This is a genomic window from Catenulispora sp. EB89 (genome assembly GCF_041261445.1).
GTDB lineage: Bacteria > Actinomycetota > Actinomycetes > Streptomycetales > Catenulisporaceae > Catenulispora.
On record NZ_JBGCCU010000047.1, the window covers coordinates 1 to 52,575 of the forward strand.

General features: G+C 67.6%; 45 protein-coding genes and 1 pseudogene. 29 read left to right on the forward strand and 17 right to left on the reverse strand.

Annotation, left to right across the window (positions count from 1 at the left end; genetic code table 11):
- Positions 1 to 101: 101 nt before the first annotated feature.
- Complete coding sequence (locus ABH920_RS48590; protein WP_370356422.1) at positions 102 to 746, forward strand: MBL fold metallo-hydrolase; 645 nt, start codon at positions 102 to 104, stop codon at positions 744 to 746.
- Positions 747 to 774: 28 nt separating this feature from the next.
- Here the strand turns inward: ABH920_RS48590 and ABH920_RS48595 are convergent, their stop codons facing one another.
- The 8 genes from ABH920_RS48595 to ABH920_RS48630 all read right to left on the reverse strand — a co-directional run bounded on the left by ABH920_RS48595 (position 775) and on the right by ABH920_RS48630 (position 8,918).
- Entirely contained in the window at positions 775 to 1,869 is a 1,095-nt protein-coding gene (locus ABH920_RS48595; RefSeq protein WP_370356424.1) for an ABC transporter ATP-binding protein, read from the reverse strand.
- A 9-nt stretch (positions 1,870 to 1,878) separates the two neighbouring features.
- Complete coding sequence (locus ABH920_RS48600) at positions 1,879 to 2,430, reverse strand: RICIN domain-containing protein (RefSeq protein ID WP_370356426.1); 552 nt, start codon at positions 2,428 to 2,430, stop codon at positions 1,879 to 1,881.
- A gap of 212 nt (positions 2,431 to 2,642) precedes the next feature.
- Positions 2,643 to 3,215: a hypothetical protein gene (locus ABH920_RS48605; protein ID WP_370356428.1), complete on the reverse strand. Its 573-nt coding sequence runs from the start codon at positions 3,213 to 3,215 to the stop codon at positions 2,643 to 2,645.
- A gap of 45 nt (positions 3,216 to 3,260) precedes the next feature.
- Positions 3,261 to 3,464, reverse strand: coding sequence for a hypothetical protein (locus ABH920_RS48610; protein WP_370356430.1), 204 nt, complete (start codon positions 3,462 to 3,464; stop codon positions 3,261 to 3,263).
- Positions 3,465 to 3,467: 3 nt separating this feature from the next.
- Complete coding sequence (locus ABH920_RS48615) at positions 3,468 to 4,220, reverse strand: alpha/beta fold hydrolase (protein ID WP_370356506.1); 753 nt, start codon at positions 4,218 to 4,220, stop codon at positions 3,468 to 3,470.
- A 146-nt stretch (positions 4,221 to 4,366) separates the two neighbouring features.
- Positions 4,367 to 7,228: a BTAD domain-containing putative transcriptional regulator gene (locus tag ABH920_RS48620; protein ID WP_370356433.1), complete on the reverse strand. Its 2,862-nt coding sequence runs from the start codon at positions 7,226 to 7,228 to the stop codon at positions 4,367 to 4,369.
- A gap of 67 nt (positions 7,229 to 7,295) precedes the next feature.
- Positions 7,296 to 8,078, reverse strand: coding sequence for a class I SAM-dependent methyltransferase (locus ABH920_RS48625; protein WP_370356435.1), 783 nt, complete (start codon positions 8,076 to 8,078; stop codon positions 7,296 to 7,298).
- Between the two features lie 129 nt (positions 8,079 to 8,207).
- Positions 8,208 to 8,918 (reverse strand): TetR/AcrR family transcriptional regulator, encoded by a 711-nt coding sequence (locus ABH920_RS48630; protein WP_370356437.1) that lies wholly within the window; start codon positions 8,916 to 8,918, stop codon positions 8,208 to 8,210.
- A gap of 125 nt (positions 8,919 to 9,043) precedes the next feature.
- On the opposite strand from ABH920_RS48630, the gene ABH920_RS48635 reads away from it, so the two are divergent.
- Together ABH920_RS48635 and ABH920_RS48640 are read left to right on the forward strand one after the other, a co-directional pair.
- A complete protein-coding gene (locus ABH920_RS48635) occupies positions 9,044 to 9,430 on the forward strand; it encodes a nuclear transport factor 2 family protein (RefSeq protein ID WP_370356439.1) in 387 nt (128 codons plus the stop codon).
- A gap of 302 nt (positions 9,431 to 9,732) precedes the next feature.
- Positions 9,733 to 10,143: a hypothetical protein gene (locus ABH920_RS48640; RefSeq protein WP_370356441.1), complete on the forward strand. Its 411-nt coding sequence runs from the start codon at positions 9,733 to 9,735 to the stop codon at positions 10,141 to 10,143.
- 517 nt (positions 10,144 to 10,660) lie between these two features.
- Here the strand turns inward: ABH920_RS48640 and ABH920_RS48645 are convergent.
- Positions 10,661 to 11,089, reverse strand: a pseudogene (locus ABH920_RS48645) (glutamate--tRNA ligase); the annotation flags it as partial.
- A 254-nt stretch (positions 11,090 to 11,343) separates the two neighbouring features.
- On the opposite strand from ABH920_RS48645, the gene ABH920_RS48650 reads away from it, so the two are divergent.
- Both ABH920_RS48650 and ABH920_RS48655 read left to right on the forward strand, forming a co-directional pair.
- On the forward strand, positions 11,344 to 12,474 hold the full coding sequence (locus tag ABH920_RS48650) for a cytochrome P450 (RefSeq protein WP_370356443.1): 1,131 nt from the start codon (positions 11,344 to 11,346) through the stop codon (positions 12,472 to 12,474).
- A 248-nt stretch (positions 12,475 to 12,722) separates the two neighbouring features.
- Entirely contained in the window at positions 12,723 to 14,063 is a 1,341-nt protein-coding gene (locus ABH920_RS48655) for a cytochrome P450 (RefSeq protein ID WP_370356445.1), read from the forward strand.
- A gap of 873 nt (positions 14,064 to 14,936) precedes the next feature.
- Here ABH920_RS48655 and ABH920_RS48660 read toward each other — a convergent pair.
- The gene (locus ABH920_RS48660) at positions 14,937 to 15,965 is read right to left on the reverse strand and encodes a GlxA family transcriptional regulator (RefSeq protein WP_370356448.1); all 1,029 of its coding nucleotides are present in this window, start codon (positions 15,963 to 15,965) and stop codon (positions 14,937 to 14,939) included.
- 84 nt (positions 15,966 to 16,049) lie between these two features.
- Here ABH920_RS48660 and ABH920_RS48665 point away from each other — a divergent pair, with 84 nt between their 5' ends.
- Both ABH920_RS48665 and ABH920_RS48670 read left to right on the forward strand, forming a co-directional pair.
- The gene (locus ABH920_RS48665; protein WP_370356450.1) at positions 16,050 to 16,985 is read left to right on the forward strand and encodes an NADP-dependent oxidoreductase; all 936 of its coding nucleotides are present in this window, start codon (positions 16,050 to 16,052) and stop codon (positions 16,983 to 16,985) included.
- A gap of 236 nt (positions 16,986 to 17,221) precedes the next feature.
- Positions 17,222 to 17,407 carry a hypothetical protein gene (locus ABH920_RS48670; RefSeq protein ID WP_370356452.1) on the forward strand — a complete coding sequence of 62 codons (186 nt, stop codon included), beginning with the start codon at positions 17,222 to 17,224 and terminating at the stop codon, positions 17,405 to 17,407.
- A gap of 314 nt (positions 17,408 to 17,721) precedes the next feature.
- Here the strand turns inward: ABH920_RS48670 and ABH920_RS48675 are convergent, their stop codons facing one another.
- The 4 genes from ABH920_RS48675 to ABH920_RS48690 form a co-directional block, all read right to left on the reverse strand.
- Positions 17,722 to 18,210, reverse strand: a complete 489-nt coding sequence (locus tag ABH920_RS48675) for an ester cyclase (protein WP_370356454.1) — start codon at positions 18,208 to 18,210, stop codon at positions 17,722 to 17,724.
- A gap of 75 nt (positions 18,211 to 18,285) precedes the next feature.
- Positions 18,286 to 19,209: an NADP-dependent oxidoreductase gene (locus tag ABH920_RS48680; protein WP_370356456.1), complete on the reverse strand. Its 924-nt coding sequence runs from the start codon at positions 19,207 to 19,209 to the stop codon at positions 18,286 to 18,288.
- A gap of 55 nt (positions 19,210 to 19,264) precedes the next feature.
- Positions 19,265 to 19,693: a nitroreductase family deazaflavin-dependent oxidoreductase gene (locus tag ABH920_RS48685; RefSeq protein WP_370356458.1), complete on the reverse strand. Its 429-nt coding sequence runs from the start codon at positions 19,691 to 19,693 to the stop codon at positions 19,265 to 19,267.
- 46 nt (positions 19,694 to 19,739) lie between these two features.
- Positions 19,740 to 20,660 (reverse strand): alpha/beta hydrolase, encoded by a 921-nt coding sequence (locus tag ABH920_RS48690; protein WP_370356460.1) that lies wholly within the window; start codon positions 20,658 to 20,660, stop codon positions 19,740 to 19,742.
- Positions 20,661 to 20,850: 190 nt separating this feature from the next.
- Between ABH920_RS48690 and ABH920_RS48695 the strand changes: the two genes are divergently transcribed.
- The 8 genes from ABH920_RS48695 to ABH920_RS48730 all read left to right on the forward strand — a co-directional run bounded on the left by ABH920_RS48695 (position 20,851) and on the right by ABH920_RS48730 (position 30,414).
- Positions 20,851 to 20,985, forward strand: a complete 135-nt coding sequence (locus ABH920_RS48695) for a hypothetical protein (protein WP_370356462.1) — start codon at positions 20,851 to 20,853, stop codon at positions 20,983 to 20,985.
- A gap of 563 nt (positions 20,986 to 21,548) precedes the next feature.
- A complete protein-coding gene (locus ABH920_RS48700; RefSeq protein WP_370356464.1) occupies positions 21,549 to 22,532 on the forward strand; it encodes an aldo/keto reductase in 984 nt (327 codons plus the stop codon).
- A gap of 304 nt (positions 22,533 to 22,836) precedes the next feature.
- A complete protein-coding gene (locus ABH920_RS48705; protein WP_370356466.1) occupies positions 22,837 to 25,428 on the forward strand; it encodes a LuxR C-terminal-related transcriptional regulator in 2,592 nt (863 codons plus the stop codon).
- Positions 25,429 to 25,498: 70 nt separating this feature from the next.
- Complete coding sequence (locus ABH920_RS48710; protein ID WP_370356468.1) at positions 25,499 to 25,747, forward strand: hypothetical protein; 249 nt, start codon at positions 25,499 to 25,501, stop codon at positions 25,745 to 25,747.
- Positions 25,748 to 26,072: 325 nt separating this feature from the next.
- Positions 26,073 to 27,686 (forward strand): PQQ-binding-like beta-propeller repeat protein, encoded by a 1,614-nt coding sequence (locus tag ABH920_RS48715; RefSeq protein ID WP_370356470.1) that lies wholly within the window; start codon positions 26,073 to 26,075, stop codon positions 27,684 to 27,686.
- A 35-nt stretch (positions 27,687 to 27,721) separates the two neighbouring features.
- Complete coding sequence (locus tag ABH920_RS48720) at positions 27,722 to 28,732, forward strand: hypothetical protein (RefSeq protein ID WP_370356472.1); 1,011 nt, start codon at positions 27,722 to 27,724, stop codon at positions 28,730 to 28,732.
- 146 nt (positions 28,733 to 28,878) lie between these two features.
- Entirely contained in the window at positions 28,879 to 29,364 is a 486-nt protein-coding gene (locus ABH920_RS48725) for a nuclear transport factor 2 family protein (RefSeq protein WP_370356474.1), read from the forward strand.
- A 75-nt stretch (positions 29,365 to 29,439) separates the two neighbouring features.
- Positions 29,440 to 30,414 carry an amidohydrolase family protein gene (locus tag ABH920_RS48730; RefSeq protein ID WP_370356476.1) on the forward strand — a complete coding sequence of 325 codons (975 nt, stop codon included), beginning with the start codon at positions 29,440 to 29,442 and terminating at the stop codon, positions 30,412 to 30,414.
- Between the two features lie 150 nt (positions 30,415 to 30,564).
- Here the strand turns inward: ABH920_RS48730 and ABH920_RS48735 are convergent, their stop codons facing one another.
- The gene (locus tag ABH920_RS48735) at positions 30,565 to 31,197 is read right to left on the reverse strand and encodes an RICIN domain-containing protein (protein WP_370356478.1); all 633 of its coding nucleotides are present in this window, start codon (positions 31,195 to 31,197) and stop codon (positions 30,565 to 30,567) included.
- 233 nt (positions 31,198 to 31,430) lie between these two features.
- Positions 31,431 to 31,568, reverse strand: a complete 138-nt coding sequence (locus tag ABH920_RS48740) for a hypothetical protein (protein ID WP_370356480.1) — start codon at positions 31,566 to 31,568, stop codon at positions 31,431 to 31,433.
- 639 nt (positions 31,569 to 32,207) lie between these two features.
- Here ABH920_RS48740 and ABH920_RS48745 point away from each other — a divergent pair.
- The 10 genes from ABH920_RS48745 (at position 32,208) to ABH920_RS48790 (ending at position 46,229) form a co-directional block, all read left to right on the forward strand.
- Positions 32,208 to 33,164: a LysR family transcriptional regulator gene (locus tag ABH920_RS48745; protein ID WP_370356508.1), complete on the forward strand. Its 957-nt coding sequence runs from the start codon at positions 32,208 to 32,210 to the stop codon at positions 33,162 to 33,164.
- 333 nt (positions 33,165 to 33,497) lie between these two features.
- Positions 33,498 to 35,771: a collagenase gene (locus ABH920_RS48750; protein ID WP_370356482.1), complete on the forward strand. Its 2,274-nt coding sequence runs from the start codon at positions 33,498 to 33,500 to the stop codon at positions 35,769 to 35,771.
- An 89-nt stretch (positions 35,772 to 35,860) separates the two neighbouring features.
- Positions 35,861 to 37,132: an alpha/beta fold hydrolase gene (locus ABH920_RS48755; RefSeq protein ID WP_370356484.1), complete on the forward strand. Its 1,272-nt coding sequence runs from the start codon at positions 35,861 to 35,863 to the stop codon at positions 37,130 to 37,132.
- 86 nt (positions 37,133 to 37,218) lie between these two features.
- Positions 37,219 to 38,883, forward strand: coding sequence for an alpha/beta hydrolase (locus ABH920_RS48760; RefSeq protein ID WP_370356486.1), 1,665 nt, complete (start codon positions 37,219 to 37,221; stop codon positions 38,881 to 38,883).
- Positions 38,884 to 38,999: 116 nt separating this feature from the next.
- Positions 39,000 to 39,962: a LysR family transcriptional regulator gene (locus tag ABH920_RS48765; protein WP_370356488.1), complete on the forward strand. Its 963-nt coding sequence runs from the start codon at positions 39,000 to 39,002 to the stop codon at positions 39,960 to 39,962.
- Positions 39,963 to 40,248: 286 nt separating this feature from the next.
- Positions 40,249 to 41,283: an ABC transporter permease gene (locus ABH920_RS48770; RefSeq protein WP_370356490.1), complete on the forward strand. Its 1,035-nt coding sequence runs from the start codon at positions 40,249 to 40,251 to the stop codon at positions 41,281 to 41,283.
- A 56-nt stretch (positions 41,284 to 41,339) separates the two neighbouring features.
- Complete coding sequence (locus ABH920_RS48775) at positions 41,340 to 43,100, forward strand: ABC transporter substrate-binding protein (RefSeq protein WP_370356492.1); 1,761 nt, start codon at positions 41,340 to 41,342, stop codon at positions 43,098 to 43,100.
- Positions 43,101 to 43,168: 68 nt separating this feature from the next.
- Positions 43,169 to 44,143, forward strand: coding sequence for an ABC transporter permease (locus tag ABH920_RS48780; protein ID WP_370356494.1), 975 nt, complete (start codon positions 43,169 to 43,171; stop codon positions 44,141 to 44,143).
- On the forward strand, positions 44,143 to 45,171 hold the full coding sequence (locus ABH920_RS48785) for an ABC transporter ATP-binding protein (RefSeq protein ID WP_370356496.1): 1,029 nt from the start codon (positions 44,143 to 44,145) through the stop codon (positions 45,169 to 45,171). The genes ABH920_RS48780 and ABH920_RS48785 overlap by 1 nt, the downstream gene beginning before the upstream one ends.
- A gap of 23 nt (positions 45,172 to 45,194) precedes the next feature.
- Positions 45,195 to 46,229 carry an ABC transporter ATP-binding protein gene (locus ABH920_RS48790; RefSeq protein ID WP_370356510.1) on the forward strand — a complete coding sequence of 345 codons (1,035 nt, stop codon included), beginning with the start codon at positions 45,195 to 45,197 and terminating at the stop codon, positions 46,227 to 46,229.
- A 501-nt stretch (positions 46,230 to 46,730) separates the two neighbouring features.
- On the opposite strand, the gene ABH920_RS48795 is transcribed toward ABH920_RS48790, so the two are convergent.
- On the reverse strand, positions 46,731 to 47,252 hold the full coding sequence (locus ABH920_RS48795; protein WP_370356498.1) for a hypothetical protein: 522 nt from the start codon (positions 47,250 to 47,252) through the stop codon (positions 46,731 to 46,733).
- A gap of 560 nt (positions 47,253 to 47,812) precedes the next feature.
- Here ABH920_RS48795 and ABH920_RS48800 point away from each other — a divergent pair.
- The 4 genes from ABH920_RS48800 (at position 47,813) to ABH920_RS48815 (ending at position 52,115) form a co-directional block, all read left to right on the forward strand.
- Positions 47,813 to 48,130, forward strand: coding sequence for a hypothetical protein (locus ABH920_RS48800; RefSeq protein WP_370356500.1), 318 nt, complete (start codon positions 47,813 to 47,815; stop codon positions 48,128 to 48,130).
- Positions 48,131 to 48,205: 75 nt separating this feature from the next.
- Positions 48,206 to 48,730 (forward strand): DUF6879 family protein, encoded by a 525-nt coding sequence (locus tag ABH920_RS48805; RefSeq protein WP_370356512.1) that lies wholly within the window; start codon positions 48,206 to 48,208, stop codon positions 48,728 to 48,730.
- 50 nt (positions 48,731 to 48,780) lie between these two features.
- Positions 48,781 to 51,189, forward strand: coding sequence for a tetratricopeptide repeat protein (locus ABH920_RS48810; RefSeq protein ID WP_370356502.1), 2,409 nt, complete (start codon positions 48,781 to 48,783; stop codon positions 51,187 to 51,189).
- A gap of 41 nt (positions 51,190 to 51,230) precedes the next feature.
- Complete coding sequence (locus tag ABH920_RS48815) at positions 51,231 to 52,115, forward strand: methionyl-tRNA formyltransferase (protein ID WP_370356504.1); 885 nt, start codon at positions 51,231 to 51,233, stop codon at positions 52,113 to 52,115.
- The last annotated feature ends 460 nt before the right edge of the window (positions 52,116 to 52,575 follow it).

The window sequence follows — 52,575 nt, forward strand, 5'->3', positions numbered from 1 at the left end:
ACAGGACTCGAAGTCCTGGACACACAAGTGCTCACCTGCCAGCGGCTGTCCACCCAGGAGTCTGCCGGATGGCTCACTCCCGAGAATCATTAGGACCCCCTGTGAAGCTCACAAAGCACGCTCATGCCTGCGTGACCGTCGAGAAGGACGGCACCCGCTTGGTCATCGACCCCGGCACCTTCGCCCCGGACGCGGCAGATGCCATCGCCCAGGCCCACGCGGTCCTGATCACCCATGAGCACTTCGACCACTTCGACGAAGGGGTCGTCGCGGCCGCCCTCCAAGCTCAGCCTGACTTGCGGGTCTTCGGCACCGCCGCGGTCGCGGCCGCCCTCGGCAGCCACGGTGGTCGGGTCCGAGCCGTCGCCGCCGGCGACACCTTCACCGTCGGCGCCATCAGCGCAGCCGTCCACGGCGACCGCCACGCGCTGATCCACCCCGACATCCCGTGCCCCGACAACGTCGGCTACCTCCTCGAAGACGGAGCGCTGTACCACCCTGGCGACGCCTACTTCGCGCCCGACGCCCCTGTGCACACTCTTCTGCTGCCGACCAGCGGACCATGGACCAAGCTCGGCGAAGCCGCGGACTACGTCCGTACGATCAAGCCCGAACGGATCGTCCAGATCCACGAACTCATGCTCAGCGACCTCGGCCGGCGATCCACCGCCAACCTCCTCGGCGAGAAGGGCCTGACCGGGATCCCGATCGAGCTCGTCGAGCCCGGTGTCGACGTGCAGCTGTAGCCCCGCCCAAGACTCCAGGGAGCGGGCGTCACCCTGCCAAGCGGTGTCCCGTCTTCTCATCGAAGAGGTGGAAGCGTGCGACGTCGGCACCTCCGGCCACGCCGACCACCACGTTCTCGCCTTTGACGGGAAGTGGGCCGCCGGTGTGGCGGACGACGAGGTCGACCTCATCGCCGCCGACGGTCGTGCGGGTGGTGACCAGGTGGTCGCGGCCGGTGTCGCGGACGAGGATCGTCACGGCTCGGATGCCCTCGCCTTCTCCTCCGATCGTGAGGTCTTCGGGTCGGAGGCCGACGACGACGCGGTTTCCGCTCAGCGAACTGAGCTGCGCGGCGGACACCGGGACCGCCAGGCGGCCGACGCGAGCCGTTCGGCCTTCCACCGCCGCGGTCACCAGGTTCATGGCCGGTGAGCCGAGGAACTGGGCCACCGCGATGGAGGCCGGTTCCAGGAACACGTCCCGGGGGGTGCCGACCTGGTGGAGCGTTCCCCGATCGAGGACGGCGACGCGGTCGGCGACGGCCCAGGCGTCCTCGGACGAGCACGTCGCGTACAGCATCGTGACCCCCAGCTCGCGCTGGAGCGACCCGATCGGGCTACGGCCCCGCATCATCAGCGGGACCCCCGGGCCCGCCAGCGGCTCGTCGAGGCAGACGACGTCGGGGCGGCGGACGATGGCACGGGCCATGGTCGTCCGCTGCCGGATGTCGAAGCTCAGCCCCTCGGGCCTCGATGACAGATGGTCCGTCACGCCGCAGAGCTTCGCGACCTGGTTCACCCGCGCCGCCGCCGACTTCGCCGACGATTTACGCATCGTCAGCGGGAACGCGATGTTCTCCCGCACGGTCAGGTGCGGGAAGAGGGCGAAGCCCTGGAAGATCATCGAGACGGCGCGCTTGTCCGGCGCCGTGCGGCCCACGTCGGAGCCGTTGATCAGGACGCTGCCCCGGTCCAGGGGTTCGAGGCCGGCCAGCAGGCGCAGGAGCGTGCTCTTCCCACTGCCGGACGGCCCCGTCAGCACGAGGAGCTCGCCGTCTCGGACCGTCAGGTCGACCCCGTCGACCGCGGGCTTCCACATGCCGTGGAAGACCCTGGTGGCATCGATGAAACGCACCTCCGCCACGCGCGGTGCCTACGAGCGGGTCCAGTCGATGGAGGGTGCGTAACTGGTCGGGGTCTTGTTCACGGCCAGTCGAAGGCGGCTGGGCTGGCTGGTGTCGGCGCCCAGGAAGCAGTAGTAGCCGCAGTTGGTCGCGAAGGGGTCGAGGTAGTAGCGGATCGCTCCGGAGTCGTACTTGTCGTAGCTCTTTATCCATCTCTGGAAAGGGCTGCCGTTGCACGGCGCGGATTCCACCGTTTGATCGGCGACGTTCGCCTGCAGGCACAGCGACTGGTAGCTGTTGAGCTGGTCTCCGTTGCTATACGCGATCTCGTTCCATTCTTGCGGCAGGGAGCCGGTGCACGAAGTCACAGAGGCCTGGTTGACCGTGCCGCCGAGCGAGGCGGTAACGCAGTTGCCGAATGCGACGTTCCGGATCTCGTAGTATCCCGATCCTGGCTGGGCGTCGGCATGAGCGGCGCCGGAACCCGACACGAGCCCGGCGGAGGCCGAAGCGGCTGCGATCAGCAGCGCGAGAATTCGGGCTTTCGGCCGTGGCGAAAGAACCCTCGATTGTGTGGTCACGCGACTTGCCTTCCTTGAGTAGTCCTGAAACCCGTCGGGCCGCTCGGGCCGCTCGGGTAGCTCACCCGGCGAAGCAGGATCGCGACGATCGCCAGCAGAGGCGCCACGATCTGGGCCGCGGGCCTCGATCGGTTCGGGCCGGTTCCGGTGCTCCTATTGGTGTCAGGCGTGTTGTCATGCACTTTTCCCCCAGTGGGTCGATTCGTACGAGCTCAGCAGTTCTGACGCGACCACGCATCGAGCTGATCGAGATCCGATTTCACGCCGTCCGTCCCCAGCTCTCCCCCCGCCACCTCCGGGTGTCTGACAGAGACGACCAGCGGGCCGGTGACGCCTTGAGCGGGCTGCTGGATTTCAGCGGGAGCCTCCTGGACGAAGTCGTTGGCCCGCTTGGCCACCTCGGCTTGGTCGCCCGGCTGTTGGCCCTGCTGAAGGCCGCGGATCACGCCCACGATGTACTTCTCGTCCCCGCACGCCGAACCGCCACCTCCCGGCGCGGGGGCGGAGGACGCCGCTGCCGACGATGTGGCGGCAGAGCTGTCGGTCGCGGAGGGTGCGGAGGATGCGGAGGATGCGGACGTCGTGGCGGCACCGGTCGTACCGGAGCTCGTACTGCCCGCAGCCGACGAGTTGTGCGAGGAACTGCAGTCGGCCAGGCCCAGAACCAAGGCCGGGGCGACGAGTATTACCGCGAATGCGGTCGCCGAGCGGGACATGATGAGAACGCCCTTCGAGGTCGGATATCTTGCGTCGACCACGGTTGCCGACAGGGGTTTCAGATCCATTGCAGTGCCGCTCCGCCACGCCCGGCCAGCCGTAATTCGGCCAGCTCATCGGCACAGCGGCCACGCGGCGGCGACAGGAGGCGTGGGATCGAGTTCGCGCAAACACCTGAGCTCGTCATCGAAGTAGAGCAGGCCGTATTCCGACATCCGCTCTCGCGGGAAACCGTGCTCGCTGATATCGCCGTGTCCCCAGCGATGGACGACCATCCGCGGCGCGGCTTCTTGCAAGTCCTTGGTACTCGAACCCATGGTTCAGCACACCTCGGATGCTTCGCCGCCCGCGGCGCGAAAGTGTCGTTCGAGGAGGTCGTTGAACGGTTTTCCGGTGTCGGGGATGAGGTGGCCCGCTCCTGGACAGACCGCGCGACTGCCGGCCGTCTCCGCAGCGATGACATCGCAGATGATCTCGTTGGCCTCGAGATGTCCGCCGGAGACGACGAGCGTGTGAAACGGCGCCGCACGAAGCTGTGCCAGCGGCGGCTCGGCCTCGTCCGGAGGCCGGGCGCCGAGAAGCTGCCGGAGCCCTTTGCGCAGGCTGGGCGGAATCGGCTCCGACACCTCGGCCGGAGCACCGACGACGGCGAGGAACTCCCGTAGGGCGTCCGCGTCGGTGGCGTCGCGCAGTTCCAGAACGCGCCGTACCTCTTCGCCGTAGGCATCGACGGCCGGCACTCCGGCAGCCACGGCCGTGCACGGCGGCTCGACGAGGGTCAGCGACCGCACATTGTCCGGACGGAGCGCGGCCGCGTACATCGCCACGATCGCGCCGTACGACATTCCGACGACGTGCACCGGTCTGTCCAGCAGCTGGTGCGCGACCAACACCGACTCCGATTCGAAGTCCTGCCGCGCGGGGGGCGACTCGCCGTGGCCGGGCCGATCAGGGGCCAGCAACGTCCACCTTCGGGTCAGCGGATGTTGGTGGCGCCATCCGGCCTGGCCGCCCCGCAGCCCCCCGTGCAGCAGGAGGACCAGCGGACCACGCCCCGAACGATGGACGTGCATGCGGTAGGACGCCGGCCCGGACGGGGACGGCACGCCGAGTTCGGGTGGGGATTCGGCCGGCGGTTCGCCGGTCACGATTCCTCCGTCGGTCATGATGCTCCTCGGGGTGGCAGTGGCTGATGCCACGACCATCGCGGGAGGTGGTTTCAGTTCCCTTCCAACCGTGCTGAAACATCGAGCGCCGAGGTCCTGAAGAGCTCGATCATCTGGTCCCAGGTCAGTTCGCGTCCGGCTTGTTCGGCGCCAGCCCGTTCGGCGGCGGAGAGCCCGGCCGCCGCGTTCCGATCCCTGGGCGAAGCGGTGGAGTACCGGTCCACCGTGCCGATACGGGCGGCATGCTCCAGTGCGGCTGATCGCAAGGTGACCGCGACGTGCGGGGAGTGGTCGGCCAGAGCGCGCGAACCGGTCCAGACGACGCCCAGGAGGTCGGCCAGATTGCGCTGGCTCTGGAAAACCTCGACGGCTCGGCTAAGCGCGAGAAGCACCGAGCGTGCTTGCGACTGCTCACCGGAGCCGAGCATGCTGCGGGCCAAGGTGAGATCGGCGGTGCCCCGCGCCCAGCCGAAGCCACACTCAGCGGCCTTGTCCCGTGCGGTGTGCAGCAGCTCTTCCCCGCGTGCCTGGTGTCCCTGCTGGACCTCCAGAAGCCCCTCGCACAAGATGGCACTCGACTCGATCCACGCGGGAGCCGGATAGCGGGCGGTCTCTCCCCGATAGCGTTCCAGGGCAGCCTGCGTGGTCGGGATATCGCGCACAGCCGTCGCACCGGCGCCCACGAACACGAGCGCCTTCACCAGCAAAGCGCTCTGCTCGGCGTTCTTCGTCTCGCCGAGCAGATCGGCCGCCGACGAGGCGAGTCGCACGGCCTCGGCGGCATCACCGCAGTGGAAGGAATCGATGGACAGCGCCAGCAATCCGCTCACGCGATCGTTCACGGGCGCCTGCGGGCACGCCCGCATCGCGGAACGGATCAGCCGCATGCCTTCTGCCAGCACGCCGAAACTCGGCCAGACGTATTCGAGCGCGGCAGCGGTGCGCAGCGCCTGGACGGGGTCGTGTTCGAGATCGAAGGCGATACCGGCCCGGATGTTCGGCAGCTCCGCGGAGAGCACGCCGAAGGCACGCACCTCCTCCGGTCCGGTGATCAACGGAGCGTGAGCGGCGACCAGTGCCCTGATCCATCGCGCGTGCACCACGGCGGTGGTGTCGGCGTCGGGGTCGACGTCGTGGCAGTACCGCCGGATCGTCTCCAACACGCGGTACCGGATGGGGTGCTCTGAGACATCCGCCATCACCATGGAGCGGTCGACCAGCGCGGCGAGCGAGGCCGACACGGCCGCGCCCTCGGGCGCGACGGCCTGTGCCGCGTCCCAGGAGAAGCCACCTTCGAACGGCCAGAGCCGCAGCAGCAGCGCCTGATCGTCCTCGGCGAGCTGGTCGAAGCTCCAGCCGATGGCGGCCTGGAGGGTGGCGTGCGGCGTGAGGGAACCGCGGGGCGTGGATCCGAGCACATCCAGGCGTGCCCGCAGATGGCCCGCGAGAGCGCGCAGACCGAACGCCCGCTCCCGCGCCGCGGCCAGTTCGATCGCCAGCGGAAGCCCGTCGAGCAGCCCGCAGATCTCGCGGGCGGCCAGCCGCTCGTCCGGATCGGCGTGCCAGCCGGCGGCGGCGGCCCGGCCGGCCCGGATCCGGTCGAACAGGAGCTGGAGCGCGGCGCCGTCCTCGCCCTCCGGGGTCCGCAGCGGAAGCGGCCTCAGCGGGTACAACTGCTCGCCGTCCACATTGAGCGGATGGCGGCTGGTGGCGAGCACCGTGAGCAACGGGCAGGCCGGCAGTATCTCGGCGAGCAGACCGGCGACCGCCTCGGCCAGGTGCTCGCAGTTGTCGAGGACCAACAACCCGGCCCGGTTGGCGAGGGCCTGCTCGATGAGTGCGACCGGGTGATCGGCCAGATGGGTGATACCGACCGCCGCCGCGACCGCCACCGCGACACCGTCGTCGGTGTGCGCGTCCGCGAGCCTCACCAGCCAGGTCTCACCCGAGTTCCTGGCGGCGGCGTGTTCGACCGCCAGGCGCGTCTTGCCCACTCCGGCCGGACCGTACAGGGTCACCAGGCGATGGTCCGCCAGGACCTCGGCGAGCCTGGTCAGATCGCCGGCGCGGCCCACCAGGGAGGTCGCGGGCCGGGTGAGCCGACGCGGTGCGGACGGCAGGGACCGGACGGCGGGGACCCGCGCCCCCGCATCGGTCGCCGGGGGCATCAACACCGGATCCTGATCGAGCATCCGTTGTTCCAGGTCGCGCAGCGCCGGGCCCGGGTCCACACCGAGTTCGTCGACCAGCAGCGCGCGCACCCGGCGAAGCTCGGCCAGCGCGTGGCCCTGCCTGCCGCTGCGGTACAGCCCGAGGGCCAACAGCTCCCAGCGCCTCTCGCGATAGGGCATCTCGGCGACCGCCTCGGTGAGGTCGACGACGGCTGCCGAGGTGTCGCCGCAGGCGAGTCGGGCGGCCTGGAGCTCCTCGGCCGCGACCGCACGCAGTTCGCTCAGCCGGGCGCGCGCTCCGGCAGCCGCGACGGTCTGGCCGAGGTCTGTCCAGGGGTCTCCCCGCCACAGCTCCAACGCGGTCCGGAAGGCCTGCGCCGACTCGGCCGCCATGCCATCGGCCAGCAGCGCACGTCCACGCTCGACGAGCTCGGCGAACCGACCGTGATCGGTCTGATCGGAGTCGAGAGCGAGCCGGTATCCGGCGTGTGTGCGCTCGATGATGCCGCGTGCCTCCGCGCCGAGCGCCGACCGCAGCCGGGAGACGACGACGCGCAGCGCGTTCACGACGTTCGACGGCTGATCCTCGGCCCATACGTACTCGGCCAGCACGCGATCGTCGACCGGCGCACCATCGGCGATGGACAGCCCGGAGACCACACGTCGCGGCACCGGCCCGCCGAGATCGATCCCGATGCCGTCGACCTCCACCGCGCAGGGCCCCAGGATCCGACAGAACACCATGCCGTCCAACCCCCCGTGACCCGGCCTTCCCACCCCCTCAGCTTACGGGTCAGGCCGAATCGTCAGGTCAGCGCACGGCGCGGTGAACGACGTAGGACGCCGAGACGCGGAACCCGCGCGGGTCCTGGTTGGCCCCGGCGAGCAGGTCGACGGCCGCGGCCCGGACGCTGTCGAGCAGGCCGGCCTGTTCCAGAACCGGCAGGAACGCTGCGCCAAGCGGGTGACGGACGAATCGCGTGGTCCAGAAGTCGTCGACCGAATCCGCGGTGACGACCAGATCCCGGGCCTCGGTGGACAGCGTGAAGCCGTGCGGCGCGAGCAGTTCGCCCACCGCGGTGTGGTCGTGCCAGGCGAAGGGAGCGGCGGCCGGGGCGCCCGCTCCGATCTCTCGCAAAGCGGCGAGCGGAATGGCGGTGATCGCGGGGAACAGGCCCGCCGGGTTCCACGCGGTGATCACGATTCGCCCGGACGGACGGAGCACCCGCGCCATCTCGGCGGCCGCCCGGGCGGCGTCGGAGGCGAAGATCACCCCGAAGACCGACAGCACGGCATCGGCGCAGCGGTCGGGCACCGGAAGGGCTTCGGCGGTGCCGTCCAGGAACGCGACCCTCTGACCGGCGGCAGCGGCGGCCTTCGCGCCGACCTCACGCAGGCGCGCGGCCGGATCGACGCCTGTCGTGTCCGCACCGAGCTCGGCCGCCAGCAAAGCGGCGTTCCCCGATCCGCATCCGACGTCGATGACCCGCTGCCCAGCGGACAGCGCCGCGGCTTCGACCGCTTCGACCGCTGCGGGACGCAGGTCGGTCGCCGTCCACTCGTACTCGCCGAGACTCCAGTCGAGCTGGCTCATGTGCGCCTCAACTCCTCTGTCAGTAGCACCTGGCCGAAGTACCTCGCGGCGACGGACGGATCGCCATCAACGGTAGGCAGCCTGCCTTTCAAGAACACTTCACTCTGATTGTGCTGCGCCGGGATCCGTTCACACGATCCCGCCGCGGGTGGCGGCGCGACGTAAAGGCTTCTTCAGAGGCGAGTCGTCAGATCTACCGATGAGGCTTGCTTGTGACCGCGGCTGAAGACGATTGCCGGCCGACGCCCGGGCGGGGGCGATGACGGTGAAGGCGGCGACGGTCCCTTCGAGCATGGTGCGCAGATCGGCCGGGTCCAGCTCCGGGTCGAGCAGCCTGGTGGCGCACTGGTGCCGCAGCGCTCGGCCCAGCACGGTGGCCGACTCTGTGGTGAGTGCCGGATAGGCGAGCCGGATCGTGTCGACCAGGCCGACGACCTCGGTCGTCAGTGCCTCGTCGAGATGGGCCCGCAGAGTGGGGACGCCCAGCTCGGCCGCCGCCAGGACGGACGGCGCGACGAAGGCGCCGGCCGCTGACGTCAGGGTGTCCAGGCTGATCGCGAGGAGAGCACGCGGATCGGTCGCCGCCAGGTGTCCGTGCCGTTGCCTGAAGTCCGCGCAAAGGCGCTCGAAGTTGGCCGGCGCGATGCCGAAGAGCAGGAGTTCGCGTTTGGTGGAGAAGTAGTGGTAAAGCCCGCCGACGGACATGTTCGCGGCCCGCGCGGCCCGGGTCATGGTGACGGCTCGCCCGCCGTACTCGCCGATCAGCGGGGCGACAGCGAGGAAGATCTCCTGTTGCCGTTTGATCCGGTCCTCAGCCGGGCGGCCGGGTTTTCCGAACATCTGGATCGATTCCTTTCGGCAATCCCGCCCATGCTTGCGTCATTTCCCGAACGACGGCGAGGCTTTGAGAAGCGGTCCCGGCGAGCCGTGAGACCGATCCGACGACGTTCAGACAGGGGACGATTGTGTCCGCGAGCACCATCGACACTATCAAGCAGGTTTACAAGGCGTTCGAGACGCGTGACTTCGGCGTGATCGGCGAGGTCTTCGACCCCGACGTGGAGATCCGCCAGTCGGAGCTGCTGCCCTGGGGCGGGCAGTTCAAGGGACACGAGGGCGCGGTCGAGTTCTTCACCGGCCTGCTGGGCCACATCGACCCGCAGCTGACCGTCGAACGAATCATGGACGCGGGCGACCGGGTCGTCGAGATCGGGCGCAGCATCGGGTCCACCGTCGCCGGCGGCGTGCGTTTCGACGTTCCCGAGTTGCACATCTGGCAGATCCGTGCGGGCAAGGTCACGAGCATGGAGATCTACATCGACGTCCCGGCGATGCTGAAGGCGCTCGGCTGACGAAGCCGAGCGTGTGGACCCATATTCGAGCCCTGATTCAGATTGGCTGGCAGACCCACAGACCCCTGCCCGAACCCGGCGGTCTCGGCTGGAATGTTCCCGATACGGCACGGGCGCCGGCGCCCCGTTTTCGGGAGGGGATCTCACAGCGCTACCGCATCCACGCAAGGTGAGACGCAGGTCAGCGTTGTTGACGTCGGCCTTCGCCCGGGCTGTCACCGGGCTGGTCGGCGCGACGGCCGCGCCCTGCGCATGCCGCGACGGCGGACCTGACCCTGGCCTAGCCTGGCCATGGGCTGCTCATGCTGGTCAAGGGCATCCCGGATATCAGGGCGCTGCGCGCGCCCGACCCGGCGATCGCCGCACAGATGCTGGATCTGGCGCCGTATCGGCCGGTGTCGGCGATGCCTGCGGTCCGGCGCGACCCGTCGGTGGCCGTGGGTGCCGGCACCGTCGGCGAAGACCTGGGCGATCGGGTCCGCGACGCCCTCGGCGAGGATGCGGTCGCCGTGGAATCGGTCGAGATCTTGTCCCAGGCGCTATCCCGCCTCGGCGCAAGCGTGGATCAAAGGAACCTGCTGGTGCGGGTGGTGCTGCGCCGCTTGGACCGGACGCTGACCGATACCGAGGCGAACCGGCTGCGCGACCGGGTCTACGCCGCGATCCACGAAGGCACCGTCTTCCAATGGGCCGCAGGTCCGACGGCGCCGTAACACCGTGATGCAGCACGGCTGTGCTGTCGGCGCCTGGACGTCGGACTTCAAGGACGTGTCGCCGGTGAGCACAGGCCCGGGTCGAGGTGGTCCAGGCGGTTCAGCGGGCTGGGATCGCGCGGCCGGTAGGGCGCCGAGCTCCGCGATCGGCTCCAGGCCGTTGACGTGCAGCCAGTTCGCCGCAGCGAGTCGTCGCATGGTCCGCGGCGGTTCGATCAACTGCGTGATCCGGTGGGTCAGCGGCCCATCGGGTCGGTTGCCAGCCAGGACCGCACGGCTCGAGCAGGCGCCGACATGCGCAGGCATGGTCGAGCGCGTCGTCGTCGAGCTGCCGCCCGCTACACCGCGTTCGGCAACGATACCGGCATCCCGGGGCTGGCAATTCCTGCTGGCTTAGGACCGGACAGCCTCCCCATCGGGGTGATGCTCTACGGACCGCCCAACCAGGACGGACTCATGCTGCAGTTGGCGAACCAGCTGCAGCAGCCCAGACCGGACTGGTTCGGGCTGGCGCCTCTCAGGCTTGACGGCTAAGAGTTCGCTCGCGGCCAAGAGCTTCCAACGACTCGAACAGCGGGAATCCGACCGTTCGACCGGTCGTAGCAACTCGCACCGGTGCCTGGGCCTTGCCCATCTTCAACCCCAGTGGAGCTGCGACGGCTTCCAGAGAGGACTTGGATGTCCGCGGTGCGCCAGTCACAAGCTTTACCGCCTTGGACCATGACTGCTCATCGTGGACTGGCTCCGACAGGAACAGGAAGTCGACGTAGTCGACGACCTCGCCCAAGACCGTGATCCTTGTCTGGACGAGCGGTGCGACATGCTCGAACACGGAAGCGTCAAAGTCCTCCGGCGCCCAAGGTGCGCGCGGTGACCGAAGCCAGGGCTGACACGCCTCAATCAAGTCCGCGGCGGTGAGCGCTCGGATGACAGCACCCTTGTGAGCCACATACCCCAACGACGCCGTATCCGAGTGTTCGCTCATCGTCTTGGCGCGGAGCTTGACACGGATGGAGTATTCCGCCAGATCAAGCCAAAAAAGTCTCAGAGAAAGTTCCGGGAGTTTCCGGCTTACCGGCTAGGGGGGACTCGATAGCACGAGCCCCGGCTCATTCTCCGTGTATCGCGGCACGGCTCACCGTATCTGGAAGCGTCCTGTGGGAGGTCGGCGTGTCGCGGTCGGATCGTGGAAGAGAGCTGTTGCCTCAGCTGGAGGCCGCGCGGCGGGATCAGGGCGACGTGGTCCGCCTACCGCACACGCCGGTCTGTTTCGCGGACCCCGAAGCGGCCAAGGCGGTGCTCGGCAACCCGGACGGGCTGTTCCGTGAGCACTCTGACTTCTTCCACATCCGGCACGGGATCTTCGGACCGCGGCAGGCCCAGGTGGATATCGCTCGGGCCGGTCGGGTCTTCCTGCGCGAGCGGATGGCCGAGGTGTTCGCCGCGGTGCCTGAGGCGGTGGCCCGGAGTCTGGTCGGCGTCGGCAGCAGCGTCGGAGCTGGAATCGGAGTCGCAGAGACCGAGTGGCCAGACGCCGGGAATCGCCTGGTCTACGACCTGACGGCCGACCTGCTCGTGGGGCGGCACCGCGACCCGGCGCAGCGGGCACTGCTGAACGAGATCTTCGAACGCGGCGTGCTGGCCGGAGCGCGAGGCCGGTACTCGCGGCGGGAGCGGGCCCGGTTCCGGAAGCGGGCGTTCGACGGACTGGCCGAAGCGGTGCGGCAGAGCCGGCGCGCCGGCAGCGGACATCCGCCGGGCGACCTGTTGGACGTCGTCGCGCTGAGCGCCGGGGATCAGCCCGACCGCGACGTCGCGGAGGTCTTCATCTCGCACGTGTTCGCGCTCACCGGATCGGTGGGCTTCGCGCTGGGCTGGTCGGTGCTGCTCACCGGCGGCGTCGCGCCGGAGAGCGCGCGGCACGGCTGGGTGGTGCGGGAAGCGCTGCGGATGTGGCCGGTGGCGTGGCTGTTCGGACGGACGGTGGCCCAGGACCACGAACTCGCCGGGACCCGGCTGCGCCGCGACGACGACGTGATCGTGTGCAGCTACCTGGTGCACCGCCATCCGGAACACTGGCCCGAGCCCGACGCCTTCCGCCCGGAACGCTGGGCCGACCTGACCGGACCGCCCGCGTACCTGCCCTTCGGCTGGGGCCCGCACAGCTGCACCGGTGCGGCGATCGCGCTGGAGCTGGTCGAGCGGCTGCTCGAGGAGATCTTCCGCTACGAGGTTCGCGTGAGCGCCCGCGCCGACCGGCCCGACATGGGCCCGGCCCTGGCGCCGCCCCTGTTCCGCGTCCGGGCGACCGCCCGAACGTCTACCTGCTGACCGTGTAAGGAGGTGACCATGAGGAAGATCGCGCATGCAACGCAGCGGGCGCTGTCAATCAGGACCCGCGGGTACTCGCGGTACTTCAACTGGTACGTGTACCACAACATGTAGAACGGCTGCCTCGCGCCGGGAGGGCGGATCCGCTCTCCCGGTCGAGCGCGCCGAGCACGCGGGGCGCGCCGAGCACGCGGAGTCGATAAGGCTAGTCGAGCGCTTCGAGCACTTCGAGCAAGCTGAGGAGACACATGGAAGTGCCCGCAGCGGACAGCGCCGACCAGAACGCACGCGAACCGGAGTCCCCGGAGCAGCGCGAGTTCATCAGCACCCTGCGCCGGCGCTACCACGACGAGGGCAGCGTCTTCTGGGTCGACGACGGCGAACTCGGCATCTTCGACCCCGACCTCGCGCGGCGGGTGCACACCCACAACGTCGTCGGCTCGCCGCTCGGCGACCGGCTGATCGACCTGCTGCGCCGCCGCCCCAGCCCCGTCGTCACCTGGGATCAGGTGCGGGGAGCGTGGCTGGGCCGGATCCGCGCGCTGTCCGGCGCCCAGACCACCGCGGGGCTCGAAGAACGCATGCGCGCCGTCTTCCACGCCCGCCTCGGCCGGGAAGTGGACTTGGTGTGGCTCGCGCACGAGACCATCACGCGCGCCACCGTGCCCGTCATCATCGACGGCCTGTCTCCGCGCGCCGCGGCCGTCGTCCACGCCGACCTGATCGGCAAGATCCGCCACCTGCTCGCCACCGCCGAGTCCGGCCACCTCGACAACTCACGGCTGTCGACGTCGCCCATGACGCAGATCCGCGCCGGGCTGGCCGTGCGGATGGAGCTCCGAGGGCGCTCACGCGGGAGCCGGCCGGGCCGGCTGGACCTGACCGAGCCGATCGTCCGCGACCTGCTGCCCGACCTCGGCATGGACCGGGCGGTGGACGCGGTGACCGCGATGCTGACCGCGGTGGCCGGACCGCCGGGGTCCGCCGCCGCGAGTGTGATGTTCGAGTTGCAGCGGCAGACACACTGGGCCGAGTTGCTTCGCAAGGAGCACCTCGATGTGCCGGACGAGGAGTTCCACGCCTCGCCGACCCGCAGCGCGCCGGTCACGCATCGGTTCGTCAAGGAGGTGCTCCGGCTGTGGAACCCGCCGTCGCTGCTGGCGCGCGTCGTCCGGCGGGAGACCAAGGTGGCCGGTCACACGTTGCATCCCGGCCAGCTGTATCTGCTCAGCTCGCTCATGGTGCACCACGATCCGGCGTACTGGACGGATCCGGAGACCTTCGACCCTGATCGCTGGCTGCCGGAGGCATCGAATGCGAACTGTCCGAACGGTCCGAACGGTCCGAACGGTCCGAACGGTCCGAACGGCACAGGCGAGCCGACCGCGCGGGCGCCATACATACCGTTCGGCTGGGCGCCGACGTCCTGTGTCGGGGCCACGTTGGGAACCACACAGCTGATCCTGCTGTGTCGACTGCTGACGACGCGATACGCGCTGACCCCACGGCCAGGCGGGCACGCACGCATGATGCTCGCAGCCGTGCCCACGCCCACACGGTTCTACGGACAGGTGACACTTCGCGGCTAGTCCCGGCCGTGTGGCCGGAGCAGTGCAGAAGGGGATCGTCGCCGAGATCCCGCTGGCGGATCTGCCGGAACCCTGGCTGGAGTGTCCGCCGTCACGACGAGCTTGGGACGGATCATCCCGGGTCGAGGCACACTTCCTCTACGGGGACTCAGGACTCCGATTCGCGTGATGAACGCGCCAGGCTAAGACTTTCTGCACGGGGAGGTAAAGCAAAGTGGCTTGGTGGTCAGCTGAAGCCGTGGCCGCCAAGCCACTCTAGGGGCTAGGTCGTGTACCACTGCTGGTCATTGTTGGCGTTGCAGTTCCAGATGATTGCGGGCAAGCCTGCGCCGTTGCTGCCGCCGTCCGGCGACGGACTGTGCGCTGAGCTCGAGGCCACTGGCCGTGGGTGCGGTGCTGGCAGCAGAGGCCGGGGCTGTTGTTGCGATCCCGATGCCGACGGCGAGCAGTACGTTTGCGACGGCGGCCACAAAGCGGGGTTTTCAGGCCAGGCCGAACGCTACGTGCCGTGACGTTTCGGTCAAGCCCAGGACGGTTTAGCTCAGTCTCACCCGAAGCTGACGGAACCACTCTCGTGCGAGCCGGTCACTTCCGGGTCGCTTCCGGGTCGCTCGACCGTCCCAGGCTTCTGCCACGACACTCCTTGGCCAACGCCCACACGAGCTCGGCGACGTCGAACCCTGACTTACCTGAATGGTCCCCGTCGGATCCGGCCTGGCGAGGTGGTTTCCGTGGAGCTTGAGCGTGGCATCGACGCCTGGCAGCGATCAGCGGGCGATATTCCGGGCACCAACGGAGTTGTTCCGGCCGGGGGCGGCGCCATGGCGCGATGCCGCGCATCAGGCTCGTCGCGATCGTTTCCCGATCGGCCCGTCAGTGCTTTGGCGTCTGGTCGACAGCCCCAGTCGCGCGGAACGTCCGCCGGTAGGCGAGGGGTGAAATGCCGATCGCGGCGTGCAGGTGTCGGCGGAGCGAGGCCGAGGTGCCCAGACCGGTGCGGCGGGCGATCTGGTCTATGGGCAGGTCGCTGGCCTCCAGCAAGTGTCGGGCGAGTTCCACGCGTTGTTGGATCAGCCAGTCGCCGGGGGTCATCCCGACTTCCTGCCGGAAGCGGCGGCTGAGGGTCCGCACGCTCATCCGGGCGTGCCCGGCGAGCTCGGCCAGCGGCAGCGGACGCTCGAGTCGCTGGAGTGCCCAGGCCTGCGTGGCCGCGGTCGCGGCCGTCGACGGGCTCGGCACCGGACGTTCGATGTACTGCGCCTGCCCGCCGTCGCGCCAGGGCGGCACGACGCAGTGGCGGGCCGCGCGGTTCGCGGCGGCGCTGCCATGGTCGCGTCGGATGATGTGCAGGCACAGGTCGATGCCGGCGGCCACGCCGGCCGAGGTGAGCACGTCGCCGTCGTCCACGAACAGCACATCCGCGTCCCAATCCACGCGGGGGAACAGCCGTTGGCAGTGCTCGGCCTCCTCCCAGTGCGTGGTCGCGGACCGACCGTCGAGGAGGCCGACGGCGGCGAGTAGGACGGCTGCGGTGCAGATCGACACGACGCGCGTGCCCGGCCGTAGCGTGGCGAACACGTCGGCGGGGAGGTCAGCGGGGAGGTCGGGCGGGAGGTCGGGCGCGTTCTCGTCCGCGGGTTCCCACGCGAACGGCAGGACGACCAGGGTGTCGGCGGTCTCGAGCGCCTCGATGCCGTGTTCCACCACGACGGCGAAATCGGCGGCGGTGGTGACCGGTCCGCCGTCGAGCGAACACGTGACCACCTCGTAGAGCTGCTCGCCCGCGGGGCCTCGGGCCGCGCCGAAGACCCGCGCGGGGATCCCGAGTTCGAAGGGATAGACGTTCTCCAGAGCGAGCACGACGATGCGGTGCATGGCCAGATCTTTGCACATGATGTCCATCGGGACACTTTCCGTCGTTCTCCGGTACTAGCAGGCTGGTCGCAGTCGTACGCGCAGGGCGTGCCGTGAGGAAGGAAGCCGTTGATGCGCGCGATCAGCCAAGAGGTCCTGGGCGGTCCGGGGGTCCTTACCGTCGTCGAGCTCGACCGGCCGACACTCGGGCCCACGGACGTCCTGGTCCGGGTGCACGCCGCCGGCGTCAACCCGACCGACTGGCTGCACCGCAAGACCGGCCTCTACTTGGGCGCGCCGCCCTTCGTCGTGGGCTGGGACGTGTCCGGCGTCGTCGAGGCCGTTGGAGAGGGCGTGACGCGCCACAAGACGGGCGATGAGGTCTTCGGCATGCTCGACTACCCGCGGGGCGCCGGCGCCTACGCCGAGTACGTGGCCGCCCCCTCCCGGAACTTCGCTCGCAAACCGGTGGGAATCGACCACGTGCAGGCGGCGGCGCTGCCGGTGGCCGCGCTCACCGCCTGGCAGGCGCTGGTGGACACGGCCGACGTCCAGCCGGGCCAGCGGGTGCTCGTCCACGCCGCGGCCGGCGGAGTGGGCCACCTCGCCGTGCAGATCGCCAAGGCTCGCGGCGCACACGTGATCGGTACGGCCAGCGCGCCCAAACACGATTTCGTCCGCGGCCTGGGCGCCGACGAAGTGGTCGACTACACCCAGACCGATTTCGCCGAGACGGTCCGGGACGTCGACGTCGTGCTCGACGCCGTCGGCGGCGACTACGCTCCACGGTCGCTGCGAACCCTGCGCCCGGGCGGCATCCTCGTCGCCATCGTCTTCTCACAGGTCGAACACATGAAGTCCGCGGCCAAAGAGCATGGCGTCCGACTGGAATACCTGACCGTCGAAGCCGACCACGCCGGCATGACGGCGATCGCGGCACTGGTCGACAAGGGCCTCCTGCGCGCCGAGATCGACGGCGTGCTGCCGCTGGAGCAGGCCGCCGAGGCACACCGGCGCGGCGAGACCCGTCGCACGGCCGGCAAACTCGTTCTCATCGTGACCGAGTGATCAACCTGAATCTGAACCAGGCGCTTGCGCAGCAGGCGTGTCATCAGACTGAGCATCGACTTCCACACGACGGCTCGGTTCGACGCGGCTGGATCGTTCTGCGATCCGGTCCGTCAGGCCTTCGAACATCGCGTGCCGTTGCGCCGGCATTAGGCTGTGACCTGCGGCCACCGTAAGGCTTTCAGTCTTCAATAGGAGCACTGCGTGCGGGTGCACAGTCGCCAACATTGACCGGTGTGGACCTCCAGTCCGACACCACGTCATCGATCGGCGACGCGGTGGCCGCTGTGGACGTTGACGGCACGGTCTACCGCTCGGGTAGTGCCGCGTGGATCAGGGACGTGTGGTTCCTCATTCTTGGCCCACTGGGTCTGCTGCTGTGGAGCTGGACGATCACCTTCGACTATTCCGGACATCGCTGACACCGGCATCATGAAAATCCGCGCGCAATCAAGACCGCCGGTCACGTAATTTTCTCTGCCCCGACGGTGCAACCGATTCGAGTAGATCGCAGGGGCTGTCTCCTGGCAGGTCAGCGAGATCATGTCCGCGTCGCCGGGCAGGTTGGGCTGTTCAGCGGCGAGGGCGGCGAGGAATGCGTGGGCGAGCATGGCCAGCTCGGTTCAGCGCGCCCAAGAGCGAAGGGGCAGCCCTGGTGTTCATCGAGGCCTGTCAGGCCCTTTCCGGCTTGGAACGATTCCTCGACCCGCCAGCACGACCGCCTCCGGCGTGGCATTCAGTCGCTGGCCGACTTACCTTCGGTAGCGGACGCTGCGATAGCGGATGCGAAGTCGGGCAGTACGCCTATCTGCGCGAACATGGTGGTCGTGCCGATGTGGCAGTTGAACTCCTGGATCTTGCCGTCGCGCACGTACCAGAAGTCGGCGGTGGGGATGTCGAGGCTGGCCCCTGTCGGCTGGATCGCGCCGGCGGGTGTGTCGAAGGGCCCGAGGAAGGTGCCCTGGATGGACAGTTCGATGGCGACGACGTCTCCGAGCACGTTGACCCGGTGGAGTTCCCGGTGGACGTCGGGAAGGAAGCTGCCCATCCAGATGATCACGTCGCCGAGGTGCTCGCCCCGGTAGCTTTCCTGGCCGGTCACACCGCCGATGCCGTTGAAGACGCCGTCCTCGGTGAACAGTTCGGCGAACCCCTGGGCGTCCAGGACATCGCCCTCTGCCAGGTGGTACGCGCGGCGCACGAGTGCCTCGATGTCGGTTGTCATGTAGATCTCCTGTCGGGGAGGCGGTCCGTCGTTTGGTCTGTCGGGCGGACGAACGATGCAGGACAGGACTACGGCCTAGGGCCTGAGGACGATCTTGCCGTGCGTGTGGCGCCGTTCGAGCTCGGTGTAGGCCTCGCGGACCTGCGTCAGCGGGTAGACGTTCGCGATGGGCACCTCGAGGTGTCCGTCGGCGATCAGGCCGGCTAGCTCGGCGAGTACCGCGGCGCCGGGCCCGGCCGCTGTGCCGCCGTCGGTCTTCACCCCGTACTTCGCGGCGGATGCGAAGTCGGCGATAGTGTCGATCCGGTCGGGCGCGACGCCGAGGGCGAGGGCCAGCTCGACGTAGCCGCCGCCGTGGGTGTCGATGAAGGCGTCCACGCCGTCGGGTGCGGCGGCCTTGATCCGGTCCGCGACGCCGTCGCCGTAGGCGACCGGGATCACGCCGTGGCCTTTCAGCCATTCGTGGTTGCTTTCGCTGGCCAGGCCGATGACTGTGGCCCCGGTGCGGCGCGCGAGTTGGACGGCGAGGGATCCGACTCCGCCGGCGGCCCCGGAGATGACGACGGTTTCGCCTTCCTTGAGCGTGACCGAGTTGACCGCTCCCCGCGCGGTCACGCCGATGACGTACAGGCTGCCGGCCACCTCCCAGGAGACGTTCTCCGGCTTGTGCGTGAGGTCGCCGGCCTCGACGAGGGTCAGCTCGGCCTGGGAGGCCCGCTTCTGGTTGAAGCCGATCACCTCGTCGCCGATCGAGAACCCGGTGACGCCAGCGCCGACCTCCTCGACGATCCCGGCCAGGTCGCTGCCCTGCCCGGACGGGAACGTCGACGGGAAGATCTGTGCCACCGCCCCGGTCCGGATGGCCGCTTCACTGGGGTTGATGCCGGCCGCTTTCACGCGGACGAGAACTTCCCCGTCCCCGGGTACGGGCCGTTCCACCTCCTCGACCCGCAGGACGTCGATCCCGCCGAACCGGTCGTATCTGACTGCCTTGGGCATGTTCCCTGCATCTCCTTCGGGGCAATGGCTTTCGTGTGGCGCGGGAAAGGGATCTCTACGCCCGGCTGAGTTCGAGAACGGGAATGGTGCGCACGCCAGCTGTTTGGCGTTCGTACTCGGCGAAGCCCGGGTAGCGCCGCGCCTGTTCGGCGTAGATCCGGTCGCGTTCGGCGCCGGGGACTTCGCGGACGCTCACTTCGTACGTCTCGGTTCCGCGTTCGACACTGCCGCTACCGGCGGCGGTCAAGTTGAAGTACCAGTCCGGGTTGGTGGGCGCGCCGCCCTTGGATGCGAAGACGTAGATGCGGTCCGGATCGGTCTCGTGTGCCAGGTACATCATCGGGGTGACACGGTCCTGCCCGCTCTTGCGGCCGCGGTGATGTAGCAGGACTATCGGGGCGCCTTCGAAGGGACCGCCGACCTTGCCCTCGTTGGCACGGAACTCCGCGACGGTGCCCGCGTTCCAGTCGGTCGCCTCGCTCATATCGGACTCCTGTCGATCAGTGATCTGCTATCAGTTCTTTGATGTGCTATTCGGCGTGAGCGGTGACGCGCTTCGCGCCAGCCAGGTGCGCCGACAGGCGCTGTCCGGCCCGGTCCAGCGCTACGACGGCTTCGTCGAGGATCGCGTGATAGGCCTGGAAGACGTGCGTCACTCCGGGGGTGACGTCGAGGACGACCTCAACGTCAGCGGCGGCGGCCGCGCCAGCCAGGCGGATGGCGTCGTCGAGGAGCACCTCGTACGTTCCCACCTGGATGACCAGGGGCGGAAGGCCGGACAGGTCGGCGAAGATGGGGCTGATCAGCCCGAAGGCAGCGTCCTGTCCCGATGTGTAGTTCGCGATTTGGGCGAGGAAGCCTTGCCGACTCATCAGCGGGTCGACCGCCCCCTTGGTCTCCATGGTCGCCCCGGCCAGGGTGAGGTCGACGTACGGCGACATGACATAGGCCGCTGCGGGCAGCGGCAGCCCGTGATCGCGGGCATTGACCATGGTGGCGACGGCGAGTCCGCCGCCGGCTGACTCGCCTGCGAAGACGATGTCCGAGGCGGCTGTACCGTTCTGCAGGAGTCCTTCGTAAGCCGCCAGAGCATCGTCCACCGCTGCCGGATACGGGTGCTCGGGGGCGAGCCGGTAGTCGACGGAGATCGCCTTGGCGCCAGTCCGGCGAGCAACCTGCGAGGCGAGGTCGGCAGCGGTGAACGCATCCCCCATCACGTACACGCCGCCGTGGAAGTACAGGACTGTGTGGCGGGGTTCGACTCCGTCGACGGTGACCTTTGCGATCGGGACGCCGCCCAGCGTGGACGCGGTCACGGTCACGTCGGCTGGCAAAGGCTGGGCTGACAACAACTCCCGCAGCAGTCGCCGCTGCTCCTCGAGGTCGATGTCGGCGGGGAAGGCCGACTGCCGCAGGATCGCTTCGAGGTTCTCTCGCTGTTCGGCGCTCACGGAGAAGCTCCCTTCGGTCGGAGTTCGCTGGACGGCGGCTCACATCCAGGCTTTCCGACAGGCAGGTGAGCGGGCATCACTGGATCACGGCGATTCGCGCGACCTGAGCGCGGCAGAAGCGGGGGCATATCGCCGGACAGGTCCTGGCGGCGGACCCGGATGGCGGCGGACCCGGATGGTGGCGATCGCGATGACCAGGGCGAGCAGTCCGATCCCGGCGGCGACCGCGAACGCCCGGGGAAAGCCGACCGTCAGCGCGTGGTCGTCGATGGACGCAGGCACGGGGGAACCCGGCTATGTGGCGGTCGCCGCGTACGCGACCTGAGTCCTGGCGGTGTTCGCGACGGTTGTCCAGGCGACAGCGCCGAGCAGTGCCAGCCCGATCGCGCCGCCGACCCGCTGGCAGGTGTTGAGCAGACTTAAGGCGACCCCGGAGTCCTGCCCGACCACGCTGTGCAGCGCGACCAGGGCCTGCCGCCGCGGAGCGTTGATGGTGGCGCGGCGGGCACGTCGCCGGGTAGTTCGGGGACGCTGTCCACGCCGGAGTCTGGCGAGGTCACGGTCTCTCCCGGTGGATCTCGGAGCACGTCCCTGGCAGCCGTGCGAGCTTCCACAACGAGGCCAGGCTTACCGCCGGCCGGGTGAGTAGGCATCGCTGGATCCCAGTGATTTTGAGGCCGGACATGCCGGCACGGGCCCGACCGGGTGCGCTGCGCAAGCGGCCGAGGCACAGACGCCCCGGGGCGGCCGGTATCGACCGGCGCCTGAGCCGCGAGCGTTGCAACATAGGGGGCAGACTGTCCGGAAAAGAGGCCTCTGCTCCGTGTGGAGGTCGACTTCCCTCGACCGGGAGTTCCGCGCAGTCGCTCTTCTCACTGGGAGGAAGTCGTGGAACAGCGTTCGCTGGGCAGTGAAGGCCTGACCGTCAGCATCCAGGGCCTGGGTTGTATGGGCATGAGTACGTTCTACGGCGCCACCGACGAGGCGGAGTCGCTGGCCACGATCGACCGGGCGTTGGAGCTTGGCATCACCCTGCTGGACACCGCCGAGAGCTACGGCCCCTTCGTCAACGAACAACTGGTCGGCAAAGCGCTGGCCGGGCGCCGGGACGCGGCCGTGGTCGCCACCAAGACCGGCTTTGAGATCACCGACGACGGGCAGGCGGTCGGTCTCAACGGCCGGCCCGACTACGTGCGCCGGGCCCTGGATCGGTCGCTGCGGCACCTGGATACCGACCATGTCGACCTGTACTACCTGCACCGCATCGACCCGGCTGTGCCGATCGAGGAGACGATCGGTGCCTTTGGCGAGTTGGTCGCCGCCGGCAAGGTCCGCTACATCGGGGTGTGCGAGGCGTCCGCCGCTACGATCCGCCGCGCCCACGCGGTCCACCCGTTGACCGCCGTCCAGACGGAGTACTCGCTGTTCGAGCGCGGCATCGAGCACAACGGAGTGCTGCAGACCTTGCAGGAGCTAGGGGTCGGGTTGGTCGCGTACTCGCCGTTGGGTCGAGGCTTCTTGTCCGGGGCCATCACCAGCCCCGACGACTTCGCCGAAGACGACTGGCGGCGCACCGACCCCCGGTTCCAGGGCGAGAACTTCGCGCGCAACCTCGAGGTCGTCAAGCAGGTCAACCGCCTGGCTGCGGCCAAGGGCGTGACCGCCTCCCAGCTGGCGCTGGCATGGGTCCAGCACCAAGGCGCGGTCGCCATTCCCGGTACCAAGCGCCGCCGGTACCTGGAGGAGAACGCCGCGGCCACCGGCGTCGCACTCACCGGCGACGACATCGCCGCGATCGAGGCGGTCGCCCCGCACGGCGTGGTCACCGGTGACCGCTACGCCCCTGAGTACATGGGAACCCTCGAGGGCTGATACGCGGGCTACGCGGCGGCCCGCGACCGCTGATGGGGCGGCGAGTTCGCGGGCCGTGGCGGGGGTTAGTGCGGCGGTCCTCGCCAGCGGGCTTGCCGTACCGCCATTCGGGTGATGCGTGTTCACATGCTCTTGACGACTCGTGCACGCTAGCCTTGAGGCGACGGAACAGGCACCGGAGCTGGATGACCGGCGCCAGGGTGTCGGGCGTGGACACAATCAAGGCGGGCCTTTGACGGCGGCTCCAGCAGCTCCCCGGCTGATCGACCGGGATGACCTCGTCGCTGCCCTGGATCGTGCGGCGGTGGCCAAAGTGACGGTCATCTCGGCTCCGGCCGGCAGCGGGAAGACCTCTTTGCTGCGCGCTTGGGCCGACCGGCCGGGTCAGCCACGTCGGTTCGCGCTCGTGCAGGTGCCCCGCGGCCAGCAGGACACCCAGCAGTTCTGGCTGGATCTACTCCGCGCGGTCCGCCAGATCACCGGCGTGGACGACGGCGATGGCGCGGCACCGGCGGCGACGCCCGACTTCAACGCGCCGGCCATGGTCGACCGGGTGCTGGCAGAGCTCGCCGACGTTCCCGGCGAGGTCACGCTAGTCATCGACGATCTCCATGAGCTGCGCGCGCCGGAGGCACCCGCTCAGCTCATCAGGCTGCTGACCGCCCTGCCTCCGCACGCGCACGCGATCCTGGCCATGCGTCACGATGTCCGGCTGCGGCTGCACAAGCTGCGCCTGACCGGCGAACTCGCCGAGATCCGCGCGACGGACCTGCGCTTCTCCGAGCGTGAGACCCGCGAACTGCTCGCCGCCTCAGGTATCGCCCTCTCCGATTCTGGAGCGGCGCGGCTGTACCAGCGGACCGAGGGGTGGGCTGCGGGCCTGGGGCTTGCGGCGCTCTCCCTGGCCGGGCACCCCGACCCCGAGCGGTTCGTCGCAGAGTTCTCGGGCAGCGACCGCACGGTCGCCGAGTATCTGATCGACGAGATGCTCGAACGCCAGCCGCCCGACGTCCAGGACCTGCTGCTTCGCACCTCCCTGCTGGACCGGGTCAACGGGGAGCTGGCCGACCTGCTGACCGGCCGCCCGGGCTCGGAGCAGATCCTGCTGGGGCTTGAGGACGCGAACGCGTTCGTCGGATCGCTCGACGGCGAGCGCACCTGGTTCCGCTACCACCACCTGTTCGCGGACCTGCTGCGGCTGGAGCTGCGCCGGACGCTGCCTGAAGAAGTGCCGGCGCTGCACCGGCGCGCCGCCGGATGGTTCACCTTGCACGGTCAGGTGGCCGACGCCGTCCGGCACACGCAGGCAGCCGGCGACTGGGCCGACGCGGCCCGGCTGCTGGCTGACCACGCGTTCAGCCTGACCCTGGACGGGCAGGCGCAGACCATGCAGGCGCTGCTGCGGGCCTTCCCGCCGGGAGGGGATTTCCCCGAGCTGGCCCTGGTCCGTGCGATGGGCGACCTGGTCCAGGGGCGCCTGGACGAGGCGGCCGCGCACCTGGCGGTTGCCGAGGCGTATGCCGAAACAACATCACCTGAGCGTCAGCGGCGCCTCGGGGTGGCGATCGCGTCGTTGCAGCTGTCGTTGGCCAGACGGCGAGGCCATCTGGACGGCGTCATCGAGCAGGTCAAATTCCTCGACGCCCCGGTATCCGGGCAGTCCGACCAGGACATCGCCCTGGACGGCGACCTGCGCGCGGTCGCGCTGATGAACCTGGGGACCGCCGAGGCATGGTCTCTGGGACTGCCGGACGCCGTACGCCACCTGAAGGAGGGCGCGGCCCTGGCCCGGGAGATCAGCCGGCCGTACCTGGAAGTCGGCTGCCTGGCCCAGCTCAGCTTCGCCTACATCTTCCACGGTGCCGATCTGCCGAAGAGCGACTCGTTCGCCACCACCCAACAGCGCTGCCGCGAGGCGATCGAGCTCGCCGACCGGTACGGCTGGGGCGCCGAACCGGTGGTCGCGCCCGCGACGATGACGCTCGCCGGCACGATGGTGCTGCTGGGGGAGTTCGACGAGGGCGAGCAGTGGTTGCTGCGCACTGAACAGGCTCTGCAAACAGACACCGGCCCGGACATCAGGCTACTGCTGCACCAGACAGCCGGGATGCTGCACGCCGGCCGCGGACGCCTCCCCGAGGCGCTCGAAGAGTTCGGCACGGCCCAACACCTGGCATCGCAACTGGAAGGATCGCAGGCCCTAGCGAGCCAGATGACCGGCTGGCGGCTCTCCACGCTGGCCCGCCTCGGGCTCACCGGCGAAGCCCGCGCCGCCCTCGCGGCACTTAACGATGAGCGGGCCGGCTCCGGCGAGATCCGTAACGCCGTCGCGGCGATTTGCCTCGCCGAAGGCGATCCTGCCGGAGCCCTGGACGCGGTGCACGACGTCCTAGACGGCACGGCACCGGTCCTCGGTTACGCCACGCTCGTCGAGGCGTACCTGCTCGCCGGACTCGCCCACCGCGAGCTCGGCGACCAGCGCGCTGCACACCACGCGGCAGAACAAGCCCTGGCACTGGCGGAGTCCGACAGGCTGGTCCTGCCGTTCGCGATGACCGGCTCCCGGGAACTGCTGGCGGAAATCCCCGGGCACCAGACAGCGCACCGCGCGCTGGTCACCGACATCCTGGACATCTTGCGCGGCTCATCCCTGCCGGCCAAAGAGCAACCCCCATCGCCGCCGATGGAGGACATCACGCCGACCGAACTCAGGGTGCTGCGGTACCTGCCGACGAACCTGTCCCGCCCCGAGATCGCCGGCGAACTGTCCGTCTCGCTGCACACCGTCAACACCCACCTGCGCAGCATCTACGCCAAGCTCCAGGTCCGCGACCGGTCCTCGGCCGTGCGACGCGCCCGGGAACTGCGGCTGCTGGCCGCGCGCCACACCCGCTAGCTGTCTCGACCGGCAGAGTCACTGGATTCCAGTGGTGCGGGGTAACCTGCCCGCCCGCGATCGTGGTGCCATGGACCCGACGCCCGCCCCCTACCTGATCCGAATCAAGGGGCACCTCGGCCCCACCATGCTGGCGGCGTTTCCGAAACTGGCAGCACGCCATCGCGGCACGCACACCGTACTGACCGGCCTGTTGGACCAGTCGGCGCTATACGGCGTGCTGGCCGAGATGGAGGCACTCGGCCTTGACCTGCTCGAGATCCGAAGGCTCACTCCGCACCGCACACCACCAGGAGCAGATCACCGCCTTTCTCGCTGACGGCACTTCCGTCGTGGCCACCCCGACCTGAGGAAGCAACACCAAGCAGGCGCGGCCTGGATCTGCGACCGCTCGCGCCGCCACCCCTCCATCACCTGATCGAGCGGATCCCGGAAGCCGAGGGGGTATCGCGCGCAAGGTCAGGCTCACCGAGGCCGGCCAGCAGGAGCAGGACGAGACCCCCTGCCGCGAGTGTCAGGGTGCCCTAGGCCTGTGGGCCCACTCGGCGGCCGAATCACCCGAATCCAGTGATGACCCATCACCGTGCCGGCGGTGACTCTTTGTACATCAGTGCTTTGCTCTACTTCGATAGTCGAGGAGCAGTATGTTGATACGCAGATCCCGTTCGGCAGGCAGTGGCACCGCCCGGGGCGCAACCCTGACCGCGGTGGTCGCCGGCCTGTTCGCGGTGTCCGTCGCGGGGGCCGCTGCGAACACCGGCGGGGCCGCCAGCGGGGCGCCGGGCGCGTGGCCGTCGGCGGGTCAGAACATCTTCGACACGCACAGCCAACCCTTCGAGCGCACGATCTCGCCGGCCAACGTCAATACCCTGACTCCGCGCTGGACGCTGACCACGGCCGGCGCCGTGTCCGCGACCCCCACGGTCGCGGACGGAGTCGTCTACGTCCCCGACTACGGCGGCAAGCTCTGGGCGATCGCCGCGGGCAGCGGGACCGTCCTGTGGTCGCGGGACATCTCCAGCTACACCGGCGTCGCCGGCGACGTGTCCCGCACCAGCCCGGCCGTATACGGCGACGAGCTCATTCTTGGTGATGGCTGGCTCCTCAAGTCAGGCACGGATGGGGCCAAGGAGATCGCGGTGAACCGTTTCACCGGTGATCTGATCTGGTCTACCCAGGTGGACACCGATCCCGACGCCGGGATCACCGGATCCCCGACTGTCTACAACGGTGTCATCTACCAGGGCGTCTCCTCGAAGGGCGAGGCCACCACCACCAGCACCTTCCGCGGGGCGATCGCGGCGATCGACGCGGCGACCGGCCGGACGCGCTGGAAGATGTACACCGTGCCGTCGAACAACGGCACCAGCGACTCCAACCTGCCCGGCGGCTACACCGGCAACGCCGTGTGGGACTCCAGTCCCGTGATCGACCCGGTCCGCGGGCTGCTGTACACCGGCACCGGCAACAACTACAACGTCCCGGCGGGCGTCTGCTCGGTGCAGGGCCAGACCGGTTGTACCCCGGCGGCCGCGAACGACTACCTCGACTCGATCCTCGCCCTCCATCTCAGTGACGGCTCAGTGGCCTGGGCCGACCACACGCTGAGCGCCGACCTGTGGACCATTCCCCAGCCGAGCGGTCCGGACTACGACTTCGGCGCCGGCCCGAACCTGTTCACCACCACGAACCCGAAAACCGGCCGGCCCGAGCAGTTGCTGGGCATCGGCCAGAAGAGCGGCATCTTCTGGGCCGTCGACCCCGCCACCGGCAAGGTCGCCTGGCAGACCCCGGTCGGTCCCGGCACCGGGATCGAATGGGGCACGGCCACCGACGGCAAGCGCGTTTACGTCCCCTTCGCTGACGTGGCCCACACGGCCTACATCCTCGGCGGATCCGGGCCCTACGCCGGCCAGACGGCCACCGCCGGATCGTGGACGGCACTGGACCCGGGCACCGGGAAGATCCTCTGGCAGACCCCTGATCCCACCGGCGCGGCCGATGTCTCCTTCACCAACGCCGCCAACGGCGTCGTCTACGCCGGATCGCTCGACGCCACCGGCACCGACATGTACGCCCTCGACGCCGCGTCCGGCAGGATCTTGTGGAGCTTCGCCAGCGGCGGATCGGTGAGCGGGGGAGCGGCGATCTCCAACGGCTTCGTCTACTGGGGTTCAGGCTACTGCGGTGTCTTCTGCCTCGGCTCCAGCACACCGGTGCTCAACAACAACAAGCTCTACGCCTTTGGCCTCCAGTGACCGGCAAGTCCAGTACTGACGAGGGGACCACGTCGATGAACAGCAGAAGTCTTGGCGTCCGGGTTGCGGCGGCGCTGCTCGCCGTGCCGGCGGCCGTCGCCTTCGGCACTCCGTCCGCGCTCGGGGCCACCACTGGGTCCGGTGCCACAAGCCCGGTCATCACGAACGTGAAGACCGTGACGACGTTCGACTATGCCGCAGGCGGACAGCCGGAGAACGTCACTATCAACCCGGACGGCTCGCTGACCGTCTCCCTGCTCGGCTTCCTCACCGGCCAGCCGCCCGAGTTGCTCCACACGACCCCGACCGGACAGAGCACAGTCCTGGTCACCGGGCTGCCCGGGGAAGCGATCGGCGGCAACGTCCGCGATTGCCACGGCACCGTCTACTACAACGTCCTTTCCCAGGACCCGACGCGCTCCGGCATCTGGCGGCTGCCTCCCGGCGGCACCCCCGAACGCTTCGGCGCACTGCCGGCCGGCCAGTTCCTCAACGGGCTGACGATCGACGCGGCCGGCCGGAACCTGTACGCGGCCGACAGCCTGACCGGGACGATCTGGACCGTTCCCACCTCCGGTGGTCCGGTGACGGCCTGGCTCACCGATCCCGCCCTCGCCCCCGCCGTGTCGGGGCCGGGACACTTCGGGGTCAACGGCGTCACCTATCACGACGGCGCGGTGTGGGCTTCCAACACCGACCGGCAGACCCTGCTCCGGATACCCGTCACGGCCACCGGCGCCCCCGGGCCGATCAAGGTGGTCACCGGCGGCCTGGCGGGGATCGACGACTTCAAGTTCCTGTCCGACATCTCCGACGTGGCGTTCGTCGCCCTCAACGGCCAGGACGAAGTCGCCGTGGTCTACCCGGATGGGAGGTCGAAGGTCGTCCTGACCGCCGCCGACGGCCTGGACTCGCCCACCGACACCGCGATCCGCGGACGTACGATCTACATCACCGACGGCGGCGGCAACGCACCGCACGACGCGAAACTGCAGGCCGGGACGATCGACTTCGCAGCGTTGTTCGCCGGCGACGCCACTCCTTAGCAGCCGTCACCAACGCTCGTCGGCTGTCCCTCGCGCCGATCGTGGGGGCAGCCGGCGAGAACTCACTCGGTTCTGGCGATGCGCAATCACTGGATCGTCCGGAACGCTCGATGTGTTTCACAGAACGGCAAGGCATAGGAGCAAACATGACCACGAGCACCTCAGCCGCCACCACCGAAGTCGGGGACCGCCTCGCCATCCTCGACCTGATCGGGCGCCTCGCGCTGCTGCTCGACGCGCGCGACTGGGACACGCTGGAGCAGCTGTTCACCGACACGGTCTACAACGACCGGACCTCACTGACCGGTGGCGAGCCCGTAAGCGTCAGCGCCGCCGAGTTCGTCGACGGATGGCGCCAGACCCTTCAGAATCTCAACGCGGTCCACCACCTGATCACCTCACACGTGATCAACCTCGACGGCGACACGGCAACCTGCGGAGCCAACATGCAGGGCACCCACGTGTTCGCCAACGCCTCAGGAGGACCCGTCTGGACTGTCGGCGGCCGCCATGACTACCAGCTCAAGCGCACCCCCGACGGCTGGCGTATCGCCGGGCTGACGTTCACCATCCAATGGGCGACCGGCAACGAGAACGTCATCGCCCACGCGATGGCCGCCGGAAAATCCTGACCGCCCAGGCAGCGCCGGACCAGGACAGATCGAGGAGCAGTTCGCCATGCGCCTCAAGACACTGGGAGACACCGCGTGACATTCACGGTCGACATCCACCACCACATGCTGCCGGACTTCTTCTGGCAGGCCACCAACGAAGGCGACAACCCGGTCGGCGGCATCGCACCGCCACCCTGGTCGCTGACCGGTGCCCTGGACTTCCTCGACGAGGCCGGCATCGACGTCGCGGTCACCTCGATCAGCACCCCGGGCGTCCACACCGGCGACGACGCCGCGGCCCGCACCCTGGCCCGGCGCTGCAACGAACTGGCCGCGCAGCAAATCCGGGACCACCCCGACCGGTTCGCCGCCTTCGCCGCCCTGCCGCTGCCCGACGTCGACGGCGCTCTCACCGAACTCGACTACGCACTCGACGAACTGCACCTGGACGGCGTCGTGCTGTTCAGCAACGCGCGCGGCGTCTACCTCGGCGACCCGCGCTTCGACCCGCTGTTCCAGGAGCTGCAACGCCGCGCGGCGGTGGTCTTCATCCACCCGAACGCCTCACCCGACCCAGCCGCGCACGCCCTCGGCCTGCCCGACTCGCTGATCGACTTCACCGCGGACACCACCCGGGCGGTCGCGCACATGCACTACAGCAACACCTTCGCGCGCACCCCGGACGTCAAGTACGTCATCTCCCACGCCGGCGGCACAGTGCCGTATCTGGCCGGACGGTTCGGCATCGTCGACGCGATGGACGTCATCCCCGGCGGCGCCGAGCGTGCCAGCGCGGCCGACACGTTCCGGCGACTGTACTGGGACACGGCGTTGTCCTGGACCGACCCGGTGCTGCGCCACCTGCGCTCGGTCGTCGGTATCGACCATGTCGTCTTCGGAACCGACTACCCCTACTTGCGCCACGACATGGCCGTGGACTGCCGCCGGCAGATCGAGCACAGCGAGGAACTCACCGACGCTGAGCGCACCGCGGTTCTCAGCGGCACTGCCCTGGAACTGATGCCCCGCCTTGCCGCCCTGAGATCCGCCGCCTCCAGCGAGGCATGACAACGACGTTTATGACCTCGTGTTCAGAGAACTGATGAGCCGGCCCGTTTTTTGGGCAGGGCAAGAACTGTTGAGGTTTTCTGCGCGGGGAGGTAAAGCAAAGTGGCTCGGTGGCCGGCTGAAGCCGCGGCCACCAAGCCACTTTCGAGGCTAGGTCAAGTGCCAAAGCTGGTCATTGTTGGAGTTGCAGTCCCAGATGATTGCGGGCAAGCCTGCCCCGTTGCTGCCGCCGTCGATTCCAAGGCATTTACCAATCCAGTAGCTCGTCAGGTTCCAACCGGAACCGATTTGGGCGCCGTTCCAGCTCCAGAGCTGGGAGAGGTGGCTGGGGTCGCAGTCCCACAGCATCACGTATGCACCATCGACATCGGCCCCGTATGCGATATCGAGACACCTGTTGCCAGCCTTGGAGTTCACCCACATTGTATGCTCATTGCCGTCCGGTCCGACCACAATGGACTCCCGAAAGGCTTGGTCGGGTTGGCCGTCACACGGCTCCTGGCGCGCTTGTGTGCCATCGCCGACATCCCCGTTCTGGAATCCGATGCACGCGTTCCAGGCGTTTCTGAGCTCCAACCCATAGGGGTTGGAATTGGGCCTGAAGGAGAATCCGCTGACGCCGTTTCCGGTCAGGGCGGGTCCGGCGACGGACTGTGCGCTGAGCTTGAGACCACTGGCCGTGGGTGCGGTGCTGGAAGCAGAGGCCGGGGTTGTCGTTGCAATCCCGATGCCGACGGCGAGCAGTACGCTCGCGATGGCGGCTACAAAGCGGGGTTTCTTCAAAGGAATCCTCCTCAAGCCATTTCAGGCCAGGCCGAACGCTACGTGCCGTGACGTTTCGGTCAAGCCCAGGACGGTTCAGCTCAGTCTCACCCGAAGCTGACGGAACCACTCTCGTGCGAGCCGGTCACTTCCGGGTCGCTTCCGGGTCGCTCGACCGTCCCAGGCTTCTGCCACGACGCATCGGCAGAGCGCTGAGGGCTGACTCGGCCCGACGTTCCTGAGCGGAACCGCGATCAGGTTCGCGTCAGCCGGCGGGCAGGGAGCAGACGTGCGTTTTCCAGAGCCACGACCACCCAGCGATCGTCCCGCCACACCGCGACGAAAAGCTGCATGGAGTAGCGCGTCGACGGCGGTTCCTTCTCGCCCGGCATGAGGATGCCCCTCGAGCTCCGCGAACAGAACGTCGTCGGCGAAGTCGGCGAAGAACCCGGCGAAGAACCCGGCGACGTCTCCCCGGTTCCACGCCTCGTACATCCGGCCCGGAATGGCGCTCAGCGCCTCGGGCGCCGGCCGAATCACGGTCTCCCACAACTACATCGCCGCCGTACGAGTTCGTCGTCGACGGCCCACACGCTCGAGCCCTCCAGCAGTGCCAAACCGAAGCACTCCTCGCCATCCTGCGATGGCTCCGCGAACACCCCACCGACACCGAATAGCGAGTCAGTGGCACACCTCATGGCGTGCCGACCCACGATCGACCGCGGGCTCAACGTCCTGTCGCAGTCCGATCGGCGCGACGATCCTGGCGAGCGCCCTCATCGCCACCGGTGCTGCCTTGTATCGCCCTGGTGCCGCCAGGGACCTGACCCCCGAACCCGCAGATTAGGAGTCCGCAGCCCCTCCATTCGGGGTCGATGCGCGAAATTGCGCCTTGCCGCCAGCGTGCTCGGCGGTCCGTCGGCGTGGCCGCGTCGTCGTGGGACCCTGAAGACTGCTCTCGATACGGCTGTTCGAATCGCACGCCTACTGTCGGATGCTCTTCCCTGCGAGTGAGGAAAAGGGGTGTGCCAGTGGATCTGGAGCTTCGTCATCTGCGGGTGTTGTGTGCCATCGCCGATGCCGGGAGCGTCGCCCGGGCCGGTGCGGTGCTCGGCTATTCCCAGCAGGCGCTCAGCGCTCAACTGTCTCGCATAGAGCAGTTCTTCGGGCGGGCCGTCTTCGAACGAAGCCCGGCCGGTGTGAAGCCGACTGGGTACGGGCTGGAGATCTTGGCGCGAGCCCGCGATGTCGTGGCTCGGGCGGATGCGATAAGGAGGATGCCTGAGGAGGACCCCTCTTCGACTCGGGTGTTGAGGCTGGCCGCGACCAATTCGCCGGTGTTGGCGGGGATGGTCGCCAGGGTCAGTGAGCAGATGCCGGATGTGGCGCTGACCGTGAACAGCGTTTATGCCTCTTCGGAGATCGTCGAGCAGCTGGAGTCCGGCGAGCTGGACGCGGCGATCGCCGCGGACTACCCGGGATTGGAACTGCGGCATTCCCGGGCGGTGGCTCATCGGGGCATCGCCACCGAGCCCACGTTCGTGGCGCTGCCGGCTCGCCACAGGCACCGGCAGAGCCTGCAGGTCGAGCTGGCCGACTTGGCGGATGAGGCGTGGTTCCTCACCCCGGATGACGGAGCGGGTTGGCCGGGAGTCTTCTATGCGGCTTGTGAAGCGGCTGGTTTCAAGCCCATGAAGGTCCACGAGTTCCTCGGAGACCAGAGGCAGTTGCAGGGGATGATCGCCGCCGGACTCGGGATATCGCCGGTGCAGGCGACCTTCCCGGCGGCGGCCGGGTTGGTCGTCAAGGCGCTGACCGGTACTCCGCTGTGGTGCCGATACGCTCTGGCCTGGCGCCGGGACAGCGTGCCCGACGCGTTGGCGGAAGCGCTGTTCGCGGCGACTCAGGCGGCTTACCGGGAGCTCATCGCTCAGTCGCCGCACTTCCAGGCTTGGTCGCTGCGGACGTACAAGACGTCGCGATCGTAGTAGCCACCTAGCCATCGCTTGGCCGGCACGGGTGACCGTGCCGGCTTCGGTGATTCTGCGGCTCTGCTCGCCGTCCCGGCGCAGGACGTGGGGCGCTCGCCGGGACCGCGCGCCCCGGCTCGATGCTGGCCGCCGCGGCCGGTCGCGTTGCGAACGCGCTGGTCAAGATCCAGGCAGGCCGTGACGTCGCGGAGACCTCGGCCGCGGATGTTGTGATCGAAAGCGGCGAGGTGTTGTATCTCAACCCGTTGCTTGCTGTCTATCACAGTGCAATGTTACGTATCACGCCTCGCCCTCGTCCGGAGGCGCTACCCATCCCCCCAAGGGAGCACCATGCGCCATCGATCACACCTGCCCAGAATCATGGCCGCCGGAGTGGCAGCCGCAGGCCTCGTCGTCGGCTTGCTGGCCAACCCTGCTTCCGCGGCCGAGCAACCCTCGGCTCCGGCCCCGGTCGCAAAGCACGTCGTCAAGCAGGTCCCGCCTCCGACCGGCGCGGACACCGCCACCGCGTCGGAGCAACTCGCGGATCGCTCCACCCCCGTGCCGGCAACGCTCCGCGGAGCTCCTGTGAAGCTCCCGGCGAGCAAAGCGTCGCACCCGGCAGCCAAGGCCACCTCGTCCACGAAGGCGGCGGTGACCTCATGCACCACTGCCGACTTCGCCAGTCGACGCGGCGCTGCGCTGGTCTCCTACATCGAGTCCGTGGACTGGGTCGCCTGCATCAATCCGCTGTTCTCCCTGAGCGGTTCGGATGCGAACGCGGTGTTCAACGAGACCAACATGGTCACAGTCTCGAACGGTGTGGCCAGCTCGGCCTCGTCCTACACCGGCGACGACTCCACCGGTCTGTATGAGTTGCTGTACTTCATGCGGGCTGGCTACTACGTCCAGTCGCAGCCGAACTCCGGCGTTCCCGCCTACGACTCCACTCTCGCCAACGCCATCAAGTCCGGGCTCACGACGCTGTTCAACAGCCGGCACTTCAGCGACGTCAGCGCCGGCAACGGCCAGGTGCTGGGCGAGGCGGTCATCACCACCGACAGCTCGGGACTCCAGGGCGACTTCCTGAACGTCTACAGCCGCATCCTCAACAGCTACACCAGCGCGTGGGACGCCTACCCCGCCATGGACGACGAGCTGAACAACGTCTACACGCCGCTGTGGAACGGCAACTGGAACCCGGCGTTCGTCACGGCGGTCACGAGCAACCCCGGTGTCGCGGACGCCCTGTCCAACTTCGCGCTGAACCACCGGTCCCTGCTGGGCGGGGCCAACGACGTGTTGGACTCCAACGCCGGCAACGACCTGGCCCGCATGGTCGGGATCACGGCGCTGCAGAACAAGATACGGCCGCTGGCCAAGGGGCTGCTCAACGCCTCGTCGATCACCGGACCGACGGCCAGCCTCTGGGTCCACGTCGCGTACCAGACCAGCCAGTACGACGCAGCGTCGCAGTGCTCGTACTACGGCACCTGCAACCTGACCGCTCAGCTCACCGCCGCTTCCCTGCCCATCTCCTACCCGTGCAGCAACTTCACCATCATGGCGGAGTCGCTGACAGCTCAGCAGCAGAGCGACGTCTGTACCAGCCTGGCCAATGAGGTGCCTTACATCAAGAACCTCGACAAGGCCACCGCACCGATCCCCGGCCAGTACTTCCAGGTCAAGATGGTCATCTACGGCAGCAGGGCGGACTACGTCACCTACTCGTGGGCGATCTTCGGCAACGACACCGACAACGGCGGCGAGACGCTGACCGGCGAGCCGACCGACCCCAACAACGTCGCCTACTCCATTCTGTACCAGGAGTCGTCCGCCAACGGCTTCACGGCCAACGCCTGGAACCTCAACCACGAGTTCACCCACGTCCAGCAGTCCATCTACGACATGAAGGGCGACTTCGGCAGCCAGGTCACGGTGCCGGATGTCTGGTGGATCGAGGGCCAGGCCGAATACGTCTCGTACAGCTACCGCGGTGTCACCGACACCGAGGCGGTCGCCGAGGCCGCCAAGCACACCTACACCCTCAGCCAGCTGTTCCAGAACACGTACGCGATCGACGACACCACCCGCACCTACCCGTGGGGCTACCTCGCCGTCCGCTACATGTTCGAGAAGCACCCCGACGTCATCAACACGATGCTCAGCCACTTCCGCACCGGTGACTACACCGGCGGCTACGCGGTCTACAACAGCATCGGCACCGCCTACGACGCCGACTTCGACTCCTGGCTCGACATCATCGCCAACGGCGGCAGCGGCGGCGGCACCCTGCCGGCCTGCTCGGACTCCAACCCGCAGGCCATGGGCCAGAACTGTTCCCGCTCCAACCAGTCGGCGACCGCGGGCAACACCGACTACCTGTGGGTCTACCTGCCCGCCGGCACCACCACGCTGACCGCCACCACCAGCGGCGGCACCGGCAACGCAGCCCTCTACTACGACCCGGACACCTGGGCCGACCCCAACACCTACACCGCCAGCTCGACCAACTCCGGCACCGCCCAACACCTCACCGTTACCAACACCACGGCCGGCTATCGCTACCTCAGCCTGTACGCCGTGACCGATTTCAGCGGAGTCACCGTATCCACCCAGTACTGACACCGCTGTCGGCCCGTGGGCGGGGCGGCCACAAGCCGCCCCGCCCACGGGCGCCCATCTGCACTGGTATTCGGAGGTGATCCTTTTCAATGAATCCACGTCTGGCCATCACCGATCACGTGTTCATCGTTCCCCTCGACCACGACGAGCCCAAGGGCGCGACCATCGAGGTGTTCGCCCGCGAGGTCGTTGATCCGGTCCTTGCCACCAAACGGGAGAGCCTGCCCTGGCTTGTCTTCCTCCAGGGTGGTCCGGGCGGCAAGTCGCCACGTCCCAGTGGCCATTTCCCGGGTTGGCTTGAGCGGGCCCTGTGTACTCATCGGGTGTTGCTGCTCGACCAGCGTGGCACCGGGCGCTCCACCCCGGTGACGCCCACTGCCGCCGGCCGCTTCGATTCCGCCAAAGACCTGGCCCGGTACCTGTCGTTCCACCGGGCAGACGCCATCGTGCGCGACGCCGAGGTGATCCGTCGCCGGCTGTGCGGCGACGAGCCGTGGGAGACGCTCGGCCAGAGCTACGGCGGATTCATCACCCTGACGTATCTGTCGCTCGCCCCGGAAGGGCTGCGAGCCTGCCATGTCACCGGTGGCATTCCGGGCCTGGAAGCCACGGCCGATGACGTGTACCGCAACACCTATCCGCGGGTGGAGGCCAAGAACCGCGGATACTACGCGCGTTATCCGTCAGACGCGGCTCAGATCCGCAGAGTCGCCGACCTGGCTGCTACCGGACGCGTGGTCCTACCGGACGGCAGCAAGCTGACTCCTCGCCGGCTGCGCAGCCTGGGCCTGGCGTTCGGGATGAGCGACGGATTCGAGCGGGTGCATTGGCTTTTCGACGAGGCCTTCGACGCCACGGGTGAGCTGACAGACACCTTCCTGCTCCACGTCATGCAGCAGACCGGGTTCGTCGACAACCCCTTGTTCACCATCATGCAGGAGCCCTGCTTCGCCCAAGGATCGCGGCCGACTGACTGGGCCGCGGAGCGGATCATGGCCGAGCATCCGAGGTTCGACGAAGCGGCGGAACCGCTGTTGTTCACCGGCGAGATGATCTACCCCTGGATGTTCCAGGAGGTCAAGGCCCTGCAACCGTTCGCCGCGGCCGCTGAGATCCTGGCCGGCTGGACTGAGTGGCCGGCGCTGTACGACCCGGCGCGGCTGGCGGCCAACCAGGTCCCGCTTGCGGCAGTCGTCTACCACGACGACATGTACATCCCCACGGAGCTGTCACTGCGCACGCTCAACCAGGTGGGCACCGCCCGAGCCTGGGTGACCAACGAATGGGAGCACGACGGTGTGAACGCATCGGGGGACGTCGTGCTGTCCAGGTTGATGGACATGAACGCCGGGCGTTGCTGAGCCACATCGAGAAGCCCTCGCGAACCGCAGCATCCGCGGCACCACGGCGCCACGGCGCCGCCTCCTCACCAATTGAAGGAACCGACATGAAGAAGACCGCGGTCATCGCGACCGCCGCGGCTGTAGCGGCCGTCGCGGCCGTATGCGCCGTTCCCGCGTCTGCGGCACCGGCCGACCCGGGCTCCACGCTCCAGGCCGAAGCGGCCCAGGACAGCGGCCAGGGCACGCTGAACTGGGCATCGTGCAACGACCCGACGACGCCCGCTCTGCAATGCGCCATGCTGGAGGTCCCGCTGGACTACAGCCGGCCGCACGGCCAGAAGATCAAGATCAAGGTGGACCGGCTGCCGGCCACGGCGCCCAAGGCCAAGCAGCAGGGGCCGATCCTGCTGAACCCCGGCGGCCCCGGCGACAGCGGGCTGTGGATGCCCGCCTACATCACCGGGCAGATGCCGGCCGATGTGGCGTCCGAGTACGACTGGATCGGATTCGATCCGCGCGGCACCAACGCCAGCGATCCCCACGTGGTCTGCGATCCGCACTACTTCGACGGTGAACGCCCGGACTATCAGGTGTCGCAGGGGACCTCGCAGGCATGGCTGGAGAAGGACGCGAAGTACGCCGCCGACTGCGCGGCGAACTGGAGTTGGCTGCTACCGCACATGACCACCGTCGACAACGCGCGCGACATGGACAGCATCCGACGAGCGCTGGGCACGTCGAAGATCTCGTTCTACGGCGGATCGTGGGGCACCTCGCTCGGCTCCACCTACGGCCAGCTCTACCCCTCGCGGGTTCGCCGCATGGTCTTGGACAGCATCGTCGGCCCCACGATCACCTGGTACGACCACAACATCCTGCAGGACAAGGAGCACCAGCGCCGCTTCGAGGCCTTCGCTGAATGGACTGCCAAGGCCGACAGCGTCTATCACCTGGGGACCACAGCCGACGCCGTCATCAAGAACTACTACGCGGTCGAGCAGGCGCTGCGGTCCAACCCGGTCGACGCCGCCCCGGCGCCCGGCAAAATCGGCCCCGCGGAGTTCGAGGACACCTTCTACGGCGGCGGCTACAACTTCCTGCGCTGGCCCCGCATGGCGACCGTGCTGTCGGCGTACCTGGTCAACCACGACACCCGGCCGCTGAACATCGCCTACAACCGCTACGCGGCACCGGGCGCGGACGACGGCTCCTTCCCGAGCTACAACGCAGTGCAATGCACCGAGAACGCCTGGCCCCGGGACTGGCAGGTCTGGCAGAAGGACCAGGCGGCGGTCAACGCCGTCGCGCCCTTCTACACCTACAACAACATGTGGTACAACGCCGCCTGCATGTTCTGGCCCTACCAGGGCAACCCGGCCGGTCGGCTGCCCATCACCGGCAAGGGGCTGCCGCCTGTGCTCCTGTTCCAGGCCACCGAGGATCCGGCGACACCGTATGAGGGTGCTGTCGCGATGCACCAGGCGCTCCCGAGCTCGAAGCTGGTGGTCCAGACCGGCGGCAGCTTCCACGAGATCCTCTTCCACGGCGACACCTGCCTGGACGACACGTTCATCGCGTACCTGCGTGACGGCACACTGCCGAACGGCAAGGGCTTCATCGCCAAGACCTGCGCTCCCGAGCCCGACCCGGTGCCGACGTACATCGATCCGACACCAGCGGCTACGAAGAGCCCGCAGGCAAAGGGGAGCACGTCGACCACCGCACGGACCCCGGCCAACGATCCGGAAGCGGTCGTGGGTCGGCTTTGAGATACCGGTTGTGAGATGCATGCTGCTCAGCCGGTCGAGGGGGCCGGCTGAGCACAGGCCCACCTATAGCAACTCTCCCGCCACGCAATAACACGATCGAGCGGAGGGGAGTGTGTATGGAACGTTTGGAGATCCGCCACCTGCGTGCGCTCTGCGCCATCGCCGATACCGGAAGCCTGCGCCGGGCTGCCGCGCTGCAGGGGTATTCGCAGCCGGCGCTCACTACACAACTGCAGCGTATCGAGCACTACTTCGGCGAGTCGCTGTTCGACCGGAGCAGTTCCGGCGTGGAGCCGACCCCCTTCGGCGCTGAAGTCGTGGCGCAGGCTCGGGACGTCGTCGCTCGGGTGGACGCCATGGGGCCGCGGAGCGCACGTCGGGCGTCGGAGGCGGGCCGGATTCTGACACTCGCGGTGACGAACACTCCGATGCTGCCGGGTCTGCTGCTCCGCTTTCGCAGCGCAGTGCCGGATCACGCGGTCACCGTGACAAGTGTCTACTCTTCCGCGGAGATCGTGGGTCTGCTGGAGGAGGGAGATGTGGACGTGGCGATCGGGGTGGACTATCCCGGCCAGGAACTGCGGCACTCCTCCCTCGTGGCGCACCGGGGGATCGTCACCGAGCCGAGTTTCGTCGCGATGCCGGCCGGCCATCCGATGGCCCATCGGATGGAGGTCGGCCTCAAGGATCTGGCCGGTGACGCCTGGTTCGTGACCCCGGATGACGGCGCCGGCTGGCCGGGGGTGTTCTACACCGCCTGCCAGGTCGCGGGGTTCCAACCGGTCACCGTCCACGAATTCTTCGGAGATCGGAGCCAGCTGCACACCATGATCGCTGAGGGCGTCGCCGTGGCCCTGGTGCAGGCGACCTTCACGGCATCCGAAGGGGTGGTGGTGAAGCCGCTGACGGGAACGCCACTGTGGTGCCGCTATTTGCTGGCGTGGCGGATCGACTCGGTATCCGAGGAACTGATCGACTCGATGTACCGTTCGGCGGCCGCGGCTTATCGGGACCTCACGGTCCATGCGCCGCACCTGCGGGACTGGGCGGTGCGGACATATAACATGCCAGAGAAATAGGTTCTGGCATTCGAGTTCTGTTTCGTCTTGCGTGCTTGTCGATGTCAACGCGCCCCTTGACATGCCTCCGGCGTTGCGGGGAGCAGTCTTTGCTGTGCTTTTCGACCTGGCGTTTTCCGTCGATGTTATCGCCGGACTGCTATTTCTCTATCGTCCTGGATATTGTCAGCGGCGTCGGTCGGATGAGAGCTTTCATTCGCGCCGCCGACGGTGGCGACGAATTCCGGGGTCCGCTCATGGCGGAGTCAGTCCCCGGCTGCCGTGCGATCTGCTGCGGAGCTTCTGAATGACCAGCCCAAGAATGGATGGCCCTGAGATAGATGCCGTCGCCTCGACCCGTCCCGATGGTTTCGATCACCCGGTACGGCGTCCCGTCGCCGCCACGGCTGTGCCGCGGACACCCGCGGCGTTGGCCTGGCGCCGGTTCCGCTCCGATCGGACCGGGATGGCGGCCGGGATAGTGGTCGGCCTGTTCTTCGTCGTCGCGCTGTGCGCTCCGCTGATCAGCGCCGTTTATGGCAAGGATCCTTATACGACCTACGGGCAGGACGAGTCCGGACTCCTTGACGACTACGGCTACCCGATCGGTGCGATGGGTGGTGTCAGCGGCCGGTTCTGGTTGGGTCTGGAGCCGGGGCTGGGGCGCGACGTCTTCACGCAGTTGCTGTACGGGATCAGGACCTCCCTGCTGATCGCGATGGCGGTCGTCCTGATCATCACGGTGCTGGGAACCGCGGTCGGGCTGGTCTCCGGATACGCCGGCGGGTGGCTGGACTTCGGCATCAGCCGAGTCGTGGACGTCGCCCTGTCGTTCCCGTCGACGCTGTTCATCATCGCGTTCGTGCCGGTGGTCCAGTCGCTGTTCGTGTCGGCCGATCAGCAGACCCCGACCTGGATGCGGGTCATGACGCTGGTGGTGGTGCTGTCGGCCTTCGGCTGGGCGCCCGTGGCCCGGCTGCTGCGCGGTCAGGTGATCTCCTTGCGGACCCGGGAGTTCGTCGAGGCGGCGCGCATCGGCGGTGCCTCGCCGTTCCGCATCGTCGTCAAGGAGCTGCTTCCCAACTTGTGGACGCCGATCCTGGTGACGGCTTCGTTGTCGGTGCCCGCGTACGTCACGGCCGAGGCCGCTCTGTCCTACCTCGGCGCGGGAATCGTCGAGCCCACCCCGGACTGGGGACGCATGATCCACCGCGGGGCCGAGGTGTACCTGTCGGACATCACCTACATGCTCGTCCCGGGCGTGGCGATCCTGATCTTCGTGGTCGCCTTCAACCTGCTCGGGGACTCAGTGCGCGACGCTCTCGCACCCTCCGGCCGCTGACGTCCGGCGCCGGACGCGAGTGCCGTCTCACCCATCGAACCTCGGAGGGAACTCCCATGGCCATATCCAAAACCAAACGTCGGTCGCGGTCGGCGCTCGCGCTCCTGGTGCTCGGCACCTTGACGATCAGCACCGCGTGCTCCACGGCCGGCAAGAAGACCGACGCCTCGAATCCGGCCGCGAAGGCAGCGGCCAAGCAGACCGTCGCGATCGGTACGGCGGCCGACTCGAAGGGACCGGACCCGGCCGTTCCAGGGGCCAAGTCCGGAGGCGCCGTCACGGTGCTGCAACACTCCGACTTCAGCCACCTGGACCCCGCCCGGGTCTGGTCCTCCACCAATCAGACCGCCGACCTGCTCCTGACCCGGCAGCTGACCAGCTATCAGCAGGTCGGGGACACGACGAAGCTGGTCGGTGACCTGGCCACCGACACCGGATCCAGCCCCGACGGCAAGACGTGGACCTACCACTTGAAGGACGGCCTCAAGTACGAGGACGGCAGCCCGATCACCGCCCAGGACGTCAAATACGGCATCGAGCGCACCTTCCAGAAGGAACTGTCCGGCGGTCCGCAGTATCTGCAGATGTGGCTGACCGGCAAAGACGACTACTCCGGCGTCTACTCCGGCCCATGGAACGGTCAAGACCTGCCGGCGATCCAGACGCCCGACGCCAAGACCATCGTCTTCCACTTGGCTTCGATGCACGCCGACTTCCCGTTCGCGCTGGCCATGCAGTCCTACAGCCCGGTCCCGAAGGCCAAGGACACCAAAACAGCGTTCGACCAGCACCCGTTCTCTTCCGGCCCCTACAAGATCGACAGCCACGACATCGACAAGGGCATGGTGCTCTCGCGCAACCCCTACTGGGACCCGAACACCGACCCCGTCCGTCACGCCTATCCGGACCAGTGGCGATTCGAGTTCGGAGCGCAGGAAGTCGACATCAACCAACGGCTCATGGCGGCCAACGGACCGGACCGGACCGCCATGACCTTCAAGGTCTCGATCGGGGCGGACCTCGCCGGACAGGTGAACTCCGACCCGAACCTCAAAGCGCGCCTGGTCAACCAGGTCACACCGTTCTCGGAGTTCTTCAACATCAACACCAGGCGGATCACCGATGTGAAGGTCCGCCAAGCGCTGCTGGACGCTTTTCCCCGCCAGCAGGTTCGGCAACTGTTCGGCGGGCCGGTCTACGGGGATTTCACCACCACGATCCTGTCCCCGGTGACGAACGGCTATCAGGACTACGACCTCTACGGCGTCGCCACGACAGGCGACCCGGACAAGGCCAAGGCCCTGCTGGCCCAGACCTCGAACCCGCACCCGACGATCGTGTTCGCCTACTCGGACGACCCCACCTGGCAGCAGGCCGCGGTCGCGGTATCCCAAGCGCTGGACAAAGCCGGCTTCGACGTCGTCACCAAGCCGATCAGCTCGAAGAACTACTACGACGAGACCCAGAAGGTGGACAACCAGTTCGACCTGTACTGGGGCGGCTGGGGACCGGACTGGCCCAGCGCCTCCTCCGTCATCCCACCGCTGTTCGACGGCCGTCAGATCAGCGACGGCGGCGGCAACAACTCGCTGTTCAACGATTCCGGAGTGAACGCCGAGATCGATCGGATCCAAGGGCTGACGGACCTGAGTCAGCAGGACGCGGCCTGGGGCGCGCTGGACAAGAAGATCATGCAGTCCGCCCCGGTGATCCCCTGGGTCGACCTTCGCCAGGTCTCGCTGTACGGCCCGGGACTCGGGGGAGTGCACACCGGATTCATCGGTACCTGCTACCCGCTCGACGTCTACGTGAAGTAGCCGCCGCGCGGCGCGGCCGGCCACCTGAGCCCGGCCGCGCCGCCCGAATCATCGACCTGGAGCAAGCCTTGTTCGGATTCATCCTCCGGCGGGGGCTGGGAGCGGTGCTGATCCTGTTCGCGGTCAGCGCGGTCACGTTCTTCCTGTTCTTCGCCCTCCCGTCGGACCCGGCCCGGCTGTCCTGCGGCAAGACCTGCACGCCGCAGACCTTGGCAGCGATCCGCCACAACCTGGGCGTGGACCGCCCGCTCTTCGACCAGTACTGGCAGTTCCTCCACGGGATCCTCGCCGGCCGCCACTTCGGCGCGACCTGGTGCGCGGCGCCCTGCCTGGGCTACTCGTTCGTGAACCACGAGTCCGTGACGTCCACCCTCGCCGACCGCTTTCCGGCGACGCTTTCCCTGGCCGTCGGCGCTTCCGTCCTGATCCTGACCGTCGGAGTCGGCCTGGGGGTCATCGCCGCGCTGCGCCGGGGCCAGGCCCTCGACAAACGGCTCACCGCCATCGCCCTCGTCGGTTCGTCCATGCAGGTCTACTTCGTCGGCATCGTCGCGCGATACCTGCTGGTGGACGAATTCTCCGTCCTCCCGCAGCCCGGCTACAACCCGATCACCTCAGATCCCGGCAAGTGGTTCGGCGGGATGATCCTGCCCTGGACCACCCTGGCCGTGGTGAGCGCGGCGACCTATGTGAGATTCACCCGCTCCTCGATGATCGAGGCCGAGGCCCAGGAATATGTCCGGACGGCGCGGGCCCAGGGTCTTCCACCCCGCGTGGTGCACCTGCGCTACGCCTGGCGCGGCGCCATGACCCTGGTGCTCACTCAGTTCGGTCTCGACCTCGGACTGTTCCTCGGCAGCGCCGTGATCACCGAAACCACGTTCAACATCCACGGCATCGCGCAACTCGCCGTCTCCTCGGTGACGGACTTGGACCTGCCGATGATCACCGGGACCGTCCTGGTCGCAGCAGCCTTCATCGTCCTGTGCAACGTCGCGGTCGACCTCTGCTACGCGTTCATCGATCCCCGAGTGAGGCTGTGATGAGCACCGCGCATGAATTCCCCGCGGCGGCCGAACGTCCCCTGCTCGCGGTCGAAGACCTCGGCATCCGCTTCCACACAGAAGGCGGGACCGTTCAAGCGGTCAACGGCCTGAGCTTCAACCTGCGCCGCGGACGGACACTCGCCGTGGTGGGGGAGTCCGGTTCGGGCAAAAGTGCCACAGGGCTGGCGTTGCTCGGCTTGCACGATCGGCGCCGCACCGAGGTTTCCGGCCGGGTGGAATTCGACGGTGTCGACCTGGCCGGCCTCGACGAGCGAAGGATGTCGGCTTACCGCGGTTCGCGCGTCGCGATGGTCTTTCAGGACGCACTGACCGCACTGTCGCCGTACCATACGGTAGAGCATCAGCTCACTGACGCCTACCGCCGACGGACCGGCGCGAGCCGGCGTCAGGCCCGAACCCGGGCGATCGACATGCTCGCCCGAGTCGGTATCCCGGACCCCGGTCGGCGTGTCGACGAGTATCCCCACGAGTTCTCCGGCGGCATGCGGCAGCGCGTCATGATCGCCATGGCGCTGATGGGCGAGCCGGACCTGGTGATCGCCGACGAACCCACCACGGCGCTCGACGTCACCGTCCAGGCGCAGATTCTCGAGCTGTTGACCGAGTTGCAGGCCGAGTCACAGCTCGCGATCCTGCTGATCACCCACGACCTCGGCGTCGTGGCCGGGGTGGCGCACGACGTGATGGTGATGTACGCGGGGCGCTGCGTCGAATACGGTCCGGCCGCGCAAGTGCTCACAGCCCCTGAGCACCCTTACACCACCGGGCTGCTGCGCTCCGTGCCGACGCTGTCCGGAGACCCCGACTCCGAACTCGTTCCGATCGCCGGGAGCCCGCCGAACCTGCTCGACCCGCCGGGAGGCTGCGCCTTCCACCCCCGGTGCGAGCTCCGCACGCAGGTTTCCGGCGACCGCTGCGCGACGGTCGTTCCGATTCTGGAGCCGGGCTCGGCCGGCGGACGTACACGAGCCTGCCACCTCGCCGTCGAACGGATCACAGCCTGATGGACGCTTCCACGACCAACCCCATGGACCTCGACCTGAGGCCGCCGAAGTCGGACCCGCCGAAGTCAGACCCGCTTCTTGACGTCGTAGGACTGGCGAAACACTTCCCCGTTCGCCGCGGACTCCTCATCCCACGCCACGCCGGCGCGGTGAAGGCCGTGGACGGGGTGTCGTTCGCGGTGTCCCGCGGCGAGACCCTCGGACTGGTCGGTGAGTCCGGCTGTGGCAAGTCCACCACCGGCCGCCTGATTACCCGGCTGCTGGAACCGACCGCGGGCACCATCCGCTACGACGGGCAGGACATCACCCACGCCGGCCGCCGGGAACTCGCGCCACTGCGCGGCAAGATACAGATGGTCTTCCAAGATCCCTACGCCTCACTCAATCCGCGCCACACCGTGGGCGACATCATCGCCGCGCCGCTGGAGTCCCTTCGCATCGGCTCGACATCCAGCCGCCGAGACCGGGTCGCCGAACTGCTGGACGTCGTGGGCCTCGACCCCGCGCACGTCCACCGATACCCGCACGAGTTCTCCGGCGGCCAGCGCCAGCGGATCGGGGTGGCCCGGGCCCTGGCGACCGAGCCGGAGCTGATCGTCGCCGACGAACCGGTCTCGGCGCTCGACGTCTCCATCCAGGCCCAGGTCGTCAACCTCATCCGGCGACTCCAGCGCGACCTCGGCATCGCATTCGTGTTCATCGCCCACGACCTGGCCGTCGTCCGCCAGGTCAGCCGCCGGGTCGCGGTCATGTACCTGGGACGGATCGTCGAAACCGCCGATCGTGAAACCCTATATCGCCAGCCCCGACACCCCTACACGCAGGCCTTGCTGTCGGCCGTCCCCGAGCTGGACGACGGTAGGAGCCCCGCCCGAGAGCGCATCCGGCTGGTCGGCGACGTGCCCAGCCCACTGAACCCGCCCTCGGGCTGCTCATTTCGGACCCGCTGCGCAAAAGCAGCGGAGATCTGTGCGGTCGAGGAACCTCCGCTGGTCCAGCTCGTCGGCTCAGCCGGCGAGCACCTTGCGGCGTGTCACTTCCCTGGAGCGCCCGCCTGATTTCGCGCTGTCAGCCGACATCTTCGTGGTCTCCCAGCCAGGGGAAGCTGGCGCAGCGATGGGGCAGGGGCCGACAGGGTCCATCGTCCACCCGATTTCGACGGTGGCGGCGGCGTACTGTCGCCCGGTGACATAGCTGAAGCAGGACCCGAATTAGCAGGTGGACGCGTGGGCGCTGCCGGCGGGGAGGACGCCGGCGCTGGTTGCCGCCGCTGAAAGGACGAAGTGATCAAGGGGTACCGAGCGGCCGCCAGAACTTCCAGGTCAGACCTGGAAGGCCAGACACAGGCGCTGACGCTGTCAAGCGGCGAGGGTCTTCCGCGCCCAGAGTCGGGCCACCGCAGAGCTCCGGCAAAGAGCCGTGAATCGTGGACGGAGCAGGTGCGAGCTCTGCGAGACCGAGAGGGTTTCGGACCGTTCCGACTCGCCTAGCTGAAGGCCTTGGCAGGCGTCGCCGACTGGCGGTGAAGCGCGCGACACGACGGGCCGGTGGAGGCCCTGTCACCGTCGAGCCCAGCGGGAGGTGCCGAGGCGGCGAGGCACGGTGCCCACTGCTGGCGTGGAGGCCGTCTCGCGTATCGTGCGAGCACCTTCGGTGAACCGAGCTGTCAACGCACCGCACCTTTCGGCGGCGGCGTTAAAGTCGCTCCAGCTCTGCGCGGACATGTGCTTGCGGGTCTTCTCGCCGAGAGTGTCGAGTTCGACGTAGGCCGTCGTGAGTTCCCCGGCCAGCGACGTCACGAGCTCTGGGGCTTCGAGAAGCAGGATCGAGTACGAGGTCCATCGGTCATGCTCACGTGCTATGACCTGGCCGTACAGCCGATCCCGTTCCTCCGCCGTACTTAGCCCTTCGCGCAGACCGACCAGAAGTCGTCGCCACGCCAGCTCGAACTCGACGCCCGCACGAAGGAAATCCGCGTACACAGCCCTGGTGACTCGGGTCTGTTCGGCCGTGATCGCTGCTTGGAGTTGCGCCTCGTTCAGTCGCAACTGGGTGCGCGCCGCCGTGGTGCTTCCCCACATCGCAGCCCCCGCGCCGAGGGCCGCTCCGATGAGACCCGCTATCGCACCGGTGACCTCTGACCCCACAGTCCCGACAGCTTAGCAGAATACTGATTTAGGCTCGCGGCTGGGCCCGAGGGTGATGGACGCCGGGCGTACGGGGTAAAACCGATACAGACGCCTGCACTCTCCCACCCACAAGCAATTGTGAGAACTCGGCCCGTACAGTCGCATGTGTGACCGCGAACAAATGTCTTACTCATTGCAAGGCGCTGATCGCCCAACTTCTGTGTCCCCGGCTCGTCTCGACGTAGCGCAACCGGCCTTGGCGTGCTGTCCGGAAGGCCCGCGGTATGGCGCCATATCGCGCCATGGGAATAATCCTACGCTGTTCATGTATGTATTTGTGAACTACGGTGCACATGGTGAACCAAGTCAGTATCCTGTAACACCCCGCCCGAAGAGCAGCGCCGCTCTCGCCCGTCGACCGCCGAGTCCGACCGGGCGCGACCTCGGCGACCGCGCCCTCCCGACTTCGGACGATTCACGCCAAGATCAGCCCTTACGTCCTGTATTTCGATATGCTTCGTAGGTCAGCTGCCGACGGACCTCAGCCCAGGGAGGGTTTCGTGACTGCAAGGTGGGAGGCGGACCATTCCGCTTCGTTCGAACGACGGCTCGGAAAATCCGCTTCAGAACTGAGAATCACGGACAACAATCCCAGTTGCCCCGACATATGGGAGCTGGACAACGGTGATTTCGCCGTTATCGGACGCGATCTCACCGAATCCTATGACGGCCGGCTTCCGGCGGGTGTCAGTGTCGGAGTCGACGAACGGCTCGTGGTGATCCCCCGGTTGATGGTCATCGCCGCCAAGGAAGACATTCCCGGTGAATAGCCCGCCAGCCCGGCCGTCCGGCGTCACGCTCAGTGCCGAAGAATACATCGATGACTTCTTCCCCGATTCTGGCATATCTCCGACGGGGATTTCTGGAAACTCGAGCGCATTCAGTCGTTCCAGGAGCAGGACAGTGCAAGTTGGAATGCCTTCGCGCGCGGCGACATGGCCGAGGCTTTTCGTCTCATCGAGTCCCGCCGCACTTCGCTCGCGGAGTACTACGCCAAAGTCGCACACAGCGGCTTCACCACATACCGCGCCCGAGTGGTCGAGGACCAGATCACGCCGTATCTTCAGTGGGAGCTCCATTCGCTGCGCCAGCGGAACGAACTCGGCGAGCAGATCAGGGTCGTCAGCGCGACCGAGGTGGCACCGCTCGAACGCCAGGGCATACTCCCCGAGATCGTGACCGTTGGGACCGAAGCCGTCTACGAAGTGCTCTACGACGCCCAAGGGGCGAACACGGGTGCGGTTCGTTCCGAGGTGCCCGGCGACGTGACCCGATGGCGGGCATTCATTAGAGATCTCTATTCTCTCGGCGAAGATATTGACGACTTCCTGGATGGAAAAGTTGACTCCATGCGACGTAATCGCTGGTAGCCTATACGTATTTCACCTTCCGTGTCGTCGATTTACAGGAATAACCCATCATGAACCAGCGGCCCTACCGAGACGAACCGGACGAACATCGGCGCGCAAAGCATCCCGAGGCGTCAAGCCCTGGGAACGGTCCGGCCTCGGCCGGGGAGACGTCGGGCGGCATTCATTCTCGCCGTGGGTCGGGATCTGCGACCCCGCGGCAACTGCCCAGCGATATTCGCGGTTTCGTCAATAGGGACCAGTCTTTACAGCAGCTTGACGTCCTGTTCATGGAAGACCGCGAGCGGGCACAGATCTCCACTGTGTGCATCGTGGCCGGCACGGCGGGAGTCGGGAAGACTTCATTCGCGATCCACTGGGCGCACCGAATCGCCGACCAGTTCCCGGACGGCCAGCTCTTCGTCAACTTGCGGGGTTACGATCCAGGGCCGCCTATGGCCCCCGATCAGATACTGGAGCGTTTCCTCAGCGCTTTGGGCGTCCCGCACACCGCCATTCCGGCCGACCTGGAGGCGCGGGCTGATCTTTACCGCTCGCAGGTCGCCGGGCGCAGGGTGCTGATCGTCCTCGACAACGCCTCCAGCGTCCGTCAGGTACGTCCGCTTCTACCGGGCAGCCCTGGATGCCTGGTTCTGGTCACGTCACGCAGTCGGCTTTCCGGGCTGGTCGCCAGGGACGGCGCTCGGCGTCTGTCATTGGACATGCTCAACGAAGCCGAAGCCGTCTCGTTGATCCAAAGCCTGATCAAGGACTACCGCCACAACGACGACGCGGAGGAGATCACAGAACTAGTTCACCTGTGCGCTCGGCTTCCTTTGGCCCTCCGAATCGCTGCTGAGAACGCCGCACGCCGACCACAGATGCCGCTCCGCGAGCTGATCGACGAGCTGCGGGACGAGTCCGCCCTCTGGGATGCCCTCGCCACAGGAGACGACGAAGAGGCCGACGCAGTGCGTTCGGTATTCGCCTGGTCCTACCGGGCACTTCCTGAATCGGCCAGCCGCTTGTTCCGACTCCTGGGCCTGCACCCCGGCTCTGACTTCAGCAGCCGGGCCGCCGCCGCACTCGCCGACATCCCGTTGGGCCGAGCCCGGCGCCTGCTGGACGACCTCGTTGGCGCCCACCTCATCGAGCAGCAGTCATCGGACCGCTACGGCTTCCACGACCTCTTGCGCGCCTACGCACTCGAGCAGGTCCGCGACGAGGAGGATCCCGCGTTTCAAGGGACGGTACTCCGTCGAACGCTCCTGTGGTACTTGCGGCAGGCCTCCGCGGTGACGGCGGTCGTCATCCCCGGAGCAGCGAGAGTGGCATTGGCCGACGTCGGTCACGATGGACATGACATCACTTTCCCCGACTATCACGATGCTCTTCACTGGTACGAGCAAGAGCGGCACAACTTAATCGCCGCCACACGAAGTGCCGCCACGGCCGGCTTCCATGACATCGCCTGGCAGCTCCCCATCAGCATCCATCGCGTTTACACGACGTACAACGACATCGATGACTGGCGGATCACCGCTCCCATGGCCCTGGTCGCGGTGCGGACCACAGGCGACCGGGCTGGTGAAGCACTGGTCTTGGAGGGCCTCGCCAAACTCCACACCCAGTCCAACGATCCGCTGGCGGCGATCGAATACCACCAGGCGGCGCTGGCCATCCGCCGGGACCTAGGCGATCGCCTAGGCGAAGTCTCATCCCTAAACGGTCTCGGACTGGCGATGCTTCGCGCGCACCGTTTGGCGGAGACAAAGGCGTTCTTCACAGAGACGTACCAGCTCGCTGTCGAGCTCGCCGACCGAAGATGGCAGGCCATTGCCGCCAACGCGCTGGCGTACACATATGCGGAACTGGAAGAGGTGGCCGAAGCTGAGTCACGCCATGACGAAGCCCTCACCTTGTTCCGCGAACTGCAAGACCGCGCCTCGGAGGGAGACGCCCTCCACTGCGCGAGCAAGATCTACAGAATGGCGGGCAGGTTTCCGGAAGCCCTTGCCGCGGTTCAGGACGCGCTGGTCATCGCCATGGATTTCGACAACTTGGCTTGGGAGGCATGGTGGTTGCTCGAACTCGGGCAGGTCCAAGCTGCCTTGGGTGACCATGGGGAGGCCGTCAAGTCCTACCATCGGGCGGCTGTGCTGCACCGCCGGCTCGGCGACCGGGTCCGTGAGGCGTCGTCGTGGGACGCCACCGGCCTGTCATTCCTGGAGCAGGGACAGCCACAGGAAGCTGCCGAATTCCATCGCCAAGCCGTCAGTACCTTCAGAGCCGTCGGCAACCAATGGCAGCTGGCGCTCGGCTTGGCGAATCTCGCCACAGCGCTCGCGGCGGACCAGAAGGATCAGGAAGCGGTGCTGAAGGCCAGCGAGGCAGAAAGGCACCTGACCGGATTCGGTGATCCCGCGGCAAGACAGCTCCTGGAAAGAGTGCAAGCGTTACTTACATCGCTGACTCCCTGATCGCGACCGTACGAATCCGGACTTCTCTTGGGAGACGCGCTATGACCAGGGCCCTTCGGGTGGCGCTTGTTTCGTTTCGATCGGACATCTTCGCCGCACTGCACGCAGGCTGTGTCCAGGCCGGGCACGAGGTGCCTCTATACGTGATCAGCCGATCCGCACGGCCGGGAAAATCGAGCTATCCCACCATGGGAGAGAAGGTGGCCGATTCCCTCACCGTCATCGGACCGGAGGCCACAGTAGCTCTCCCCGGTGACATCGACGGACTGGTGACCGCCGTCAGGGGATACGACATCGACGTCGTGGTGGTGTGCGGGCTCAGCTGGCGGCTCACCGAGCCAGCGCTGCGGGCACCGAGGTTGGGCGTAATCAATATTCATACTTCCCTGCTTCCTAAGTATCGCGGTCCGATGCCGCTCCAATGGGCGATCCGCAGCGGTGACCGCTCCATCGGCGTCACCGCGCACTGGATGGACGAACGCATTGACACCGGAAACATCCTCATCCAGCGCGGCGGGATCGAGGTGCCGGAGTACGTGCGGTTCGATGAGCTCTGGGAAGACGTTGCGCCCACGATCCGTATGCTCGTGTCAGAAGCTCTGACCATGGCTGCGGACGGTCATCCCGGTGTCCCCCAAGACGAAGGCATCGCGACGTACGCGCGTATGTTTCGTGCCGAAGACTCGATCATCGACCGGTCTTGGTCGGTCCAGGATGTGCATAACCTGGTTCGGGCCTTCTACTTCGGTGTGGGGATCCCGGGGCCGTTCGCGACGATCGACGGGATGCAGGTCCGCATACTCCGTACCAGTACCCAGCCGTGTAAGGGCATTCGATTCCAGCTGGCTGACGGCCCCTTGTGGATCGAAGAGGCCGAGATGCTGACGACCGCCCCGGACCAGGACGCCGCACGCCGTGCTTCATGACGGCGTCCGACCGCGATGGTTCCGTGGCGGCACGTCGGTCTGAGCCGCCGACGACCGTAGGTGAGCGCCTAGTACTCCAGCAACCGGTTCGGTATTTGTGGTGGTCATCAGCATCGTCTTGATTGCAGGTTGTAATTGTGGTCGTTGGGGTGGGTTCGTGAGCAGCGCTGGTAGCCGCAGGGGCGGGCTCTGGCCTGCCACTACCAGCGCCAAGTCGACTAGGTCGGGACTGCCAAGGCGATGCTTGGCGCCGACGGCGAGGTCAAACGCGCCGGAAGCCTACGAGGCCGGACTCCACCTCGAAGGATCGATCATGTGGCTGAAACTCCTCACCTCAACCACATGATCCGAACCCCGAACAGTTCCTAGAAGGCTGATGAAAATCTTGGGTTCTGGTCGTGGCGTTTTCACGCCTTGGGCAGGGCCCATCCTGTGCTGGTGTGGTGGAGTCCGAGGTTGA

What these genes read in the sequence shown, in the direction of transcription:
- ABH920_RS48605 (WP_370356428.1), bottom strand. Translation starts at nt 3,215, where the DNA reads ATGGATCTGAAACCCCTGTCGGCAACCGTGGTCGACGCAAGATATCCG.
- ABH920_RS48610 (WP_370356430.1), bottom strand. Translation starts at nt 3,464, where the DNA reads ATGGGTTCGAGTACCAAGGACTTGCAAGAAGCCGCGCCGCGGATGGTC.
- ABH920_RS48615 (WP_370356506.1), bottom strand. Translation starts at nt 4,220, where the DNA reads ATGCACGTCCATCGTTCGGGGCGTGGTCCGCTGGTCCTCCTGCTGCAC.
- ABH920_RS48620 (WP_370356433.1), bottom strand. Translation starts at nt 7,228, where the DNA reads ATGGTGTTCTGTCGGATCCTGGGGCCCTGCGCGGTGGAGGTCGACGGC.
- ABH920_RS48625 (WP_370356435.1), bottom strand. Translation starts at nt 8,078, where the DNA reads ATGAGCCAGCTCGACTGGAGTCTCGGCGAGTACGAGTGGACGGCGACC.
- ABH920_RS48630 (WP_370356437.1), bottom strand. Translation starts at nt 8,918, where the DNA reads ATGTTCGGAAAACCCGGCCGCCCGGCTGAGGACCGGATCAAACGGCAA.
- ABH920_RS48640 (WP_370356441.1), top strand. Translation starts at nt 9,733, where the DNA reads ATGCTGGTCAAGGGCATCCCGGATATCAGGGCGCTGCGCGCGCCCGAC.
- ABH920_RS48655 (WP_370356445.1), top strand. Translation starts at nt 12,723, where the DNA reads ATGGAAGTGCCCGCAGCGGACAGCGCCGACCAGAACGCACGCGAACCG.
- ABH920_RS48660 (WP_370356448.1), bottom strand. Translation starts at nt 15,965, where the DNA reads ATGGACATCATGTGCAAAGATCTGGCCATGCACCGCATCGTCGTGCTC.
- ABH920_RS48665 (WP_370356450.1), top strand. Translation starts at nt 16,050, where the DNA reads ATGCGCGCGATCAGCCAAGAGGTCCTGGGCGGTCCGGGGGTCCTTACC.
- ABH920_RS48675 (WP_370356454.1), bottom strand. Translation starts at nt 18,210, where the DNA reads ATGACAACCGACATCGAGGCACTCGTGCGCCGCGCGTACCACCTGGCA.
- ABH920_RS48680 (WP_370356456.1), bottom strand. Translation starts at nt 19,209, where the DNA reads ATGCCCAAGGCAGTCAGATACGACCGGTTCGGCGGGATCGACGTCCTG.
- ABH920_RS48685 (WP_370356458.1), bottom strand. Translation starts at nt 19,693, where the DNA reads ATGAGCGAGGCGACCGACTGGAACGCGGGCACCGTCGCGGAGTTCCGT.
- ABH920_RS48695 (WP_370356462.1), top strand. Translation starts at nt 20,851, where the DNA reads ATGACCAGGGCGAGCAGTCCGATCCCGGCGGCGACCGCGAACGCCCGG.
- ABH920_RS48710 (WP_370356468.1), top strand. Translation starts at nt 25,499, where the DNA reads ATGGACCCGACGCCCGCCCCCTACCTGATCCGAATCAAGGGGCACCTC.
- ABH920_RS48715 (WP_370356470.1), top strand. Translation starts at nt 26,073, where the DNA reads ATGTTGATACGCAGATCCCGTTCGGCAGGCAGTGGCACCGCCCGGGGC.
- ABH920_RS48720 (WP_370356472.1), top strand. Translation starts at nt 27,722, where the DNA reads ATGAACAGCAGAAGTCTTGGCGTCCGGGTTGCGGCGGCGCTGCTCGCC.
- ABH920_RS48725 (WP_370356474.1), top strand. Translation starts at nt 28,879, where the DNA reads ATGACCACGAGCACCTCAGCCGCCACCACCGAAGTCGGGGACCGCCTC.
- ABH920_RS48740 (WP_370356480.1), bottom strand. Translation starts at nt 31,568, where the DNA reads ATGCCGGGCGAGAAGGAACCGCCGTCGACGCGCTACTCCATGCAGCTT.
- ABH920_RS48750 (WP_370356482.1), top strand. Translation starts at nt 33,498, where the DNA reads ATGCGCCATCGATCACACCTGCCCAGAATCATGGCCGCCGGAGTGGCA.
- ABH920_RS48755 (WP_370356484.1), top strand. Translation starts at nt 35,861, where the DNA reads ATGAATCCACGTCTGGCCATCACCGATCACGTGTTCATCGTTCCCCTC.
- ABH920_RS48760 (WP_370356486.1), top strand. Translation starts at nt 37,219, where the DNA reads ATGAAGAAGACCGCGGTCATCGCGACCGCCGCGGCTGTAGCGGCCGTC.
- ABH920_RS48765 (WP_370356488.1), top strand. Translation starts at nt 39,000, where the DNA reads ATGGAACGTTTGGAGATCCGCCACCTGCGTGCGCTCTGCGCCATCGCC.
- ABH920_RS48770 (WP_370356490.1), top strand. Translation starts at nt 40,249, where the DNA reads ATGACCAGCCCAAGAATGGATGGCCCTGAGATAGATGCCGTCGCCTCG.
- ABH920_RS48775 (WP_370356492.1), top strand. Translation starts at nt 41,340, where the DNA reads ATGGCCATATCCAAAACCAAACGTCGGTCGCGGTCGGCGCTCGCGCTC.
- ABH920_RS48785 (WP_370356496.1), top strand. Translation starts at nt 44,143, where the DNA reads ATGAGCACCGCGCATGAATTCCCCGCGGCGGCCGAACGTCCCCTGCTC.
- ABH920_RS48790 (WP_370356510.1), top strand. Translation starts at nt 45,195, where the DNA reads ATGGACCTCGACCTGAGGCCGCCGAAGTCGGACCCGCCGAAGTCAGAC.
- ABH920_RS48795 (WP_370356498.1), bottom strand. Translation starts at nt 47,252, where the DNA reads ATGTGGGGAAGCACCACGGCGGCGCGCACCCAGTTGCGACTGAACGAG.
- ABH920_RS48800 (WP_370356500.1), top strand. Translation starts at nt 47,813, where the DNA reads ATGCTTCGTAGGTCAGCTGCCGACGGACCTCAGCCCAGGGAGGGTTTC.
- ABH920_RS48810 (WP_370356502.1), top strand. Translation starts at nt 48,781, where the DNA reads ATGAACCAGCGGCCCTACCGAGACGAACCGGACGAACATCGGCGCGCA.
- ABH920_RS48815 (WP_370356504.1), top strand. Translation starts at nt 51,231, where the DNA reads ATGACCAGGGCCCTTCGGGTGGCGCTTGTTTCGTTTCGATCGGACATC.